General features: G+C 59.0%; 53 protein-coding genes and 1 riboswitch (2 of these 54 running past the window's edge). Of the genes, 27 read left to right on the top strand and 26 right to left on the bottom strand.

Annotated features, from left to right (window positions below; translation table 11 throughout):
• The 4 genes from EDF82_RS13660 to ybiJ form a co-directional block, all read left to right on the top strand.
• Positions 1-2,061 carry the 3' portion of a catecholate siderophore receptor Fiu gene (locus EDF82_RS13660; RefSeq protein ID WP_123756065.1) on the top strand. Its footprint begins 228 nt before the window's first position, so 2,061 of the gene's 2,289 nt are visible here — the last part of the coding sequence; its start codon lies beyond the left edge, outside the window; it ends in the stop codon at positions 2,059-2,061.
• Between the two features lie 45 nt (positions 2,062-2,106).
• Complete coding sequence (gene ybiX / locus EDF82_RS13655) at positions 2,107-2,784, top strand: PKHD-type hydroxylase YbiX (RefSeq protein ID WP_123756064.1); 678 nt, start codon at positions 2,107-2,109, stop codon at positions 2,782-2,784.
• Positions 2,785-3,047: 263 nt separating this feature from the next.
• A complete protein-coding gene (locus EDF82_RS13650) occupies positions 3,048-3,314 on the top strand; it encodes a DksA/TraR family C4-type zinc finger protein (RefSeq protein ID WP_123756063.1) in 267 nt (88 codons plus the stop codon).
• 285 nt (positions 3,315-3,599) lie between these two features.
• A complete protein-coding gene (gene ybiJ / locus EDF82_RS13645; RefSeq protein ID WP_123756062.1) occupies positions 3,600-3,860 on the top strand; it encodes a DUF1471 family protein YbiJ in 261 nt (86 codons plus the stop codon).
• 121 nt (positions 3,861-3,981) lie between these two features.
• Here the strand turns inward: ybiJ and ybiB are convergent, their stop codons facing one another.
• From ybiB to rhlE, 3 genes are all read right to left on the bottom strand, one after another.
• Positions 3,982-4,950, bottom strand: coding sequence for a DNA-binding protein YbiB (ybiB, locus tag EDF82_RS13640; RefSeq protein WP_123756061.1), 969 nt, complete (start codon positions 4,948-4,950; stop codon positions 3,982-3,984).
• A gap of 42 nt (positions 4,951-4,992) precedes the next feature.
• Entirely contained in the window at positions 4,993-7,137 is a 2,145-nt protein-coding gene (gene dinG, locus EDF82_RS13635; protein WP_123756060.1) for an ATP-dependent DNA helicase DinG, read from the bottom strand.
• A gap of 225 nt (positions 7,138-7,362) precedes the next feature.
• Entirely contained in the window at positions 7,363-8,763 is a 1,401-nt protein-coding gene (rhlE, locus tag EDF82_RS13630) for an ATP-dependent RNA helicase RhlE (RefSeq protein ID WP_123756059.1), read from the bottom strand.
• A gap of 284 nt (positions 8,764-9,047) precedes the next feature.
• Here rhlE and cecR point away from each other — a divergent pair, with 284 nt between their 5' ends.
• Genes cecR through EDF82_RS13605 form a run of 5 tightly spaced genes read left to right on the top strand, consistent with a single transcriptional unit; the run spans position 9,048 to position 14,727 of the window.
• Entirely contained in the window at positions 9,048-9,725 is a 678-nt protein-coding gene (gene cecR / locus EDF82_RS13625) for a transcriptional regulator CecR (RefSeq protein ID WP_123756058.1), read from the top strand.
• A complete protein-coding gene (hlyD, locus tag EDF82_RS13620) occupies positions 9,722-10,717 on the top strand; it encodes a secretion protein HlyD (RefSeq protein WP_123756057.1) in 996 nt (331 codons plus the stop codon). The genes cecR and hlyD overlap by 4 nt, the downstream gene beginning before the upstream one ends.
• Positions 10,710-12,449 carry an ATP-binding cassette domain-containing protein gene (locus EDF82_RS13615; RefSeq protein WP_123756056.1) on the top strand — a complete coding sequence of 580 codons (1,740 nt, stop codon included), beginning with the start codon at positions 10,710-10,712 and terminating at the stop codon, positions 12,447-12,449. The genes hlyD and EDF82_RS13615 overlap by 8 nt, the downstream gene beginning before the upstream one ends.
• On the top strand, positions 12,439-13,572 hold the full coding sequence (locus EDF82_RS13610; protein WP_174508437.1) for an ABC transporter permease: 1,134 nt from the start codon (positions 12,439-12,441) through the stop codon (positions 13,570-13,572). The genes EDF82_RS13615 and EDF82_RS13610 overlap by 11 nt, the downstream gene beginning before the upstream one ends.
• Positions 13,573-13,620: 48 nt before the next feature.
• Complete coding sequence (locus EDF82_RS13605; RefSeq protein ID WP_123756054.1) at positions 13,621-14,727, top strand: ABC transporter permease; 1,107 nt, start codon at positions 13,621-13,623, stop codon at positions 14,725-14,727.
• Positions 14,728-14,774: 47 nt separating this feature from the next.
• Here EDF82_RS13605 and EDF82_RS13600 read toward each other — a convergent pair whose 3' ends face one another.
• Complete coding sequence (locus tag EDF82_RS13600; protein ID WP_123756053.1) at positions 14,775-15,212, bottom strand: YbhQ family protein; 438 nt, start codon at positions 15,210-15,212, stop codon at positions 14,775-14,777.
• A 131-nt stretch (positions 15,213-15,343) separates the two neighbouring features.
• Between EDF82_RS13600 and EDF82_RS13595 the strand changes: the two genes are divergently transcribed.
• Together EDF82_RS13595 and clsB are read left to right on the top strand one after the other, a co-directional pair.
• Positions 15,344-16,105, top strand: coding sequence for an endonuclease/exonuclease/phosphatase family protein (locus EDF82_RS13595; protein WP_123756052.1), 762 nt, complete (start codon positions 15,344-15,346; stop codon positions 16,103-16,105).
• A complete protein-coding gene (gene clsB / locus EDF82_RS13590; RefSeq protein ID WP_123756051.1) occupies positions 16,102-17,340 on the top strand; it encodes a cardiolipin synthase ClsB in 1,239 nt (412 codons plus the stop codon). The genes EDF82_RS13595 and clsB overlap by 4 nt, the downstream gene beginning before the upstream one ends.
• A gap of 77 nt (positions 17,341-17,417) precedes the next feature.
• Here clsB and EDF82_RS13585 read toward each other — a convergent pair whose 3' ends face one another.
• The 6 genes from EDF82_RS13585 to moaA all read right to left on the bottom strand — a co-directional run bounded on the left by EDF82_RS13585 (position 17,418) and on the right by moaA (position 21,004).
• Entirely contained in the window at positions 17,418-18,122 is a 705-nt protein-coding gene (locus EDF82_RS13585) for a Bax inhibitor-1/YccA family protein (protein ID WP_123756050.1), read from the bottom strand.
• Between the two features lie 45 nt (positions 18,123-18,167).
• Entirely contained in the window at positions 18,168-18,620 is a 453-nt protein-coding gene (moaE, locus tag EDF82_RS13580; RefSeq protein ID WP_123756049.1) for a molybdopterin synthase catalytic subunit MoaE, read from the bottom strand.
• A gap of 1 nt (position 18,621) precedes the next feature.
• Positions 18,622-18,870 carry a molybdopterin synthase sulfur carrier subunit gene (moaD, locus tag EDF82_RS13575; protein ID WP_123756048.1) on the bottom strand — a complete coding sequence of 83 codons (249 nt, stop codon included), beginning with the start codon at positions 18,868-18,870 and terminating at the stop codon, positions 18,622-18,624.
• Entirely contained in the window at positions 18,863-19,351 is a 489-nt protein-coding gene (gene moaC / locus EDF82_RS13570) for a cyclic pyranopterin monophosphate synthase MoaC (protein WP_123756047.1), read from the bottom strand. The genes moaD and moaC overlap by 8 nt, the downstream gene beginning before the upstream one ends.
• A gap of 3 nt (positions 19,352-19,354) precedes the next feature.
• Positions 19,355-19,867: a molybdenum cofactor biosynthesis protein B gene (gene moaB, locus EDF82_RS13565; protein WP_123756046.1), complete on the bottom strand. Its 513-nt coding sequence runs from the start codon at positions 19,865-19,867 to the stop codon at positions 19,355-19,357.
• A 147-nt stretch (positions 19,868-20,014) separates the two neighbouring features.
• Positions 20,015-21,004, bottom strand: coding sequence for a GTP 3',8-cyclase MoaA (gene moaA / locus EDF82_RS13560; protein WP_123756045.1), 990 nt, complete (start codon positions 21,002-21,004; stop codon positions 20,015-20,017).
• Positions 20,992-21,130: riboswitch (molybdenum cofactor riboswitch) on the bottom strand. It overlaps the preceding gene by 13 nt.
• Positions 21,131-21,340: 210 nt before the next feature.
• Between moaA and yvcK the strand changes: the two genes are divergently transcribed.
• The 4 genes from yvcK (at position 21,341) to pmrB (ending at position 25,788) form a co-directional block, all read left to right on the top strand.
• Complete coding sequence (yvcK, locus tag EDF82_RS13555) at positions 21,341-22,246, top strand: uridine diphosphate-N-acetylglucosamine-binding protein YvcK (RefSeq protein WP_123756044.1); 906 nt, start codon at positions 21,341-21,343, stop codon at positions 22,244-22,246.
• Between the two features lie 113 nt (positions 22,247-22,359).
• A complete protein-coding gene (eptA, locus tag EDF82_RS13550; RefSeq protein ID WP_123756043.1) occupies positions 22,360-24,006 on the top strand; it encodes a phosphoethanolamine transferase EptA in 1,647 nt (548 codons plus the stop codon).
• Complete coding sequence (gene pmrA / locus EDF82_RS13545) at positions 24,003-24,674, top strand: two-component system response regulator PmrA (RefSeq protein WP_123756042.1); 672 nt, start codon at positions 24,003-24,005, stop codon at positions 24,672-24,674. The genes eptA and pmrA overlap by 4 nt, the downstream gene beginning before the upstream one ends.
• 4 nt (positions 24,675-24,678) lie before the next feature.
• Positions 24,679-25,788 carry a two-component system sensor histidine kinase PmrB gene (pmrB, locus tag EDF82_RS13540; protein ID WP_123756041.1) on the top strand — a complete coding sequence of 370 codons (1,110 nt, stop codon included), beginning with the start codon at positions 24,679-24,681 and terminating at the stop codon, positions 25,786-25,788.
• Positions 25,789-26,006: 218 nt separating this feature from the next.
• Here pmrB and uvrB read toward each other — a convergent pair whose 3' ends face one another.
• A complete protein-coding gene (gene uvrB / locus EDF82_RS13535; RefSeq protein ID WP_123756040.1) occupies positions 26,007-28,028 on the bottom strand; it encodes an excinuclease ABC subunit UvrB in 2,022 nt (673 codons plus the stop codon).
• Positions 28,029-28,764: 736 nt separating this feature from the next.
• On the opposite strand from uvrB, the gene EDF82_RS13530 reads away from it, so the two are divergent.
• Positions 28,765-29,487, top strand: a complete 723-nt coding sequence (locus EDF82_RS13530; RefSeq protein ID WP_123756039.1) for an ABC transporter ATP-binding protein — start codon at positions 28,765-28,767, stop codon at positions 29,485-29,487.
• On the opposite strand, the gene bioD is transcribed toward EDF82_RS13530, so the two are convergent.
• The 4 genes from bioD to bioB are packed head-to-tail and all read right to left on the bottom strand — an operon-like array spanning position 29,429 to position 33,077.
• The gene (gene bioD, locus EDF82_RS13525; RefSeq protein WP_123756038.1) at positions 29,429-30,151 is read right to left on the bottom strand and encodes a dethiobiotin synthase; all 723 of its coding nucleotides are present in this window, start codon (positions 30,149-30,151) and stop codon (positions 29,429-29,431) included. The genes EDF82_RS13530 and bioD overlap by 59 nt on opposite strands.
• Positions 30,144-30,899 (bottom strand): malonyl-ACP O-methyltransferase BioC, encoded by a 756-nt coding sequence (gene bioC, locus EDF82_RS13520; RefSeq protein ID WP_123756037.1) that lies wholly within the window; start codon positions 30,897-30,899, stop codon positions 30,144-30,146. The genes bioD and bioC overlap by 8 nt, the downstream gene beginning before the upstream one ends.
• On the bottom strand, positions 30,883-32,040 hold the full coding sequence (gene bioF, locus EDF82_RS13515; RefSeq protein ID WP_123756036.1) for an 8-amino-7-oxononanoate synthase: 1,158 nt from the start codon (positions 32,038-32,040) through the stop codon (positions 30,883-30,885). Before bioF ends, bioC begins: the two co-directional genes overlap by 17 nt.
• A complete protein-coding gene (gene bioB, locus EDF82_RS13510; protein WP_123756035.1) occupies positions 32,037-33,077 on the bottom strand; it encodes a biotin synthase BioB in 1,041 nt (346 codons plus the stop codon). The genes bioF and bioB overlap by 4 nt, the downstream gene beginning before the upstream one ends.
• A gap of 85 nt (positions 33,078-33,162) precedes the next feature.
• Here bioB and bioA point away from each other — a divergent pair, with 85 nt between their 5' ends.
• Entirely contained in the window at positions 33,163-34,452 is a 1,290-nt protein-coding gene (gene bioA, locus EDF82_RS13505) for an adenosylmethionine--8-amino-7-oxononanoate transaminase (protein ID WP_123756239.1), read from the top strand.
• Between the two features lie 69 nt (positions 34,453-34,521).
• A complete protein-coding gene (locus EDF82_RS13500) occupies positions 34,522-34,998 on the top strand; it encodes a kinase inhibitor (protein ID WP_123756034.1) in 477 nt (158 codons plus the stop codon).
• Between the two features lie 101 nt (positions 34,999-35,099).
• Here EDF82_RS13500 and EDF82_RS13495 read toward each other — a convergent pair whose 3' ends face one another.
• From EDF82_RS13495 to hutI, 6 genes are all read right to left on the bottom strand, one after another.
• On the bottom strand, positions 35,100-36,488 hold the full coding sequence (locus EDF82_RS13495; protein ID WP_123756033.1) for an amino acid permease: 1,389 nt from the start codon (positions 36,486-36,488) through the stop codon (positions 35,100-35,102).
• 98 nt (positions 36,489-36,586) lie between these two features.
• On the bottom strand, positions 36,587-38,119 hold the full coding sequence (gene hutH, locus EDF82_RS13490) for a histidine ammonia-lyase (RefSeq protein WP_123756032.1): 1,533 nt from the start codon (positions 38,117-38,119) through the stop codon (positions 36,587-36,589).
• A 1-nt stretch (position 38,120) separates the two neighbouring features.
• Entirely contained in the window at positions 38,121-39,806 is a 1,686-nt protein-coding gene (hutU, locus tag EDF82_RS13485; protein WP_123756031.1) for a urocanate hydratase, read from the bottom strand.
• 142 nt (positions 39,807-39,948) lie between these two features.
• On the bottom strand, positions 39,949-40,674 hold the full coding sequence (locus EDF82_RS13480; RefSeq protein ID WP_123756238.1) for a histidine utilization repressor: 726 nt from the start codon (positions 40,672-40,674) through the stop codon (positions 39,949-39,951).
• A 56-nt stretch (positions 40,675-40,730) separates the two neighbouring features.
• A complete protein-coding gene (gene hutG / locus EDF82_RS13475; RefSeq protein ID WP_123756030.1) occupies positions 40,731-41,687 on the bottom strand; it encodes a formimidoylglutamase in 957 nt (318 codons plus the stop codon).
• Positions 41,684-43,027: an imidazolonepropionase gene (gene hutI, locus EDF82_RS13470; RefSeq protein WP_187042979.1), complete on the bottom strand. Its 1,344-nt coding sequence runs from the start codon at positions 43,025-43,027 to the stop codon at positions 41,684-41,686. The genes hutG and hutI overlap by 4 nt, the downstream gene beginning before the upstream one ends.
• A 261-nt stretch (positions 43,028-43,288) precedes the next feature.
• Between hutI and EDF82_RS13465 the strand changes: the two genes are divergently transcribed.
• From EDF82_RS13465 to EDF82_RS13445, 5 genes are all read left to right on the top strand, one after another.
• On the top strand, positions 43,289-44,572 hold the full coding sequence (locus EDF82_RS13465) for a putative acyl-CoA thioester hydrolase (protein ID WP_123756029.1): 1,284 nt from the start codon (positions 43,289-43,291) through the stop codon (positions 44,570-44,572).
• Between the two features lie 186 nt (positions 44,573-44,758).
• Positions 44,759-45,331, top strand: a complete 573-nt coding sequence (locus tag EDF82_RS13460) for a peroxiredoxin (protein ID WP_123756028.1) — start codon at positions 44,759-44,761, stop codon at positions 45,329-45,331.
• A 15-nt stretch (positions 45,332-45,346) separates the two neighbouring features.
• Positions 45,347-46,579, top strand: a complete 1,233-nt coding sequence (locus tag EDF82_RS13455) for a protein-disulfide reductase DsbD (protein WP_123756027.1) — start codon at positions 45,347-45,349, stop codon at positions 46,577-46,579.
• Positions 46,580-46,595: 16 nt separating this feature from the next.
• Positions 46,596-47,153: a sigma-70 family RNA polymerase sigma factor gene (locus tag EDF82_RS13450; protein WP_123756026.1), complete on the top strand. Its 558-nt coding sequence runs from the start codon at positions 46,596-46,598 to the stop codon at positions 47,151-47,153.
• The gene (locus tag EDF82_RS13445) at positions 47,140-47,769 is read left to right on the top strand and encodes an NrsF family protein (RefSeq protein ID WP_123756025.1); all 630 of its coding nucleotides are present in this window, start codon (positions 47,140-47,142) and stop codon (positions 47,767-47,769) included. Before EDF82_RS13450 ends, EDF82_RS13445 begins: the two co-directional genes overlap by 14 nt.
• 385 nt (positions 47,770-48,154) lie before the next feature.
• Here EDF82_RS13445 and pgl read toward each other — a convergent pair whose 3' ends face one another.
• Positions 48,155-49,150, bottom strand: a complete 996-nt coding sequence (gene pgl / locus EDF82_RS13440) for a 6-phosphogluconolactonase (RefSeq protein ID WP_123756024.1) — start codon at positions 49,148-49,150, stop codon at positions 48,155-48,157.
• A gap of 383 nt (positions 49,151-49,533) precedes the next feature.
• Between pgl and EDF82_RS13435 the strand changes: the two genes are divergently transcribed.
• Positions 49,534-50,352 carry a pyridoxal phosphatase gene (locus EDF82_RS13435; RefSeq protein WP_123756023.1) on the top strand — a complete coding sequence of 273 codons (819 nt, stop codon included), beginning with the start codon at positions 49,534-49,536 and terminating at the stop codon, positions 50,350-50,352.
• Here EDF82_RS13435 and modC read toward each other — a convergent pair whose 3' ends face one another.
• From modC to EDF82_RS13415, 4 genes are all read right to left on the bottom strand, one after another.
• Positions 50,353-51,411, bottom strand: coding sequence for a molybdenum ABC transporter ATP-binding protein ModC (gene modC / locus EDF82_RS13430; protein ID WP_123756022.1), 1,059 nt, complete (start codon positions 51,409-51,411; stop codon positions 50,353-50,355).
• A gap of 2 nt (positions 51,412-51,413) precedes the next feature.
• A complete protein-coding gene (gene modB, locus EDF82_RS13425; protein WP_123756021.1) occupies positions 51,414-52,103 on the bottom strand; it encodes a molybdate ABC transporter permease subunit in 690 nt (229 codons plus the stop codon).
• The gene (modA, locus tag EDF82_RS13420; RefSeq protein ID WP_123756020.1) at positions 52,103-52,876 is read right to left on the bottom strand and encodes a molybdate ABC transporter substrate-binding protein; all 774 of its coding nucleotides are present in this window, start codon (positions 52,874-52,876) and stop codon (positions 52,103-52,105) included. Before modA ends, modB begins: the two co-directional genes overlap by 1 nt.
• A 144-nt stretch (positions 52,877-53,020) precedes the next feature.
• Positions 53,021-53,170, bottom strand: a complete 150-nt coding sequence (locus EDF82_RS13415) for an AcrZ family multidrug efflux pump-associated protein (RefSeq protein WP_123756019.1) — start codon at positions 53,168-53,170, stop codon at positions 53,021-53,023.
• A gap of 153 nt (positions 53,171-53,323) precedes the next feature.
• Here EDF82_RS13415 and modE point away from each other — a divergent pair, with 153 nt between their 5' ends.
• From modE to galE, 3 genes are all read left to right on the top strand, one after another.
• Positions 53,324-54,112: a molybdenum-dependent transcriptional regulator gene (gene modE, locus EDF82_RS13410; RefSeq protein WP_123756018.1), complete on the top strand. Its 789-nt coding sequence runs from the start codon at positions 53,324-53,326 to the stop codon at positions 54,110-54,112.
• 67 nt (positions 54,113-54,179) lie between these two features.
• Complete coding sequence (gene modF, locus EDF82_RS13405; protein ID WP_123756017.1) at positions 54,180-55,655, top strand: molybdate ABC transporter ATP-binding protein ModF; 1,476 nt, start codon at positions 54,180-54,182, stop codon at positions 55,653-55,655.
• 206 nt (positions 55,656-55,861) lie between these two features.
• Positions 55,862-56,849, top strand: the 5' portion of a protein-coding gene (gene galE, locus EDF82_RS13400) for a UDP-glucose 4-epimerase GalE (protein WP_123756016.1). Its footprint extends 29 nt past the window's final position; 988 of the gene's 1,017 nt are visible here — the first part of the coding sequence; it begins with the start codon at positions 55,862-55,864; its stop codon lies beyond the right edge, outside the window.

Here is a 56,849-nt window from a genome sequence, read left to right as displayed (position 1 = left end):
ACGGTGGTCTCCGAGCAGGTAATGAAAGATCAGGGCGTGACCAACCTGACCGATGCGCTGAAAAACGTCCCGGGGGTCGGGGCCTTCTATGCCGGTGAAAACGGTAACTCATCGACCGGTGATGCGATCTACATGCGCGGGGCCGACACCTCTAACAGCATTTACGTTGACGGTATTCGCGATATCGGCAGCGTTACCCGCGACACCTTCAACACCGAACAGGTTGAAGTGATCAAAGGCCCGTCCGGTTCCGACTACGGACGCAGCGCCCCAACCGGCTCGATCAATATGATCAGCAAACAGCCACGCCTGTCCTCCGGCATTGATGCTTCCGTCAGCGCAGGTAGCGCCTGGTCACGCCGCGGTACGCTGGATATCAACCAGGAAATTGGTGAAACCAGCGCCGTGCGCCTGAATTTGATGGGTGAGAAAAACCACGATGCCGGACGGGATCGTGTCGAAAATGAGCGTTACGGCGTCGCGCCATCGATCGCCTTTGGCCTCGACACCGGGACGCGCCTGTATCTTAACTACCTGCATGTCACCCAGCACAATACGCCTGACGGCGGCATCCCGACTATTGGCCTGCCGGGATATTCCGCGCCGTCCGCTGGCACCGCCGCCCTCAACAGCTCCGGTAAAGTTGCCACCAGCAATTTCTACGGTACGGATTCCGATTACGACGACTCCACCACCGATACCGTGACCATGCGCTTCGAGCACGATCTGAACGACACGACCACGATCCGCAATACCACCCGCTGGTCACGCGTGAAGCAGGATTACCTGATGACCGCCATCATGGGCGGCGCGTCCAATATCACCCAGCCGAATCCAAATGACGTGGGTACCTGGACCTGGTCGCGTAACATGAACACCAAAGACGTCAGCAATAAAATCGTCACCAACCAGACCAACCTGACCTCGACCTTCTACACCGGCACGGTGGAGCACGACGTGAGCACCGGCATCGAGTTCACCCGCGAAACCCAGGTCAACTACGGGGTTTACCCGATTACCGCGCCACCGGTGAATATCTACCATCCGAACAGCGGCGTTTCCGTGGGTGGCCTGAACCACAGCGGCGCCAATGCCAACGGGCAGACCGATACCTTCGGCGTATATGCCTTCGACACGCTGCAGATTACCCGTGATTTCGAGATTAACGGCGGCATCCGTCTGGACAGCTACCAGACCAAATACGATAGCTCAAGCCTGTGTGGCGGTACCGGCCGTGGCGCCATAGCCTGCCCGACCGGCGTGGCGAAAAATACCCCGGTTACCACCGTCGATACGTCCACCAGCGGCAACCTGGTTAACTGGAAAACCGGGGCGCTGTATCACCTGACCGATAACGGCAACATCTACGTCAACTACGCCATCTCGCAGCAACCGCCGGGCGGCAACAACTTCGCCCTGGCACAGAGCGGTACCGGCAACAGTGCCAACCGTACCGACTTCAAGCCGCAGAAAGCGAAAACCAGCGAAGTGGGCACCAAGTGGGAGCTGTTGGATAAGCGCCTGCTGCTGACGGCGGCGATTTTCCGTACCGACATTGAGAATGAAGTCGAGCAAAACGACGACGGTACTTACTCGCAGTATGGTAAGAAGCGGGTTGAAGGCTATGAACTGTCGCTGGCCGGGAATATTACCCCGGACTGGCAGGTCATCGGCGGCTATACCCAGCAGCGCGCCAGCATCAGCGAAGGGTCCGACGTGGCCCAGGATGGCACCAGCGCGTTACCGTATACCCCGGAGCACGCCTTTACCGTCTGGAGCCAGTACCAGGCCACCGATGCGATTGCGCTTGGCGCAGGCGCACGTTACGTTGGCAGCATGCGTCGCGGAAGCGATGGTGCCGTCGGGACGCCGTCCCACACCGAAGGTTATTGGGTGGCCGATGCCAAAGTTGGCTATCGCATCAACCGTAACGTCGATCTGCAGCTGAACGTCTATAACCTGTTTGATACCAATTACGTCGCTTCCATCAACAAGAGCGGCTACCGTTATCACCCGGGCGAGCCACGCACGTTCCTGCTGACCGCCAATGTGCATTTCTGATCCGATACGGGGCGTTAACGCCCCGTTTTCTCTGGAGAACCAAAGATGATGTACCATATTCCCGCCGTCCTCAGCCCGCAGGACGTTGCCGCGTTTAACCAGCGCTTGCAGCAGGCCGAATGGGTAGACGGTCGCGCCACTACCGGCGATCAGGGCGCGCAGGTGAAGAAAAACCAGCAGGTGGATACCCGCAGCCCGCTGTATGACGAACTGCAGAACCACGTGCTGGCGGCGCTAAATCGCAGCGCGTTGTTTTTCGCCGCGGCGTTGCCAAAAACGATCTCCAGCCCGCTGTTTAACCGCTACCAGCAGAGTGAAACCTACGGTTTTCACGTTGACGGCGCGGTACGCAGCCACGCGCAGAACGGCTGGATGCGCACCGATCTTTCCGCCACGCTGTTCCTGAGCGCCCCGGAGAGCTATGAAGGCGGCGAACTGGTGATTAACGACACCTATGGTCAGCATTCGGTCAAACTGCCGGCCGGCGATCTGGTGCTCTACCCTTCCAGCAGCCTGCACTCGGTCATGCCGGTCACTCAGGGCGTGCGCGTGGCCTCCTTTCTGTGGGTGCAGTCGATGATTCGCGACGACAAACGGCGCGGCATGCTGTTCGAACTGGATCGCAATATACAAACCCTGAAAAGCCGCCACGGCGAAAGTGACGAAGTGCTGTCGCTGCTCAACCTCTATCACAACCTGCTGCGGGAATGGTCAGAAATCTGACCTTTATCGATGCTTTTTCTGCGCCCGGTTTTCTATACTGATATTCATATCCCATCCCAGTAGACGTACATTGTTGCAGCCAGTTTGAGCACGGACAGCGCGGAACAACCGGAGCGTACACGCAGTACGTGAGGATTGTATTCGCTTCGCTCACCCTTCGGGCCGCCCTGAAGGGCGTTCAAAGATAAATCTTTGTGAGTACTGCCCAGGCCCAAAATGGCAAATAAAATAGTCTACTAAGTAACGCTGAATGGAGGTGCAGCATGGCATCAGGCTGGGCAAACGACGGCGCAGTACAGGATCAAATCGACAGTACCATCGACGATGCGGTCGCGCGGGCGAGAAATGCGCTTCCCAGCGGCGAGAGCCACAAATTTTGTGATGAATGCGGAGAGCCGATTCCGGAGGCCCGCCGTAAGGCGATCCCTGGGGTCAGATTCTGCGTGAAGTGCCAACAGGATAAAGATTTACATAACAATACATTTTCAGGATATAATCGCAGAGGATCCAAGGACAGCCAGCTTCGCTGACTCTCCTTTACCGTTCATTACCGCAGAAGGCGTTATCTTTTCGCGCACGTTTTTTGGCGAATAAAGTAGCAATCTGTGCCCTTCAAACTTTCTCCACGCCGCTATCGCCCTTGCGTTGACTTCGGCGACAAATAATTTATTAATATTCAATAAATTAATAATGGTTCAAAAAAATTGATGGAGACTGTTAATTTCCTTCGATTTTATATCTCGCAAAAAAACGTGATACTTATCACATCGACGGAACATCGTCCCATTAACAAAATAACCTGCGAGAGATTGACTATGAAAACCATTAAATATGCTGCCGCTGCTATTGCCCTGTCTGCCCTGTCCTTTGGTGCTTTTGCCGCTCAGCCGGTAACGTCGGCTCAGGCTGAAAGCATGAACAAAATTGGTGTGGTTTCTGCGGAAGGCGCAACGACGCTGGACGGTCTGGAAGCAAAACTGGCTGAGAAAGCAAGTGCTGCTGGCGCAACCGGCTACAGCATCACTTCTGCGAACACCAACAACAAATTGAGCGGTACCGCGGTTATCTATAAATAAGCGCGAGCCACTGTATTACCCCCTGAAAAAACCCTTGAAATACCCTTGTTTGCCCGTCCGCGCCACCGGACGGGCTTTTTTTTGCGTGCTATCCACAAGCGACCAACAAGCGACCCGCGAGCTACCAGTGCTCTGCGACCTTCGCCAGCCCCTGCTCAAGCGTGGCTACTTCGCCAGTCGCAACCAGGCAGCATGCCAGCTGAATACGCAGCGACGACGGCAGCGGTTCGCTCCCCGTCATGCAGCGCTCAATCCAGCGAGCGGTCACCTGCGGGTCTTTTGATTCCGGGAGGACCACAGGCGCCTCCGCGACCTCTGTTTGCCGTTCATACAAGACCTGCGTTTGCGCTCCCGCAATCAGGCTAATCTGCGGACAACGCTGCGGGTTGGCATACACCTCACCCTCCGTACCGTGCATCAATAACGCCCGGCCGCCGGTCTCGGCAAAAAAGGCGGCTACCCGGCCGACATACTCCGGATGCGAGACGCTCGACAGACGCAGCGCCGCATCTTCGGCAAACGGCGTCGCCAGTTTCGCCAGGGTATGCGCACTGTTACGTACCCCCATCCGCCAACGCAGGGCCAGCTGCTTCTCCAGCGGTGGGCAAAATGCGCCGACCGGAATATAGACCGGCTCGTGACTGTCTAGCCGGGCCTGCGCCTGGCCGGCATGTATCGTTGCCGGAATGCCCATCAGCTCAAAAATCGTCTCGCTCAGCACCCGGGTTGGATCGTGGCTGACGCCATGGACCACCACCGGGAAGCCGAGCTTATGCAGCAGCACCGCCAGCAGCGGCGTCAGGTTGGCCTGTTTACGCGCGCCGTTATAGCTGGGGATGACAATCGGCATTGGCCTGGCGACGGGCGGCGTCAGACGCAAGGTCTTCTGCTGCATGGCTTCGTAGAAGCCTTTCATTTCTGCTTCGCCTTCGCCTTTAATGCGCAGGGCGATTAAAATCCCGCCCAGCTCCAGCTCGGCCACGTCGCCGTCGAGCATTCGCGAGTAAAGCGCGCGGGCAGTATCCACATCCAGGTCACGCGCGTGATTTTTCCCGCGCCCGACTTCTTTAATGATCTTGCTGTAGTCCATCGAAGACTCCTGTTAGCTGCTCACATCGCCGACATCGCATTATTATCGCCGTTTACGGCGGGTCTGTTTGGCTTTCGTTTTGACGGTAACCTCAGGGACGGCAGGCTGTTCTATTGGAAAAACGGGCAATGCATTCAGTAGACGCTTACCATAATTTTTGGTCAACAAACGCTTGTCATAAATCACCACTTCGCCCCAACAGCTATGGCTGCGGATAAGGCGCCCGACCTGCTGGATCAGATTGAAAGAGGCGCTGGGCAGACTTTGCACCTCGAACGGGTAGCGATTCAGGCTCTTGAGCCATTCCCCTTCGGTAATCACCACCGGGCTGTCGATCGGCGGAAACGCGATTTTATGAATATGCACCTGGCTGAGCAACTCACCTTTGAGATCCAGCCCTTCGGCAAAGGACTGAAGCCCCACCAGCACGCTGCGCTCGCCGCCTTCAACCCGCTTGCGGTGCAGTTCCACCAGCCGGTAACGCGGTTTGTCACCCTGTACCAACAGTAGCAAACGCAGGTCGGTGACGTGTTCCAGAAAACGTTGCATCGCCCGGCCGCTGGCAAACAGCACCAGCATCCCGAGGTGTTTTTTACTCTCGACCTGTTCGCGGAAATAGGCCGCCATTTCGGCGATATGCTGCTCTTCGGTATCGATCAGCGGCTCGTAGTGCATCTGCGGGATAATGATTTTGCCCTGCTCGACGTGGTTGAAGGGGGAGTCCAGCGCCACAAAGCGGTCACCCGCTTTCTCCTTCAGACCGCTCATCTCCTGCAGACGAGAAAAACTGTTTAACGAGCGCAGCGTCGCGGAGGTGACGACAATATGCGGCACGCTGCGCCACAGCAATCTTTCGAGCTGGTCGCTGACGCGAATACCCACGCAGTGGAACCAGATATGCGCCTGCCCGTCACGCATATCGCGCGTGACCCATTTCGTCACCGGCGCGCCGGAAGACTGGGCCAGAGACGCCAGCCGCCACAGCTTGCTCTGGCTTTCAAACATCCCCAGCGCGCGGTTCATCTGCAACAGTACCCGGTGCAGACGGACCACATCGTGGCTGCCGGTTTTCTCGCCGAGATCGGTGAGGAACAGCTCCGCCAGCCCGCGCAGCATGTCGGTGAGTTTTGCCAGCCGCTGGCAAATGTCCATCACCTCCTGCGGCAGTTCGCCCATCGGGAAGCGATGCTCGGCTTCCTGACCGGCGGGCAGATACAGCGCAAGAATGTTGTTCAGCGAGGCGATCAGCTCATACAGCTCTTCGCAGTGGCTGGTCAGCCGCTCGGGGTTCGCCAGCGGTGGCGTAGTTTTAGGGCGGAACTGCTCCATGCAGGTCGCCACCAGCTTGCTGAACAGGTCCAGCTGCAGCCGATACCACGGGGCGGTCATCTCGGCGCTCATCTCCAGCGCATCGCGGGCGACGTCCGGGAGATGATGGCCTTCATCGAGCACCAGCAGCAGGTTTTTCGGCTCCGGCAGCACCGCTTCGCTCTCCATCGCCGCCATCACCAGCGCATGGTTCGCCACCACCACTTCCGCTTCCTGGATTTCGCGCCGGGCGACGAAAAACGGACATTCGCGGTAGTAGTGACAGTTGCGGTTCAGGCAGCTGGCCTTATCGGTGCTCAGACGGCTCCACAGCGCATCGTCGACGGGTTTATCGGTATGATCGCGCAGGCCGTCCCAACGGTAGCTATCGAGGTCGCTTTTCAGCGTTGCGCACAGCACCTGCTCGGCCTGATTCTTCGGCGTCAGGTCATCATCCAGAAACGCCAGCAGGTCCTGCTGGGTGGCTTCGGTGCTGGCCAGCGCCGTCAGGTTTCGCGGACACACGTAGCGCCCGCGCCCAAAGGCGGCGGTAAAACGCAGATCAGGGATGATTTTGCGCAGTAGCGGCAGATCTTTGCTGTAGATCTGATCCTGCAGCGCCACGTTGGCGGTACTGACCACCAGCGTTTTCTGCTCCTCACGGGCGATAGCAATCCCGGGGATCAGATAGGACAGGGTTTTCCCGACGCCGGTGGGGGCTTCAATTGCCAGGTGTCGTCCTTCTTCCCCGGTGAGCGTTTTCGCCACATCAGCAATCATCTGCCGCTGCGGTGGACGGGGAATAAAGTCCGGAATCTGTTCCTGAAGCGCCTTATACCAGGCGGCGATTTGCGTTTTTAGCGCAGTGGTCAAAGCCATGAGAAAACCTGAATACTGTATAAACAGCCACTATTGTGACACTTTTTGCCGGCCGGGAGGAATTTCTTTCTGCGTAATGTGGAATGAGGCTCGGGAATTGATAACGCCCGGGCGCGAATCGCAGGGCAAGCAGGAAAACGCCCCGGATGACGGCGTGATGACCACCATCCGGGGGAAGTTATATCACCAGACTACAACCCGGTGACATAACCGCGGGAGATACCGTTATTCAGCCGCTGCGGGTTTACGCGGACGACGGCGACGCTGCTGTTCGCCGGTCGGTTTCGCATCACCGATACGACGGGAAGGTCTGGCTCCGGCTTTCGGCGCATCGCCTTCCTGACGACGTGGAGCAGACTGCTGGCTGCGGCCCTGGCCCTGAGCGTTACGCCCCTGCCCCTGACCGCCGCGACCCTGGCTCTGACCACGACCACCGCCGCCGCCACGTTGCTGGCGACCGTTTTGAATCGGCTCGGCTTTGATCGACGGGTCCGGCGCATAACCTGCAACCGCGATACGTGGGATCTCTTTTTTCAGCAGACGTTCGATGTCGTGCAGCAGCTTATGCTCGTCGACGCAGACCAGCGACAGCGCTTCGCCGGTGGCAGCAGCACGACCGGTACGACCGATACGGTGAACATAATCTTCCGGTACGTTCGGCAGCTCGTAGTTCACTACGTGCGGCAGCTCTTCGATATCCAGACCGCGCGCGGCGATATCGGTGGCCACCAGCACGCGAATGCTGCCGGATTTAAAGTCGGCTAAGGCACGAGTACGGGCGCCCTGGCTTTTATTACCATGAATGGCCGCGCTGCGAATGCCGTCTTTATTCAGCTGCTCTGCCAGATGGTTGGCACCGTGCTTGGTACGGGTAAAGACCAGCACCTGCTGCCAGTTACCTTCGCCGATCATCTGTGACAGCAGTTCCCGCTTGCGCTTCTTATCAACGAAATGCACGTGCTGCGTCACCTGCTCGGAAGCGGTGTTGCGGCGAGCGACTTCGATCTCCAGCGGGTTGTGCAGCAGCTTTTCCGCCAGGGCTTTAATGTCGTCAGAGAAGGTCGCGGAGAACAGCAGGTTCTGTCGTTTAGCCGGCAGCTTCGCCAGCACGCGACGGATATCGTGGATAAAGCCCATGTCCAGCATGCGGTCGGCTTCGTCCAGTACCAGCACCTCAACCTTATCAAGGCTGACAGCATTCTGATGTTCAAGATCCAGCAGGCGCCCAGGGGTCGCCACCAGCACATCCACGCCGCTGCGCAGTTTCATCATCTGCGGGTTAATGCTCACGCCGCCGAAGACCACCAGCGAACGGATATTCAGGTACTTGCTGTAATCGCGAACGTTTTCGCCGATCTGGGCCGCCAGCTCACGGGTTGGCGTGAGGATCAGCGCACGCACCGGGCGACGGCCTTTGGCATGCGGCTCTTTCTGGATCAGATGCTGCAGCAGCGGCAGCGTAAAGCCCGCCGTTTTGCCGGTGCCGGTCTGGGCGCTGGCCATCAGATCGCGACCCTGCAACACCGCAGGGATCGCCTGCTGCTGAATTGGGGTTGGCTCAAGGTAACCTTGTTCAGCGACGGCGCGCAGGATATCAGGGTTCAGGCCAAGGGAATCAAAAGACATAACAACTCCAAACCGCCCCGGCCCATGACAGGCGTAGTTTTCGGGGAGATTATTGCAATAAGAGATGGCAAAAACCACAATGCCATGAAGGGGCGCAGTCTAGCAGGTTTTGTGACGTAGCGCATAAAATATCCCCTCGGGGTTTTTCCGCCGGATAATCCTCGTCCCCCTGCCCGGCAACGTCGGATGTCACAGAACGTCACAGAGAGTATTCACCATTCTGGACAGTTCCGCGAACCGGATATATTCTTAATCAATCGATTGATTAATTCTTTAACGCCGCGATGAATACGACACCTGCAACCACCAAAGGCGAACAAGCCAAAAGCCAGTTGATTGCCGCCGCGATCGCCCAGTTTGGTGAATACGGTCAGCATGCAACCACCCGCGATATTGCCGCGCAGGCCGGGCAAAATATCGCCGCGATCCCCTACTATTTCGGCTCGAAAGATGACCTGTATCTCGCCTGCGCGCAGTGGATTGCCGATTTCATCAGCCATAATTTTCACCCTCATGCCGATGCGGCAGAAGCGCTGCTGAATACCCCGTCACCGGATAAGGCCGCCATTCGCGGGCTGATCCTGCGCGCCTGCCAGAACATGATTTTACTGCTGACCCAGGACGACACGGTGAATCTCAGCAAATTCATCTCTCGCGAGCAGCTCTCGCCGACCCCGGCCTATCAGCTGATCCACAGCCAGGTGATCGCCCCGCTTCACCGCTACCTGACCCGTTTAATCGCCGCGTTTACCGGTCTGGACGCCGATGACACACAAATGATCCTCCACACCCACGCGCTGCTGGGGGAAATTCTCGCGTTCCGTCTCGGGCGGGAAACCATTTTGCTGCGCACCGGATGGGCGCAGTTCGACGAAGAAAAAACTGAGCAAATTTACCAGGTTGTCGCCTGCCACATTGATTTTGTTCTGCAAGGGTTATCGCAAAGGAGTCTGGGATCATGAAAAAACCCGTCGTTATCGTGTTGTTAGTTTTGCTGCTGATCGCCGCATGCGGCGGCGGCTGGTGGTGGTATCAAAGCAGTCAGCATCGGGAGCTGACCCTGTATGGCAACGTCGATATTCGGACCGTCAACATGAGCTTCCGCGTCGGCGGACGGCTGGCGTCGCTGGACGTTGATGAGGGCGATAAGATTCAGGCCGGGCAGACGCTGGGCCAGTTGGATCGCGCCCCTTATGAAAACGCCTTACAGCAGGCGCAGGCCAATGTCTCCACCGCCCAGGCGCAATACGACCTGATGATGGCGGGCTACCGGGCGGAAGAGATTGCCCAGGCCGCCGCCGCGGTAAAACAGGCGCAGGCCGCCTATGACTACGCGCAGAACTTCTATCAGCGCCAGCTGGGGTTGCGCCAGAGCAGCGCTATCTCGGTGAACGATCTTGAAAACGCACGCTCCTCCCGCGACCAGGCGCAGGCGACGCTGAAGTCTGCCCAGGACAAACTGCGTCAGTATCGCGCCGGTAACCGCCCGCAGGAAATTGCCCAGGCCAAAGCCAGCCTTGAGCAGGCGCAGGCGGCCTTAGCGCAGGCGAAGCTCGATCTGCACGACACCACGCTCGTCGCCCCGTCCGATGGCATGCTGATGACCCGCGCCGTCGAGCCGGGCAGCATGCTCAGCGCCGGCGGGACGGTCATGACGCTGTCGTTAACCCATCCGGTGTGGGTTCGCGCCTACATCGATGAAAAAAATCTCGGCCAGGCGACGCCCGGACGTGAAGTGCTGCTGTACACCGATAGCCGCCCGAACCAGCCCTGGCACGGCAAAATTGGCTTCGTCTCACCGACGGCTGAATTTACGCCGAAGACCGTAGAGACGCCGGATTTACGTACCGACCTCGTCTATCGTCTGCGTATTATCGTGGCCGATGCCGATGATTCGCTGCGCCAGGGGATGCCGGTTACCATCACCTTCAGCAACGGGAACGGACATGAATGAGGATGTTATCACCCTCAGCGGGCTGACCCGTCGTTTTGCCGGCATGGACCGCCCCGCCGTGGCGCCGCTTAACTGCACCATTCACGCCGGCTACGTGACCGGGCTGGTAGGCCCTGACGGCGCGGGGAAAACCACCCTGATGCGCATGCTGGCTGGCCTGTTGAAGGCCGACGGCGGCAGCGCCAGGGTGCTCGGTTTCGATCCGATTGCCGACGACAGCGCGCTGCACGCGATACTCGGCTACATGCCGCAGAAATTCGGCCTGTATGAAGACCTGACGGTAATGGAAAACCTCACGCTGTATGCCGATCTGCGCAGCGTCACCGGCGAGGCGCGCAAACAGACCTTCGCCCGGCTGCTGGAGTTTACCTCCCTCGGCCCCTTTACCGACCGGCTGGCGGGGAAACTGTCCGGCGGCATGAAGCAGAAACTGGGCCTCGCCTGTACCCTGGTGGGCGAGCCGAAGGTGCTGCTGCTCGATGAACCCGGCGTCGGCGTTGACCCAATCTCTCGCCGCGAGCTGTGGCAAATGGTGCACGAACTGGCGGGGGACGGGATGCTGATCCTCTGGAGCACCTCCTACCTTGATGAAGCGGAGCAGTGCCGCGACGTGCTGCTGATGAACGAAGGCCAGCTACTGTACCAGGGCGAGCCGAAAGCCTTGACCCAGACCATGGCCGGGCGCAGCTTCCTCGTTTCCAGTCGCGAAGAGAACAACCGTCGCCTGCTGCAGCGCGCGCTGAAGCTGCCGCAGATCAGCGATGGCGTTATTCAGGGGAAATCGGTACGGCTGATCCTCAAAAAAGAGGCCACCATTGACGAAGTACAGCACAACAGCCAGATGCCGGCGCTGGAAATAGCCGAAACCATCCCGCGCTTTGAAGATGCCTTTATCGATCTGCTGGGCGGCGCCGCCACCGCCGAATCGCCGCTGGGGGAGATAATCCACCGCGTCGAGGGCAACCATGATGAGACGGTCATCGAAGCCCAAAGCCTGACCAAAAAATTTGGCGACTTTGCCGCCACCGACCACGTCGATTTCAGCGTCAAGCGCGGGGAAATTTTCGGCCTGCTCGGCCCCAACGGCGCCGGAAAATCCACCACCTTCAAGATGATGTGCGGCCTGCTGGTTCCGACCTCCGGCAAGGCGCTGGTGCTGGGGATGGATCTGAAAGTCGGCTCCGGCAAGGCGCGCCAGCACCTGGGCTATATGGCGCAGAAGTTTTCGCTGTACGGCAACCTGACCGTGGAGCAAAACCTGCGTTTCTTCTCCGGCGTGTACGGCCTGCGAGGCCGGGCGCAGAACGAGAAAATCGCCCGCATGAGCGACGCCTTTGGGCTGCAAAGCATCGCCAGCCATGCCGCCGATGAGCTGCCGCTCGGTTATAAGCAACGTCTGGCGCTGGCCTGCTCGCTGATGCATGAGCCGGATATTCTGTTTCTCGATGAGCCGACATCCGGCGTTGACCCCATCACCCGCCGTGAATTCTGGCTGCATATTAATAGCATGGTGGATAAAGGGGTCACGGTGATGGTCACCACCCACTTTATGGACGAGGCCGAGTATTGCGATCGCATTGGCCTGGTGTACCACGGCAAACTGATCGCCAGCGGCACGCCGGATGCCCTGAAGGCGCTGGCGGCGAACGATGAACAGCCCGATCCCACCATGGAACAGGCGTTTATCACCCTGATTCACGATTGGGATAAGGAGCATGCTCGTGAGCGCTAAGATCCTGTCATGGCGACGCGTCCGCGCCCTGTGTGTCAAAGAGACGCGACAGATTATTCGCGACCCCAGCAGCTGGCTGATTGCAGTGGTCATCCCCCTGCTGCTGCTGTTTATTTTTGGCTACGGTATTAACCTCGACTCCAGCAAGCTGAAAGTCGGCGTTCTGCTGGAGCAGCGCAGCGAAGAGGCGCTGGATTTCGTGCACACCATGACCGGCTCGCCCTATATTGACGCCACGGTCAGCGACAATCGTCAGCAGCTCATTCAGCTGATGCAGGCGGGGAAAATTCGCGGCCTGGTGGTTATCCCGGTCGATTTCGACCAGAAGATGGCGCGCCCCGGCGACGATGCTCCGATTCAGTTGATTACCGATGGCAGCGAGCCCAATACCGCCAACTTTGCTCAGGGCTACATCGAGGGCATCTGGCAAATCTGGCAGCAGCAGCGGGCAGAGGATCGCGGTGAAACCTTTGAACCGCTGATTGATGTCCAGATGCGCTACTGGTTCAACCCGGCTGCCATCAGCCAGCACTTTATTATTCCCGGGGCGATTACCATCATTATGACGGTGGTCGGCGCGATTCTGACCTCGCTGGTGGTGGCGCGCGAATGGGAGCGCGGCACCATGGAGGCGCTGCTGTCGACCGAGATCACCCGCGCCGAACTGCTGCTATGTAAGCTGATCCCCTACTATTTCCTTGGCATGCTGGCGATGCTGCTGTGCATGCTGGTGGCGGTCTTTATTCTCGGCGTGCCGTTTCGCGGTTCGCTGGTGATCCTGTTTTTGATAACCAGCCTGTTTTTACTCAGCACGTTGGGAATGGGCTTGTTGATTTCGACCATCACCCGCAACCAGTTTAACGCCGCGCAGGTGGCGCTCAACGCCGCCTTTCTGCCGTCGATTATGCTCTCGGGGTTTATTTTCCAGATCGACAGTATGCCGGCGGTGATCCGCGCGGTGACCTACGTGATCCCGGCACGCTATTTTGTCAGCACCCTGCAAAGCCTGTTTCTGGCGGGCAATATTCCGGTGGTGCTGCTGGTGAACACGCTGTTTTTAATTGCTTCGGCGGTAATGTTTATCGGCCTGACGTGGCTGAAGACCAAACGACGCCTGGATTAACATGACGCGCCAACCTGAAATAACAGGCCGTTTACAGGGAGACTGACTATGTTCCATCGCCTATGGACCTTAATCCGCAAAGAACTGCAATCGCTACTGCGCGAGCCGCAGACGCGGGCGATTTTGATTATGCCGGTCCTGCTTCAGGTGCTGCTGTTTCCCTTCGCCGCCACCCTGGAAGTCACCAACGCCACCATTGCCATCTACAACGAAGACAACGGTCGTCATGCGGTGGAGCTGACCCAGCGTTTCGCCCGGGCCAAGGCATTCACCCACGTGCTGCTGCTGAAAAGCCCGCAGGAGATCCGCCCGACCATCGATGAGCAAAAAGCGTTATTGCTGATCCGCTTCCCGGCAGATTTCTCACGCAACCTCGACACCAACCAGACCGCACCGCTCCAGCTGCTGCTCGACGGGCGCAACTCGAACAGCGCGCAGATCGCCGCTAACTATCTGCAGCAGATCGTCAAAAACTACCAGCAGGAGTTGCTGGAAGGGAAAGCGAAACCAAACAACAGCGAGCTGATCGTCCGCAACTGGTACAACCCGAACCTCGACTACAAGTGGTTCGTGGTGCCGTCGCTGATCGCCATGATCACCACCATCGGGGTGATGATCGTCACGTCGCTGTCGGTCGCCCGCGAGCGCGAGCAAGGTACCCTCGATCAGCTGCTGGTGTCGCCGCTGGCCACCTGGCAAATTTTCGTCGGTAAAGCGGTACCGGCGCTGATCGTCGCTACGCTGCAGGCCACCATCGTGCTGGCGATTGGCATCTGGGCCTATCAAATCCCCTTCGCCGGGTCGCTGATGCTGTTCTACTTTACGATGGTGGTTTACGGGCTGTCGCTGGTGGGCTTCGGGCTGCTGATTTCATCCCTGTGCTCAACGCAGCAGCAGGCCTTTATCGGCGTCTTCGTCTTTATGATGCCGGCGATTTTGCTCTCCGGTTACGTTTCGCCGGTGGAGAATATGCCGCAGTGGCTGCAGGACGTGACCTGGATAAACCCGATTCGTCACTTTACCGATATTACCAAGCAGATATATCTGAAGGATGCGAGTCTGGATATTGTGTGGGGAAGTTTGTGGCCGTTGCTGGTGATTGCCGCCACCACCGGGTCGGCGGCGTATGCGATGTTTCGCCGGAAGATAGCCTGAACGCTTGAGGGGCTCCCCGTCATCGTTCAGGCTGTCTCAGCCACAGGTTATCTGTGTTTATGCGGATTCACGGCGTTGCTACCCTGATGCAGTCCGAAGGCTTTAGGGTAACGACTTTTATCTTTCGCCAGCAGGGATACCACCGCCGGACCTGCCAGAATCGCCAGGCCAGCCACGGCCAGCAGCAGATTGTTATGCAGCACGCGGGACAGCAGCCACAGCACGATCACCGCCACGCCAAAGTACCAGGTGGTGGTGAGCTCCTCAAGGAAGTCACCGACGTCACGCCAGCGTGAATCATGGTGACGCTGTAAAAACAGCATCGACAGTAACGTGACGCCATACAGCACGCACAGCCCTAATCCGACGTGCACCAGCACGCCACTCATCCAACCCATCACCAGTACTGCCACGACCAGTAGATGCAACATAATCTGCCAGCAACTGAGTCCAGTTGCGACGCGTACACGTTGTTGCCACTTCATGGCTTCTCTCCTGAAGGATCTTTATCTATAGCTCAGAGTACCGCACTTTACGGAAAATTCCGTAACACCGCATCTTTTTGTGACACCTACTACACTATTTCATTCAGGAAAGTGACATTGACTGGAGAAATATGGTCGAGAAATCGCACGGATGGTCGTTCAATGTACTGACCCTTAACATTCATAAAGGGTTCACGACGTTTAACCGACGCTTCATGCTGCCGGAGCTGCGTGACGCCGTCAGAAGCGTCAGCGCCGACATCGTGTGTCTGCAGGAAGTTACCGGGGAGCATACCGTTCACCCGCAGAATGTCGATAACTGGCCGGACGATCCCCATTATGAATTCCTGGCCGACTCGCTGTGGAGCGACTACGCCTACGGGCGCAATGCGGTCTACCCGCAAGGGCACCACGGCAACGCTGTCCTCTCCCGCTTTCCCATCGAATATCATGAAAATATCGATATTTCAGTGGGCGACAGCGAAAAGCGCGGCCTGCTGTACTGCCGGATCGTGGTACCGGAAAGCACCGTGGCGCTGCACCTGCTGTGCGTGCACCTGGGCCTGAGCGCCCGGCAGCGCCGCGCCCAGCTGGCGATGCTCGCCGGGCGGGTTAATCGCCTGCCCGCCGCAGAACCGGTAGTGGTGGCCGGAGACTTTAACGACTGGCGCCAGCAGGCTAACCACCCGCTGAAGGCCCAGGCCGGGCTGGAGGAGATCTTCACCCGCGCCCGCGGTCGCCCGGCGAGAACCTTCCCGGCCGGGTTTCCGCTGCTGCGCCTGGATCGGATCTACGTGAAAAATACCCGCGCCAGCCAACCAACCGCCCTGGCGCGTCATCCCTGGCGTCGCCTGTCGGATCATGCTCCGCTGAGCGTGGAGATTCAGCTATGAAATGCCGTTGGCAGGAAGGAAACCGCATCCGTTTACTGGAGAATGGCGATAACTACTATCCGGCCCTGTTCGCCGCCATTGCCCGCGCGCAGCGCAAAGTGATCCTCGAAACCTTTATCTGGTTTGAAGATGATGTCGGCTGGCAGCTCCACGCGGCGCTGCTGCAGGCCGCCCGGCGCGGGATCCAGGTGGAAGTGCTGCTCGACGGCTACGGCTCACCCGACCTAAGCGCCAGTTTCGTCGATGAACTGAGCGCCGCCGGCGTGATATTTCGCTACTACGATCCGCGCCCGCGGCTGCTCGGCATGCGCACCAATCTGTTTCGCCGCATGCATCGCAAAATCGTGGTGATTGATGAAACGACGGCCTTTGTCGGGGGCATTAACTACTCCGCCGAACACATGACCGATTATGGCCCGGAAGCAAAACAAGATTACGCCGTGCAGGTCGAAGGGCCAGTGGTTCTGGATATTCTGCAGTTTGAGCTGGAAAACCTGCCTGACAACGCCTCAACCCGCCGCCGCTGGCTGCGCCGCCGACACCCGCCGGAAGTTAACCGCAGCCCCGGTGAGGCCCAGGCGCTGTTTGTCTGGCGGGATAATCATGAACATCGCGATGATATTGAACGGCATTATCTGAAGATGCTGACCAGCGCCCGCCGGGAAGTGATCATCGCCAATGCCTACTTTTTCCCCGGCTACCGGCTGCTGCATGCGATGCGCAATGCCGCCCGCCGCGGCGTGCGGGTGAAGCTGATTGTGCAGGGCGAGCCGGATATTCCCATTGTTAAAGTCGGCGCCCGCCTGCTGTATCGCTATCTGGTCAAAGGGGGCGTGCAGATATTTGAGTACCGCCGCCGCCCGCTGCACGGCAAAGTGGCCCTCGCGGACGATCACTGGGCCACCGTCGGCTCCAGCAATCTCGACCCGCTGAGCCTGTCGTTAAATCTCGAAGCGAACCTGATTATCCACGATCGCGAGTTCAATCAGACCCTGCGCGACAATCTTGACGGGCTTATCGCCCAGGACTGCAAGCAGGTGGATAAATCGATGCTGCCCACCCGCAGCTGGTGGAATCTGGGTCAGAGCGTGATTGCCTTCCACTTTTTACGTCACTTCCCGGCCTGGGTCGGCTGGCTGCCAGCCCATACGCCGCAGCTGGCGCGGGTCAACCCGCCGGTTCAGCCGGAAATTGAAACTCAGGATCGGCTGGACGCACAAAATCAGGAAGTGTAATTGCAGGCAACGGCGTGCAGGAGATATCGCCCCGGTAACGCAATGCGTCCCGGGGCTGATAATGGTGATGGGGTTTCTTAACGGCGGTTGCCGAAAATACGCAACAGCATCAGGAACAGGTTGATAAAGTCCAGATACAGCGTCAGGGCGCCGAGTATGGCGTATTTGCGCAGCGTTGAACCGTCGCGGGTATCGATCTGCTCGCCGATGTTTTTCAGCTTCTGGGTGTCATAGGCGGTCAGGCCGACAAAGACAATCACCCCGATATAGGTAATCACCCACATCAAAGCTTCACTCTTCAGCCAGAAGTTAACCAGTGACGCCAGAACAATACCAATCAAGCCCATAAACAGCATGTTGCCGAAGCCGCTGAGATCGCGTTTGGTGGTATAGCCGTACAGGCTCATGATGCCAAACATCCCGCCGCTGATCACAAAGGTGCTGGCAATCGACGAGTAGGTGTAGACCAGAAAAATGCTGGATAGCGTCAGCCCGGTCAACGCCGAATAGAGCATAAACAGCGTGGTCATTACCCCAGCACTCAGCCGCTGTACCATCCCGGAGAGCACGAAGACCAGCGCCAGCTGGGCAATAACCAACCCGATAATGACCAGTTGGCTGGAGAAAATAAACATTCTCACCGCCGGGGTATTGGCGGCAAACCAGGCAATAAAGGCGGTCAGCAGCAGGCCGACCGTCATCCAGCCGTAAACCTGAGCCATATAGGTTTGCAGGCCGCTTCGCACCTGAACGATGGAATCTGAACGTGGGAATCTGTCCATGACTATCTCCTGATTAACACGGTATCTCTGATTAAGCGTATCACACTACCAGCGCTCTGCCGCCTGACGATCGCTATCGCGGGCATCCACCCAACGTTCGCCTTCCGGCGTCGCTTCACGCTTCCAGAACGGCGCCCGGGTTTTCAGGTAGTCCATAATGAACTCCCCGGCCTCAAAGGCGCTGCTGCGGTGGGCGCTGGTCACGCCGACAAACACAATTTCTTCGCCCGGCCACATTTCGCCGATGCGGTGAATCACCGTCACCCGGCCCAGCGACCAGCGCTCCCGCGCCAGTTCGACGATCTCCGCCAGCGACTTTTCCGTCATCCCCGGATAGTGCTCGAGGGTCAGCGCCTTCACGCTATCGCCAAGATTGTGGTTACGCACTTTGCCGGTAAAGGTCACCACCGCGCCGTCTTCATCGCGCTCGGCCAGCCACGGGTATTCGTCACCCACGCAAAAGCGTGCTGGGCTGACGACAATGCGGGTCTGCGTCATCTTAACCCCCTGTGACCGGTGGGAAGAATGCGACTTCGTCACCGGGAGCCACCGGATGGTCAAAGTTGGTCAACGTCTGATTGACCGCCGCCAGCAGCTTGCCCGCTTCCAGCGCCAGCGCCCAGCGATCGCCCTGGCTGGCGAGCTGTTGGCGAATAGCCTCCACCGTCAGTGGCGCGTCCGCCTCAAGCGTCAGCGCATCGGTACCGACCAGTTCGCGCACCTGAGCAAAAAACAGAACCTTAATCATGGGTCTCGTCCGCCTTGAAATCACCGGATTTGCCGCCGCTTTTCGCCAGCAGGCGCACCGGGCCAATGACCATATCTTTTTGCACCGCTTTGCACATATCGTAAATCGTCAGCGCCGCAACGGAGGCCGCGGTCAGCGCCTCCATCTCAACCCCGGTTTTCCCGGTCAGGCGGCACAGCGTCTCGATGCGCACCCGGTTCTGTTCCGGCAGCGCCTGCAGGTTGACTTCAACCTTGCTCAGCATCAGCGGATGGCACAGCGGGATCAGCTCCCAGGTCCGTTTGGCGGCCTGAATACCGGCAATACGGGCGGTGGCGAAAACATCGCCTTTGTGGTGGCTGCCGTCGATAATCATCGCCAGCGTCGCCGGCTGCATTTCGACCCAGGCTTCAGCCCGGGCTTCACGTACGGTTTCCGCTTTGGCGGAGACGTCCACCATGTGCGCTTCGCCAGCGGCGTTAATATGCGTCAGTTGTGACATAGCTTATTTCTTAAGATGAGAGATAAAGTTGCACGGGCGCGTGCGCGCATCCAGCTGCGGGGCAATGATGTTGTCCCACGCGGTACGACAGGCTTTGGTTGAACCCGGCATAGCAAAAATCAGGGTCCGGTTCGCCACCCCGGCAATGGCCCGGGATTGCAGGGTCGAGGTGCCAATCTCCTCAAAGGAGAGCATGCGGAATACTTCGCCAAACCCTTCCACTTCGCGATCGAACAGCGGCCGGAGCGCTTCCGGCGCCTGATCGCCATCGGTAAAACCGGTCCCGCCGTTAATCAGCACCACCTGGACGTCATCGCTGGCGATCCACGCCGACACCTGGGCGCGAATGGCGTAGCGGTTCTCTTTCACGATGGCCTTATCGGCGATGTGGTGGCCCGCCTCCTGCGCCGCGTCACGCAGCCAGTGGCCAGAGGTGTCGTCCTCTTCGCCACGGCGGCTGGATACGGTGAGAATAGCAATGCGGGTCGGGGTAAACTCAGCGCTGGTCTGACTCATCTGTTTGCTCCTTTATTCCCGTCATACTTCAAGTTGCATGAGCGTTGGCTTTCCTCGTTCACCCCAGTCACTTACCTGAGTAAGCTCCTGGGGATTCCCTGCGTCGCCGCCTTCCTGCAACTCGAATTATTTAGGGTATAGAATCAATTATCCGCCAATATACGACAGGTTTTGCGTAATACCGGTGTTGCCCTGATGCAGGAAATGGGTTTGTTTTTTATGGGTTAAGGCTTCAGAAATGCGTGTTTCCAGCGCCGCCTGCTGCTGGTCTTCGGCAAGCAGATCGCGTAAATCCACGCCACCGTCGCCAAACAGACACAGATGCAGTTTACCCACCGAAGAGACGCGAAGCCGGTTGCAGGTGGCGCAGAAATCTTTCTCGTACGGCATGATGAGGCCAATTTCACCGGCGTAGTCCGGGTGGCAGAAGACCTGCGCCGGGCCATCGCTGCGCTGGCTAATCTGGTGGATCCAGCCGCGGCGCAGCAGCTCATCGCGCAGGACCATGCCGGAGATATGGTGACGGCGAAACAGGTCGCTGCCCTCGCCGGTTTCCATCAGTTCAATAAAGCGCAGCTGGATGCGGCGCGGTTGGATCCACGCCAGGAAGGTGTCGAGCTGATGATGGTTCACATCGCGCATCAGCACGGTATTGACCTTCACTTTTTCGAAACCGGCGGCGAAGGCGGCGTCGATACCGTCCATCACCTGCTGAAATTTATCCTGCCCGGTAATGGCATGGAACTGACGCGCATCGAGGCTATCGACGCTGACGTTAATCGCCGTCAGCCCGGCATCACGCCACTGCTGCACGTCACGGGCCAGGCGGTAGCCGTTGGTGGTGACCGCAATCTGGCGAATGGCGCTGTTTTCACGTACGGCGGCAATAATGTCGGCGAAATCACGACGTAACGACGGTTCGCCGCCGGTCAGGCGCACTTTCTCGGTGCCGAGAGCCGAAAAGGCACGCGTCACGCGACGCACTTCGTCTACGCTGAGAAAGCCTTTATTGGTGACCGCGCCGGGCTTGTAGCCATCCGGCAGGCAGTAGGTGCAACGAAAGTTACACACGTCGGTAATTGACAGGCGCAAGTAATAAAACTTACGCGCAAACGCGTCGGTAAGCTGGGAAGCCATATACACCTTTCCAAATACGGGAGACGCGGTCATTTCTTTCCACGCCCTGGTGACAGGCGGAGCCGTCACGGCCAAAGCACCATATCTTGCGACACAGGTACAGGGGCTAGAGTGTTAACAGGTTAATGCCGATAGTAGCGCGGATACGACGGTTTCGCCATTTTCCATTTCGTTATATAATTATGTATATATCGATACGATCGTGCATTTTCGTTACAGAATAGCCAAAAACCAGGCTTTTGCATTGATATCGGTCAGTTTGTCAGGATCCGCCCATCGTCTTTTAGGGGTAGATCGGTTACTGTGAGCCCGTTTAATCGCTATTAAGGAATCTCTATGCGTACTCGTACGTTCGCCGATCTCGATCGCGTGGTGGCACTGGGCGGCGGGCACGGTCTGGGCCGGGTGATGTCGTCGCTCTCCTCGCTCGGTTCACGCCTGACCGGTATTGTCACGACCACCGATAACGGCGGTTCGACGGGTCGTATTCGTCGCTCCGAGGGCGGTATTGCCTGGGGGGATATGCGCAACTGCATTAACCAGTTGATCGCCGAACCCAGCATCGCGTCGGCGATGTTTGAGTATCGTTTTGCCGGTAATGGTGAACTTTCTGGTCATAACCTCGGAAACCTGATGTTAAAGGCGCTCGACCACCTGAGCGTGCGGCCTTTAGAGGCCACCAATTTGATCAGAAATCTGCTGAAAGTAGACGCCTTTTTGATCCCGATGTCGGAACAACCGGTGGATTTGATGGCCATTGACCATGAAGGCCATGAAGTTTACGGCGAGGTCAATATTGACCAGCTGCCCTGCGTCCCGCGAGAGCTGATGCTCTCCCCGCCGGTGCCCACCACCCGTGAAGCGGTGCAGGCCATTGCGCAAGCTGATTTAATCCTGATTGGGCCGGGCAGTTTCTACACCAGCCTGCTGCCTATTCTTCTGCTGGATGAGATGGCCCAGGCCCTGCGCCGCACCCCCGCGGCGATGGTGTTTATCGACAACCTAGGCAAAGAGCACAGCCCGGCCGCCAGTTTGACCCTGGCGGATCGCGTCGGGATTATGGAGCACTATATCGGCAAGCAGGTGATCGATGCGCTGATCGTCGGGCAGAATACCGATATCAGCGGTCTTGAAAACCGCACCATCGTGCAGACGCGGTTGGACGCAGTTGATGTTCCCTATCGCCATGACCGGGCGCGCCTGCGTAGCGCGCTGGAGGAAGCCATTCAGGCCATCGGCTAAGGCATGACGACGTAACGGCGACGGCAGAACCGCCGCCGTTATCTTAAAATCTTAAGGTTGTCTTAAATTAACGCTGTCACCATGGCCACTATCTTAGTCCCAGGATTGTTGCCATGTCGCTACTCCCGTTACGTCGGCCGGTCATGAGCCGTACGCTTTATCTGATTCTCTTTGCGCTGTATATCGGGCTGCTGCTGAACCTCGCGTTCTATCGCCAGGTCTTCACGCTGCTGCCGGTCAACAGCCTGCATAACTGGCTGGTGTTCCTCAGCATGCCGGTGGTCGCGTTCAGCGTGATGAATATCCTTACCACGCTGGCCTCTTTCCTTAAGCTCGACCGGCTGGTTATCAGCCTGTTCATTCTGCTCAGCGCCTCGGCTCAGTATTTTATCTGGACCTTCGGGGTGATTATCGATCGCGCCATGATCACCAACATTCTGGATACCACCCCGGCGGAAAGCTTTGCCCTGATGTCCGGCAGGATGGTTCTGACGCTGGGGCTGTCCGGCGTTCTGATGGTTGCGCTGGCCTGGTGGGTAAAAGTGGCGAAGCCGAAGACCGCGTGGCGTGGGATCCTGATGCGCCTGCTGAACATCGCCGTCTCTGCGCTGCTGATTCTGGTGGTCGCGGCGCTGTTTTATAAAGATTACGCCTCGGTCTTTCGCAACAACAAAGAGTTAGTGAAATCACTGAGCCCGTCGAACAGCATCGTGGCGATTAACTCGTGGTATTTCCACAACAAAATGGACAATTTGCCGCTGGTGAAAATTGGCGAAGATGCGACCCAGAAAGCGGAAATGCGTCACGGACCGCGCAAGAATTTAACCATTCTGGTGCTCGGCGAAACCTCCCGGGCGCAGAACTTCTCCCTCGGCGGCTACGATCGCGAAACCAACCCGCGCCTGAAACAAGACGATGTGGCCTACTTCGCCAATACCACCTCATGCGGAACCGCCACCGCGGTGTCGGTGCCCTGCATGTTCTCCAATATGCCACGCGCCCATTATGATGAAGAACTGGCGCACCATCAGGAAGGCGTACTGGATATCCTGCAACGCGCCGGCGTTCAGGTGCTGTGGAACGACAATGACGGCGGCTGTAAGGGTGCCTGCGACCGCGTACCGCATCAGAATGTCACCGACCTGAACCTGACCGGGCAGTGCATCGATGGTGAATGTTACGATGAGGTGCTGTTCCATAATCTGGAAAGCTACATCGATAATTTGCAACAGGATGGCATTATCGTGCTGCACACTATCGGCAGCCATGGCCCGACGTACTACAATCGCTATCCTGCTGAATTCAAGAAATTTACCCCAACCTGCGAAACCAACGAAATCCAGAGTTGTACTCAGCAGCAGTTGACCAATACTTACGACAACACGATCTTATATGTCGATTATGTGGTGGATAAAGCCATCAAATTATTGCAGTCAAAGCAGGATAAATTCACCACCAGCCTGGTGTATCTCTCCGACCACGGTGAGTCGCTCGGCGAAGATGGGGTCTATTTACACGGACTGCCGTGGTCCATCGCCCCGGAGACGCAAAAACATGTGCCGATGCTGATCTGGCTGTCAGCGGATTACCAGCAGCGCTATGGCGTCTCCAGCCAGTGTCTGCAGCAGAAAGCCAAAACGGAGCCTTATTCTCAGGATAATCTGTTCTCCACCCTGCTCGGTTTACTGGGGGTCAATACCCACGAGTACCGGGCAGCTGACGATATTGTAACGCCATGCAGAAGCGAGGCCGGTAGATGAAAATCTTAGTCATTGAAGACGACGCACTCCTGTTACAGGGATTGATTCTGGCGATGCAAAGCGAGGGGTACGTCTGTGATGGCGTCGCCACCGCCCATGAGGCCGCGCTGTCTCTCGCCAGCAACCACTACAGCTTGATCGTGCTGGACCTGGGCCTGCCGGATGAAGACGGCCTGCACTTCCTGGCGCGCATGCGCCGGGAAAAATTCACTCAGCCGGTGCTGATCCTCACCGCCCGCGACACCGTCGACGATCGGATTAGCGGTCTTGATACCGGGGCGGATGATTATCTGGTGAAACCCTTCGCCCTGGAAGAGCTGAATGCCCGCATCCGCGCCCTGCTCCGCCGCCATAATAACCAGGGCGACAATGAGATGTCCGTCGGCGATCTGCGGCTGAATATCACCCGTCGCCAGGTCTGGCTGGGCGACAATGCGCTGGACCTGACGCCGAAAGAGTACGCCCTGCTCTCACGCCTGATGATGAAAGCGGGTAGCCCGGTGCACCGCGAAATTCTCTACAACGATATCTACAGCTGGGACAACGAGCCGGCCACCAACACGCTGGAAGTGCATATCCATAACCTGCGCGATAAAGTCGGCAAGGCCCGTATTCGCACGGTCCGGGGATTTGGCTATATGCTGGTGAATCAATCAGAGACGGAATAACGCCATGGCACTGTTCGCAAGTGAAAACTGGACGATGCGTCATCGCCTGCTGCTGACCATTGGCGCCATTCTGGTCGTGTGCCAGCTGATCAGCGTCTTCTGGCTGTGGCATGAAAGCAAAGAGCAGATCCAGCTGCTGGTGGCGAGCGCCATCGAAGGACATAACAATCAGAAGCACGTCGAGCACGAAGTGCGGGAGGCGGTTGCCAGCTTACTGATCCCCAGCCTGCTGATCGTCGGCCTGGCGCTGTACATCAGCATGCTGGCGGTGAGAAAAATTACCCGTCCGCTGTCGACGCTGCAAAGTGAGCTCGAAAGCCGCACCCCGGACAACCTGCAGCCCATCACCCTGACGGAATCGGTCCCGGAAGTAACGGCGGTGACGACGGCCATCAATCAGCTGGTGTCCCGACTGAACCTGACGCTCGACCGCGAGCGGCTGTTCACCGCCGATGTCGCCCATGAGCTACGCACGCCGTTAGCCGGTCTGCGCCTGCACCTTGAGCTGATGTCCAGGGCGCACAACGTCGAGGTGACGCCGCTGATCCAGCGTCTGGATCTGATGACCAACAGCATTTCGCAGCTGCTACAGCTGGCCCGTGTCGGCCAGTCGTTTTCCGCCGGTAGCTATCAGCGTGTCGCGCTGCGCGAAGATGTGATCGAACCGGTGCGCGACGAGCTGGAAACCATGCTCGCACAACGCCAGCAAACGCTGGAGGTTGTCTGCCTGTCTGAAAGTGGTTGTGAGGATGTGATTGTCTCCGGTGACGCGACGTTGCTGCGGGTGGCACTGCGTAACCTGGTGGAAAACGCCCATCGCTACAGCCCGATACAATCGGTGGTCAAAATCTCAATTCAGGCAGGCGCCACGCCGGTTATTGCGGTGGAAGATCGGGGGCCGGGGATTGATGAAGCGAAAAGCGGTGAGCTGAGCAAAGCGTTTGTCCGCATGGACAGCCGCTATGGCGGGATTGGCCTGGGGTTAAGTATTGTGACGCGCATCGTCCAGCTGCACGATGCCCAGTTCTTTTTACATAACCGCCAGCCGGGCCCTGGCGTACGGGGCTGGATCCAGTTTCCCGCGCTGTCGCGTCAGAAGGTCAAAACCCACTGATGGAAAAAGGCGACCACCACGATAAACGCGCAGGTCACGGCCAGATACTCACGGATGTTTAATTTTTGCATGACACTATCCTCATCAGAATGGGGATAGTGTCGCCTGGCAAGATTAAGCTGACATTAAGCCAACGATTAAATGCGGACGAAAGATAAAAAATCAGCGCGCCGTCACGCTGTACTGCCGCTCCGGCACGGTAATTTCCGCAATCCAGGTTACGAAGCGGCAATAAACAGCTCGCGCAGCTGATGCAGCTGGTCGCGAATCTGCGCCGCCTCTTCGAACTCGAGGTTCTGCGCGTGCTGCATCATCAGCCCTTCCAGCTCGTGAATTTTCTGCTGGAGCGCTTTCGGCGTCAGCACCACTTCCGGGGTATCTGCCTCCACCGGCGAACGTGATTTGCCGCGCCCTTTGGCTTTGGTTTTGGCGATGTTGCTGCCCAGCGCCAGAATATCGACCACTTTTTTATTCAGCCCCTGCGGGGTAATACCGTGCTCTTCGTTATAGCGCTGCTGCTTCTCACGACGACGCTCCGTCTCGCTGATAGCTTTCGCCATCGAGGCGGTGATCTTGTCGCCATACAGAATCGCTTTACCGTTGATATTACGCGCCGCACGGCCAATGGTCTGAATCAGCGAGCGCTCGGAACGCAGGAAACCTTCTTTGTCGGCATCGAGGATCGCCACCAGTGAGACTTCCGGCATATCCAGCCCTTCACGCAGCAGGTTAATCCCCACCAGCACATCAAACTCGCCCAGCCGCAGGTCGCGGATGATTTCCATGCGCTCCACGGTGTCGATATCCGAGTGCAGGTAGCGCACGCGCTCGCCGTGCTCTTCGAGATACTCCGTCAGGTCTTCCGCCATGCGTTTGGTCAGGGTGGTCACCAGCACACGTTCATTGATGACCACGCGGGTACGAATTTCTGACAGCAGGTCATCGACCTGGGTGGCCACCGGACGCACTTCAATAATGGGATCCAGCAACCCGGTCGGACGTACCACCTGATCGACCACTTCATCGCCGGATTTTTCCAGCTCGTACGGCCCAGGCGTTGCCGACACATAGATAGTCTGCGGCGCCAGCGCCTCAAACTCTTCAAATTTCATCGGGCGGTTATCCAGCGCGGAAGGCAGTCGGAAGCCGTACTCCACGAGGGTCTCTTTACGCGCCCGGTCCCCACGATACATGCCGCCAATTTGCGGGATGGTGACGTGGGATTCATCGATAACCAGCAAACCGTCCGCCGGCAGGTAATCGAACAGCGTTGGCGGTGGCTCGCCCGGACCACGCCCGGAGAGATAGCGCGAGTAGTTTTCGATGCCGGAGCAGTACCCTAGCTCGTTCATCATCTCGAGGTCAAACTGCGTGCGCTGCGACAGCCGCTGCTCTTCCAGCAGCTTATTGTTGTCCAGCAGCACTTTGCGCCTTTCCGCCAGCTCGACTTTGATCTCTTCCATCGCCTGCACAATGCGCTCACGCGGCGTAACGTAGTGCGTTTTCGGGTAGATGGTAAAGCGCGGGATGGTGGATTCAACCTGGCCGGTCAGCGGGTCGAACAGCGACAGTCGCTCGACCTCTTCGTCAAACAGTTCGATCCGCAACGCAACGTCGTCTGATTCCGCCGGGAAGACGTCAATCACCTCGCCACGCACCCGGAAGGTACCGCGCTGGAAGGCCTGATCGTTGCGGGTGTACTGCAGCTCTGCCAGGCGACGCAAAATCGCCCGCTGGTCGATGAGCATCCCGGTGGTCAGGTGCAGCATCATCTTCAGGTAGAGATCAGGATCGCCCAGACCGTAAATGGCCGACACCGACGCCACCACCACGACATCGCGCCGCTCAAGCAGCGCCTTGGTCGCCGAGAGACGCATCTGCTCGATGTGTTCGTTCACCGATGCGTCTTTCTCAATGAAGGTGTCGGAGCTCGGCACGTAGGCTTCAGGCTGATAATAGTCGTAGTAGGAGACGAAATACTCCACCGCGTTTTCCGGGAAGAACTCTTTCATTTCACCGTACAGCTGCGCTGCCAGGGTTTTGTTCGGCGCCAGCACCATGGTCGGGCGCTGGAGATCGGCAATAACGTTAGCGATGGTGAAGGTCTTACCCGACCCGGTCACCCCCAGCAGGGTTTGATGCGCCAGGCCATCTTCCAGCCCCTCTTCCAGACGCCGGATGGCTTCCGGCTGGTCACCAGAGGGACGGAATGGGGAATGCAGCGTGAACGTTTTACTCATATATCTGGCCCTGAAGAAGGATGGGACGCCTGGTGGTATGCGGCAGGTGTTTAATTCTACCCTTCACGCCAGCTTTTGCCAATAAATAATACTGTACATAAAAACAGTATCACATTATTGTTTATGCTCACCGTGGCGGGAAGGTGACTCATTTTGGGGTGAAAGCTGACCATCTTGCAGAATAATCCGCCAGACAGTAGGGTTATCCCCAGAAAAATTTATCATTTAACATTTGTCAAGCAAGGTAATGAATCTTTTATGGCAGCAGGTGACACTTTCCTTACAGCCATTGCTTTTATTCAACCAATTGATTTTTAATGATATTAAACAAAAGATGGGTTTCGCGCCAATTCAGCCGCAGGCCGCGTAATCTCTAGCTTACCGCAAGTTTTCTAACTCTAATACACAAGGTTATCCACAGGAATAGTGGATAAGTGTCTGCAGGCCTTGACCACTGCCACCCCGCCGAAATCGACCGACCGTCAAAAACCAGCGCCTAAAAAAAATTATCGAATTATTTTTGATATTTATCAGCTAAAGAGGCCTGCCTTTTTGTTGCTTTCTGCACCATTTTTCATGCGCTTTAGCACCGGGAAAGTGCAACCGTCTCGTTGCCCCACCGCCGTCATGGCCTGTGATACCTGTTCTGACAGAAAAAACCGGAACATCTTTTTCCTGGCAAGAGATTTGCAGAATCTTCATGTCGCTCACTATCCCCGAAAAGGAGAAAACGTCTATGTTGAGTCTACGCGCAGTCAATCAGTACTACGGAAGCCAGCACACACTATGGAATGTCGACCTTGAACTACGGTCCGGCGAGTGCACCTGTGTGATGGGACTTCAGGGAATGGGGAAAACCACGCTCATTAACTGTATTACCGGCCATCTCCCGGTGGCCAGCGGCAGTATGACCTGGCAGGAGATCGGTTCGCCGCCCTGCGATATCACGCCGCTCTCCGCGCAATCCCGGGCGATTATCGGCATCGGCTATGTGCCGCAGGACAAGCGAATTTTTTCGCAGCTCAGCGTGGAAGATAATCTGCATATTGCGCTGGCTGCCGGCGGCAATCCTGGTGCGGTGGTGAAAGGTGAGATTTACGATTTATTCCCCGACCTGTACGGCCAGCGCCAGCATAAAGGCGCGATGCTGACCGAAGATGACCAGTATCAGCTGGCGCTGGCCAGAGCGCTGATCGTCCAGCCGCGCCTGCTGATCCTTGATGAACCATCACGCGGCAGCGGCCAGCACTTCATGCATAAACTGGGGGATTTACTGGTGCGTCTGAACCGCGATATCGGCTTAACGGTGCTGCTCGCAGAGCAGCACCTGCCGTTTATTCGCCGGGTGGCGGATCGCTTTTGCCTGCTACACCGCGGGCGTAACGTGGCGCAAGGCAGCGTTATTCAGCTGGATGAACCACTGCTGGCGCAATGGATGACGCCTGATCCAGCGCGTTAAGGTCAATATACTGCCCGAGGTCGTCGCGCTGCGCGGCGTCCGAAAGCCACGGGATCTCCCCCAAAAACGGCGTCGGCAGCAGGCGTTTCAGGGTCGCCAGATACTCGACATGGCGCCTGCCCGGCGGCTGGATATCGTTGGCGATCCAGCCGACCAGCGGCAGCCCCGCCTGGCGTACCGCCTGGGCGGTGAGCAGCGCATGGTTGATGCACCCCAGTTTGATGCCGACCACCAGAATGACCGGCAGTTGCTCATCGCGCACCCAGTCGGCAAAGCTCAGCGTCGGGGATAGCGGCGTGAACCAGCCGCCAGCGCCTTCCACCAGCACCCACTCGGCCAGATTTTCCAGCTCGCGCAATCCGGCAGACAGCGCCCCGGCCGTAATCGGCCGCCCCTCATCTGCGCTCACGATATGCGGTGACGTCGGCTCCTCGAAGGTCAGCGGGTTCACCTGAGCGTAGCTCAGCGCCACGGCGCTGTTGCGCTGCAACGCCAGGGCATCTTCGTTGCGCAGCCCCTGCGCCGTCAGCTCGCTTCCGGACGCCACCGGCTTATAGCCCGCGCTTTTCAGACCCGACAGATTCGCCGCCTGCAACAAGGCGCAGCTGGAGATGGTTTTCCCGACTTCAGTGTCGGTTCCGGTGACGAAAAAACGTTTAGTCACGTTCAATGACTCCTGTAAAAAGATGGTACGTCAGCGGGCACTGGCCCTGCTGTTGTGGCCAGGCCAGCTGCAGCTGACGCAGTTTTCCCCGGCTCAGCGGTGGCGCATGGCGCCCCTGATGCAGATGCGTGGCGCCGATCCCTTTCAGCGAGCGCATCGCGCTCAGAGCATCGGCAAACGGCAGGCCGATCTCGTGGACCTGCCCGACGGCCCGCCGCCCGGCCAGCACCTCGCGCACCGCCTGTTCGCTGAGAAAGCGATTGGCATGCGGGTGGCTATCGATGGCGCGCCAGGCCTGATTCAGTTCCGGCAGCGAACCGGACAGCAGCGTGGTAAACGCCACCTTGCCGCCGGGGCGCACCACCCGGCACAGCTCGTCAATGGCGTCGGCCAGGCTGTCGCACCACTGCACCGCCAGGTTGCTCCACGCCAGATCGACGCAGGCATCGGGCAGCGGCAGCGATTCGATATCGCCCTCCACGTAACGATCGGCGCACTGGTCACGCCGCGCCTGGGCCAGCATCTCAGCCGAAAGATCCAGCGCGGTGACCTCGCTTCCGGCCTCACGCCAGTAGCGGCTCATGCTGCCAGGGCCGCAGCCGGCATCCAGCACCGTGGCAAAGGCCCGCTCGTTAAGCTGGTGCAGCAGGCGCGCGGCGCTGATCCGCTGGAGCGCGTCGTGTTGCGAATAGTGGCTGGCCGCCCGGCCAAAGGCCGCGGCAACCGCGTGTTTATTGACTCTCGCCATGCAGCACCTCCAGCAGACGGCTGATGTCAGTGGCGTCGTGCGCGGCGGTCAGCGTCAGGCGCAGACGCGCGCTCCCCGCCGGTACCGTCGGCGGACGAATGGCCGTTACCCAACAACCCTGCTCGCGCAGACGCGCCGCCAGCCGTAATGCCCGGCCGTTATCGCCGACGATCAGCGGTTGAATCGCGCTACGTGATGCGCTCAGCGTCCCCGGGAATGTGGCCATGCCATCGCGGAACTGCGCCACATGACGCGCCAGTTTTTCCCGCCGCTGCTGACCGTCATCGCTGCGGATCACCGCCAGCGCGGCGCTCAGCGCCACCGCCTGAGCCGGCGGCATCGCGGTGCTGTAGATCAGGTGACGAGCAAACTGCAGCAGATAGTCTGCCAACGCGTCGTCGCACAGCACCGCCGCACCGCTGACGCCAAAGGCTTTACCGAAGGTCACCACCAGCAGTTCAGGGCGAACGTTCTGCACATGGCAGCTGCCGCGCCCCTCCTCGCCCACCACGCCTATGCCGTGGGCATCATCCACCAGCAGCCAGCCGTCAGCGACCCGGGTAGCCTCGGCAATGGCGGCGAGCGGAGCGCTGTCGCCATCCATACTGAATACCCCTTCCGTCACCACCAGCTGTTGTCCCGCCAGCGGCTTGCCCAGCAGTTCGCTCAGCTGCTGCACGTCGTTGTGCGCAAAACGCCGCAGCGCCGCCGGACTGAGGCTCGCGGCCTCCAGCAGGGAAGCATGGCTCAGCCGGTCCGCCACCGTGCGGTCGTCCTTGCCGAGCAGCGCGGCAATCAGCGCCTGATTGGCGGCAAACCCGGAGATAAACAGCAGCGCGCGCGGATAGCCCTGCCACTCCGCCAGCGATGTTTCCAGCTGGCGATGCGCCTCGCTGTAGCCGCTGACGTGGCCGGAGCCGCCGCTGCCGACACCGTAGCGCGTTGCCCCCTGCTGCCAGGCGGCGATAATTTCCGGGTGTTGGCTCAGCCCGAGATAATCATTGCTGGAGAAATTGAGCCAACGCTGGCCGTCGCGGGTCAGCCAGCGTCCGGCCCCCTGCTCCACCGGCTGACGGCGGCGAAAGGCATCCGCCTCCCGTCGCTCGCTCAGCGCCTGATCAATGCGTTGCTGCCAGCTCATAGCGCCGCCGCGTTGTAATATTCCTCAGTGTCCGGGGTACGTAATACCTGCTCAAGGCGCTGCTGCTGTTCGTTATCGCCTTCCAGCACCGCCGTTTGCTGCGGGTTAAGCCCGAGCTTACGGAACAGCTGCAGGTCTTTGTCCTCTTCCGGGTTCGGCGTGGTCAGCAGCTTGCAGCCGTAGAAAATCGAGTTGGCGCCGGCCATAAAGCACATCGCCTGGGTCTGCTCGCTCATCTGCTCACGGCCGGCGGACAGTCGCACATAGGAGGATGGCATCATGATCCGCGCCACCGCGATGGTGCGGATAAAATCAAAGGCATCGACGTCGTCGTTATCGGCCAGCGGCGTACCCTTGACCTTGACCAGCATGTTGATAGGCACGCTTTCCGGCGCCGTCGGCAGGTTTGCCAGCTGCAACAGCAGCCCGGCGCGGTCTTTCTCCGTTTCGCCCAGGCCGACGATCCCGCCTGAACAGACCTTAATCCCGGCATCGCGCACTTTGTCGAGGGTATCCAGACGCTCCTGGTAAGTACGGGTGGTGATGATGTTGCCGTAGAATTCCGGCGAGGTATCCAGGTTGTGGTTGTAGTAATCCAGACCGGCTCCCGCCAGACGCTGCGCCTGGTTATCGGTCAGGGTGCCGAGGGTCATGCAGGACTCCAGCCCCATCGCCTTGACCCCTTTGACCATCTGCTCGAGATACGGCATATCGCGCTCGTGCGGGTTTTTCCAGGCGGCCCCCATACAAAAACGGGTTGAGCCGGCGTTTTTCGCCTGACGCGCCGATTCCAGCACCTGCTCCACTTCCATCAGGCGCTCAGATTCCAGCCCGGTTTTGTAGCGCGCGCTCTGCGGGCAATATTTACAGTCTTCCGGGCAGGCGCCGGTTTTAATCGACAGCAACGTGCTGACCTGAACCTGACGCGGGTCGAAGTTCTGACGGTGGATTTGCTGCGCTTCAAACAGCAGGTCCAGTAATGGTTTGTTAAATAACTCAGTAACTTGCGACATTGTCCAGCGTGCGTGGTGAGCCATTGGCCTCTCCAAAGGGTTTTGTTAATTGTCGGTTCGGTTTATACTCGTAAACCTAAATGTTTTCAGAATGGTTTACAAGTCGCTTATGACAACGGACGATCTCGCCTTCGATCGGCGCCACATTTGGCACCCCTACACCTCCATGACCTCCCCTTTGCCGGTTTATCCGGTGGTGGCTGCTCACGGCTGCGAGCTGTCCCTCGCCAGCGGTGAGCAGTTGGTTGACGGCATGTCGTCGTGGTGGGCGGCGATCCACGGCTACAATCACCCGCGCCTGAACGCGGCGATGAAAGCGCAGATTGACCAAATGTCACACGTGATGTTTGGCGGTATCACCCACCCTTCGGCGGTCGCGCTGTGCCGTCAGCTGGTGGCGATGACCCCGGCATCGCTGGAGTGCGTGTTCCTCGCCGACTCCGGCTCGGTGGCGGTGGAAGTGGCGATGAAAATGGCCCTTCAGTACTGGCAGGCGAAAGGCCAGCCGCGCCAGCGTTTTCTGACGTTCCGCAACGGCTACCACGGCGATACCTTCGGCGCGATGTCGGTCTGCGATCCGGACAACTCCATGCACAGCCTGTGGCAGGGTTATCTGCCGGATAACCTGTTCGCCCCGGCGCCGCAGAGCCGCTTTGACGGCGAGTGGGATGAGCGGGATATGGTGGCGTTTGCCCGGCTGATGGCGGCCCATCGTGAAGAGATTGCGGCGGTGATCCTCGAACCGATCGTCCAGGGGGCGGGCGGAATGCGGATGTACCACCCGCAGTGGCTGAAGCGCATTCGTCAGATGTGCGACCGTGAAGGCATCCTGTTGATTGCCGATGAGATCGCCACCGGATTTGGCCGCACCGGCAAGCTGTTTGCCTGCGAACATGCGGGAATCGCGGCGGATATTCTGTGTCTCGGCAAAGCGCTGACCGGCGGGACCATGACGCTGTCGGCCACCCTGACCACCCGGGACGTCGCGGAGACCATCAGCAATGGTGAAGCGGGCTGCTTTATGCACGGCCCGACGTTTATGGGCAACCCGCTGGCCTGCGCGGTGGCGGCTGAAAGCCTGAGCATCCTCCAGACCGGCGAGTGGCAGCAGCAGGTGGCGGCCATTGAAACACAGCTCAACGCCGAGCTGGCCCCGGCGCGGGAATCACCGCTGGTGGCCGATGTCCGGGTGCTGGGCGCCATCGGGGTGGTGGAGACCCGCCGCCCGGTCAACATGGCGGCGCTGCAGCGGTTCTTCGTCGAGCAAGGAGTGTGGGTCCGCCCGTTCGGTCGCCTGATTTACCTGATGCCGCCGTACATCATTACGCCAGAACAATTGAGTCGCCTGACGCAGGCGGTTAACGCTGCGGTTCAGGAAGAAATATTTTTTAGCGAATAAGGGACGGTAATGCTGCGCCACACGCGCTACACTTCTTTGCTAATCAGTAGATTAACCTGAGGAGAGGCGATGAAATTAATCAGTCATGATTTGCTGGATGGCGCAAAGCTGCCCAATCGTCATGTATTCAACGGCATGGGCTACGATGGCGACAATATTTCACCCCATCTGGCGTGGGACGAAGTCCCTGAGGGAACCAAAAGCTTCGTGGTGACCTGCTTTGACCCGGATGCGCCGACCGGCTCCGGCTGGTGGCACTGGATTGTGGCCAACCTTCCTGCTGATACCCGCGTTTTGCCGCAGGGTGCCGGTTCAGGTCAGGCGGAACTGCCCGAAGAAGCGATTCAGACCCGTACCGATTTCGGTCAGGCAGGCTACGGCGGCGCGGCGCCACCGAAGGGTGAGACCCACCGCTATATCTTTACCGTCCACGCGCTGGATGTTGATAAAATTGATGTCGATGAAGGCGCCAGCGGCGCGATGGTTGGCTTTAACGTCCATTTCCATTCATTGGGCAGCTCATCGATTACCGCCCTGTTTAGCTAACCCCCCGGATGGCGGCGTAAACGCCTTATCCGGGACAGGTTGGTGCAATTTGGTAACCCGGGTAAGGCGTCAGCCGCAACCCGGGAAAACCCAAACGATGACTACTCTGTTACCGCCAGCACGGCATTTTTGCGCACCCGCGCAAACCATACCGCGGTCAGCAGCCCCAGCCACACCAGGCCGGCGATCAGCGCAATCCGCGTCTCTTCCACCATCCCCAGCACCGCGATCACGATCCCCATAAACAGCAGCGTCAGCAGCGGCGCCACCGGCCAGAACGGCACCGGGAACTCAATCTGCTGACGCTCTTGCGCCGACAAACCGCGACGCATAGCGAAGTGCGACAGCAGGATCATCAACCACACCCACACCGTGGCAAATGCCGCCAGGGAGGCAATCAGCACGAACACCTGCTCCGGCATCAGGTAGTTCAGCACCACCGCCGCCAGCAGCGCCACGCCCATCACCACCACCGTCATCCACGGCACGCCGTTGCTGGCAATGCGCAGGAAGCTTTTCGGCGCCATCCCCTCTTTGGCCATGCCGTACATCATGCGACCGGCGCCAAAGATATCGCTGTTAATCGCCGAAATACTGGCGCTGATGACGATGATATTCAGAATGGTCGCCGCCGCTGGGATCCCCAGGCCGCTAAAAATCAGGACGAAAGGACTGCCCTGCTCACCGAAGCTGTTCCACGGGAAAATCGCCATCAGGATCGCCAGCGTGCAGACGTAGAACAACACGATACGCAGCGGGATGGTATTGATGGCCTGCGGGATCACCTTCTTCGGGTTCTGCGCTTCGGCGGCGGTGACGCCGATAATCTCAACGCCGCCAAAGGCGAACATCACGATCCCAAGCGAGGCGATTATCCCCTGCCAGCCGTTCGGGGCAAAACCGCCGTGGCTCCACAGGTTTTCCAGCCCGGTAGCCGGGAAGCTGTTGCCAAAACCAAAGAAGATGATGCCGCCGCCCGCGACGATCATCGCGATAATCGCCACCACTTTCACCAGCGACAGCCAAAACTCCATTTCGCCGAAAATGCGCACGTGGCACAGGTTCATCGCGCCGATGAAGAAGATAATGCTCAGCACCCAAATCCAGCGCGGTACATCGGGGTACCACAGCCCCATGTAGATACCAAACGCGGTGACGTCCGCCAGGGCGACGATCACCATCTCGAAGGTGTAGGTCCAGCCGGTAATAAACCCGGCCAGCGGCCCGAGATACTGCCGGGCATAGCTACCGAAGGAGCCGGAAACCGGCTGGCGTACCGCCATTTCCCCCAGCGCACGCATGACGATAAATACCGCCAGGCCGCCGATCAGATAGGCCAGCAGTACCGCCGGTCCCGCGGCTTTGATCGCGGCCGAAGAACCATAAAACAGCCCGGTCCCGATAGCGGAACCCAGCGCGATAAAACGAATATGTCGGGCATTCAGCCCGCGCAGCAGGTGTGGCTTTTGTGGCGATGGTTGTTGTTGCATATGCGAGTGTCCTGATAATTTTTGTATGACGACAAATATGCGTGTAGGACGGTCGGGGGGACGTTATCCCCCCGACGCGGGTACAGAAATACGAAGGGTCAGATCTGACCAGGCAAGATGGCAGGAAGCAGTCGGGTCAGGTGGCGTGCCGCCAGCAGGGCGATAGCCTGTTCAATGTCCGGCGCGAAGAAACGATCCTGGGTGTAATGCGAGACCCGTTCACGCAGCAGATGGCGGGCCTCTTCCAGCAGCGGGCTGCTGGCCAGTCCTTCGCGCATATCCAGCCCCTGCACCGCGGCCAGCCACTCGACGGCCAGCACGCCGCGGGTGTTTTCAGCCATCGCCCACAGACGACGCCCGGCAGCCGGTGCCATTGAGACGTGATCTTCCTGGTTTGCCGAAGTCGGCAGGCTGTCGACACTGTGCGGATGCGACAGCGCTTTGTTCTCGCTGGCCAGCGCCGCGGCGGTAACCTGGGCAATCATAAAGCCGGAGTTCACGCCACCATTTTTGACGAGGAACGGCGGCAGCTGTGACATATGGCTGTCCATCATCAGCGCAATACGGCGCTCTGACAGCGACCCGATTTCAGCGATCGCCAGTGCGAGATTGTCCGCGGCCATCGCCACCGGTTCGGCGTGGAAGTTGCCGCCAGAGATAACCTCGTTTTCACTGGCAAAGACCAGCGGGTTATCGGAGACCGCGTTGGCTTCAACCAGCAGAACCTCGGCGGCCTGGCGAATCTGGGTCAGGCAGGCGCCCATCACCTGCGGCTGACAGCGCAGAGAGTACGGGTCCTGAACTTTGGTACAGTTATGGTGCGAGCGGGAAATCTCGCTGTCCTCGGTCAGCACGTGGCGATACAGCGCCGCCGCATCAATCTGCCCGCGTTGGCCGCGTGCGTCGTGGATACGCGGGTCAAACGGACGACGGGAGCCCAGCGCAGCTTCGGTTGTTAACGCACCGCACACCACCGCCCCGGCAAACAGGTCTTCCGCTTCAAACAGGCCACGCAGCGCAAACGCCGTTGACGCCTGAGTGCCGTTGAGCAGCGCCAGCCCCTCTTTTGCCGCAAGGGTAATCGGCGCCAGGCCGACTTTTTCCAGCGCCTGACGAGCGGGCATCCACTCGCCATCAACCCGCGCTTTGCCTTCGCCTAACAGGGTCAGCGACATGTGAGCCAGCGGCGCCAGGTCACCGGAAGCGCCGACCGAGCCTTTCGCCGGGATCCACGGCGTAACGCCTTTGTTCACCAGCTGAATCAAGGCCTGAATCACGCTCAGACGAATACCGGAGAAGCCGCGGGAGAGGCTGTTGATCTTCAGCACCATAATCAGGCGCGCCATCTCATCATCCAGCGGTTCGCCAATCCCCGCCGCGTGGGACAACACCAGCGAGCGCTGCAGGTTTTCCAGGTCGTCCGTCGAAATCCGCGTTTGCGCCAGCAGGCCAAAGCCGGTGTTAATGCCGTAGGCCGTGCGCCCTTCGGCCAGAATCGCGTTAACGCAGGCCACGCTTTCATCGATCGCGGCAAACGCGCGTTCATCCAGGGTCAGCGTCAGCGGCTGGAGATACACCTCGCGCAGCTGCGCCAGACTCAGTTGACCAGGAATCAGTGTTAAGTTTTTCATTTCAGCGTTGCCCCTGCGTTGCTGCCACCATAGGAAGATTTAGTCCTTGTTCTGCTGCGCACTCGATAGCGATGTCGTAACCGGCATCCGCATGGCGCATCACCCCGGTCGCCGGGTCGTTATGCAGCACGCGGGCGATACGCGCGGCGGCGTCATCGGTACCGTCACAGACGATAACCATCCCGGAGTGCTGGGAGAAGCCCATACCTACGCCGCCACCGTGGTGCAGTGACACCCAGGTCGCGCCGCTGGCGGTATTCAACAGCGCATTCAGCAGCGGCCAGTCGGACACCGCGTCCGATCCGTCACGCATCGATTCGGTTTCGCGGTTCGGGCTGGCTACCGAACCGGAATCCAGGTGGTCACGGCCAATGACAATCGGCGCGGAGACTTCACCGCTGCGCACCATTTCGTTAAAGGCCAGCCCCAGCTTCTGCCGCCACTCCAGTCCCACCCAGCAAATACGTGCCGGCAGCCCCTGGAAACTAATACGCTCGCGCGCCATATCCAGCCAGTGGTGCAGATGCTGATCGTCGCTGATGATCTCTTTCACTTTGGCATCGGTTTTATAGATATCCTGCGGATCGCCGGAGAGCGCCACCCAACGGAACGGGCCGATGCCGCGGCAGAACAGCGGGCGAATATAGGCCGGGACGAAGCCTGGGAAATCGAACGCGTTTGCCACGCCCATCTCCTGGGCCATCTGGCGAATGTTGTTACCGTAGTCGAAGGTCGGGACGCCCATCTCATGGAAGGCCAGCATCGCCTGAACGTGGTCAGCCATCGCGCGTTTAGCCGCTTCAATGGTGCCCTGCGGATCGGAGACCGCTTTTTCCTGATACTCTTCCCAGCTCCAGCCCTTCGGCAGATAGCCGTGCAGCGGGTCGTGGGCGCTGGTCTGGTCGGTGACCATATCCGGGCGCACGCCGCGTTTCACCATCTCCGGCACGATTTCGGCGGCGTTGCCGCACAGCGCGATGGAGATAGCCCGGCCTTCTGCGGTGTATTTTTTGATACGCGCCAGCGCATCATCCAGCGAGGTCGCCTGCTCGTCGACGTAGCGGGTACGCAGACGGAAATCGATACGGCTCTGCTGGCATTCGATGTTCAGGGAGCAAGCGCCGGCAAGGGTCGCCGCCAGCGGCTGCGCGCCACCCATGCCGCCCAGACCAGCGGTCAGCACCCAGCGCCCTTTGAGGCTGCCCTGATAATGCTGACGGCCCGCTTCGACGAAGGTTTCATAGGTGCCCTGCACGATGCCCTGGCTGCCGATATAGATCCAGCTGCCGGCGGTCATCTGGCCATACATCGCCAGACCTTTCGCGTCCAGCTCGTTGAAATGTTCCCAGGTTGCCCAGTGCGGTACCAGGTTGGAGTTGGCAATCAGCACGCGCGGTGAGTTTTCATGGGTTTTAAAAACGCCAACCGGCTTGCCGGACTGCACCAGCAGTGTCTCATCGCTCTCCAGGTTTTTCAGCGCCTTCACGATAGCGTCATAGCATTCCCAGTTGCGCGCCGCGCGACCAATGCCGCCGTAGACCACCAGTTCATGCGGGTTCTCGGCAACATCGGGATCAAGGTTATTCATTAACATGCGCAGCGGGGCTTCGGTCAACCAGCTCCGGGCATTCAACGTTGTGCCTCGCGGTGCACGTACGTCTTGCTGGCGATATTTGCTTTGCGACATCGGGGGTTCTCCTGACAATGAACGTTGTTGATGTAGATACATATACTTGTCTATACAAGCATGCGCAAGCTAGGATTTAACAGAAATGATACAATTTTGCTATATTGCGTCAGCAATCACGTTTTACTGACGCCGGGTATTATCAGGAGCCAAAATGACCCTGCAGCCGGTAACGACTGCCTGGGAACAGGAGACGGGCGTGGGAGACGATGTGGGTGGTAGACCAGGTGCGACGGCGGATCAACAGGCAGGGATCGTGGGCATGGATATGCAGCAGCTCGCACTCTCGTGCGCTGGCCTGCACCGCTTCGACAATGTGCTCGCCTTCGGTTAGCGGCGCAATCAGCGACAGATAATCATGCGGGGTAGTCAGGGTATAGTCCTGATGGAGATACGCCGGGACCACCGCCGCGTTCACGCAGCGGTCCTCGATCTGCACCGGGATATCATTTTCGAAATGGACCATCAGCGAATGGAAAATCCGCGTCCCCTCGGCGACGTTCAGCGCCGCCGACTGAACCAGATCCGCCTCGGTCTCCTCCAGCAGCAGCACCTCGCAGCGGTGCTGATGGTGACGGGCCGCGATTTCGTCGGCGATGCTGCGGACTTCAAACAGCGCAGACTGCCCCTTCGGCTCCGCCACAAAAGTGCCCACCCCCTGCAAGCGGACCAGTAAACCTTCATCCGTGAGTTCACGCAGCGCCCGATTGATGGTCATGCGGCTAAAGCCAAACTGCGCCACCAGCTCCGCCTCGGAGGGGATCCGGTCATGAGGACGCCAGACGCCACGCTGAATCTTTTCGCTGATCGCCTGCTTAACCTTTTCATAGAACGGGGCAGGCGCGGTTCGAGGTTGTGATGAAAACATAGCCTGGCTTTCCTTATTCGCAATGGGCGGCAAAACGATCACAATATACTGAATCGTCAGCGCCACCAATGGGCGATTTGCCATGCCAGCCTGGCCGCCGCGCGGGCGCCCTGGCTGTCGATGTCAAACTGCGGATTAAATTCCACCAGATCCACCGCCTGTAGCTTGCCGCTGCGACACAGCGGTTCGACGATCCGCAGCAGCGTCGCCAGCGGCACGCCCAGCGCGGCAGGCGCCGATACCGCCGGCATCGCGCGCGCCGGGAGCACGTCCAGGTCGATGGTCAGATAGAGCCTGTCGTAGTGCGCAATATTGCGCGCGATTTCCGGCATCACGCGTGATTCAAAGGCCTCCAGCACCTCGAGGTCTTCAATCACCTGCACCTGACGGCGCGCGGCTTCGTCCCACAGCGCCTGGGTATTCGCCGCCCGGCTGACGCCAATGCAGGTATAGTGAAAACCTCGCTGCTGCGCCTCGCAGGTCAGCGCCAGCTGGCGGAACGGCGTTCCCGAGCTGGCCTGCTCGCTCACGCGTAAATCCAGGTGCGCATCGAGGTTGATGATCCCGACTTTTTCTCCCGGAAAAGCATCCAGCACCCCGGCCCCATGAGCGAAGGCGGTTTCATGCCCGCCCCCCAGCACCAGCGTGCGCTTGCCGGCTTGCTGGCAGGCCGTTACCGCTTCGCGCAACGCCTGCTGGGCCGCCTCCAGCGCATCGCCCGCAACGCTAATGGTGCCCATATCCACGCAGCGCTCATGACCGTGATGGCTGGCCATATTCGCCAGCGCCCGCCGTAAAGCCTCCGGCCCTTTTTCCGCGCCAGTGCGCCCGCGATTGCGTCGCACACCGGCATCGCAGGCGAATCCCAACAGGGCGATATCCCCTGCCAGCGCGGCGGGCGTAAAGGCTTCGGCGCGCACGATGGTCTGAAACAGGCGCAGCGCATTGGCGGCTTCCGCGCTATCGTCACGCCCTTGCCAGATATCTGCGGGGGTAGGTTGCCACAACGTCATTGCATCTCTCCTCGTACAACGCGATGCCACAGCGGGCTGCGTCCGGGTTCATACACCATCTCCACCGGATGTTCGGCGTCCCAGATGGCAAAGTTGGCGACAAACCCCTCCGCCAGCTGGCCGTGGCTGTGGTGACGCCCCAGCGCCTGCGCGGCATGACGGGTAACCCCCGCCCACGCCTCTTCCGGCGTCAGGCCAAACTTCACGCAGGCCATATTCATCGCCAGATGCAGGCTGGCGAACGGGCTGGTGCCCGGATTGTAATCGGTCGCCACCGCCATCGGGACCCGATACTGCCGCAGCAGTTCGACCGGCGGTTTGCGGGTTTCATTGAGGAAATAGAACGCGCCGGGCAGCAGCACCGCCACCGTCGCGCTGCGGCTCATGGCCGCGACGCCCTCTTCCGTCAGATACTCAATATGGTCGGCAGAGAGACCACGATAGCGGCTCACCAGCTGCGCTCCGCCAAGGGAGGAGAGCTGTTCCACGTGCCCGCGAACCGGAATGCCGCGCGCCTGGGCGGCCTGGAAAACGCGTTCGGTTTGCTGCGGGCTGAAGCCGACGTTTTCACAGAACACGTCCACGCTTTCAAACAGCCCCTCTTCCCACAGCGTCGGCAGCAGGGTTTCACACACCAGCGTAATGTAGTCGTCCGGGCGGTCTTTATATTCCGGCGGCGTGGCGTGGGCGGACAGCAGCGTTGGCGACAGCTCCAGCCCATTGTTTTCGCCGAGCCGGCGCGCGACTCGCAGCATTTTGCGTTCGTTTTCCAGATCCAGCCCGTAGCCGGACTTGATCTCCAGCGTGGTCACCCCTTCGCGCAGCAGGCGGTCCAGCCGCTGCTGGGCCAGTACCAGCAACTGTTCTTCGCTGCTGTCGCGGGTGGCGCGCACCGTGGCGTTAATGCCGCCGCCGTTGGCGCTGATCGTCTGGTAAGAGACGCCGTTCAGCCGCTGCTCCCACTCCTGCGCCCGGCTGCCGCCGAACACCAGATGGGTATGGCAGTCAATCAGCCCCGGAGTCAGCAATCTGCCGCCCAGATCGATGCTCCGCCCTGCCGGGGCGACATGTTCAGGCACAATGGCTTCAATCCGGCCATCGCGCACCAGCAGCACGTGGTGATCCCGCAAGCCGTAAGGTTGCGAGTCGTGAGGATTCAGGGTGGCGAGACGAGCATTTCGCCAGATAACGCGTTCGGAAGTGGCTTCAGTCATACCGGTCAACTTGTCATGGGTTGTATAGACATTTATTTTCATTCCGCAGGGAATGTCAATCAACGCCGGGGTAATTGTTATTTTTTTGTGACCAAACACGAGGGAAGCCCGGAGAATCTCAACCATTTACACTAACTTTTTCACGCTGCGTCTTCCCGTTTCGCTTAACTTAGTATAAAAAGCAGGTTTTAAAGGCGGTTATACCCGTCATTTACGGCTTGCCAACTGACGCGCCTGAATGATTTTTTGTATAATAGCGCCCCCATAATTCGGGTTGCTTCGAGGCGAAACATCAACACGCGCCAACAGCGAGGCAGCCTGGAGTGATGACAGGTCTAAGAGTCTAATAGAACAGGCTCTTAATCATTGATTCTTGCCCGGAGAAACATGAACACATTCTCAGTATCTCGCCTGACGCTGGCACTGGCCTTCGGCGTGACGTTGTCCGCCTGTAGTTCTACCCCTGCCGACCAACAGCCTTCGACGCAGGCTGCGCCGGGTACCGCCTCTCGCCCGGTATTAACCGCCGATGAAGCGAAGAACTTCACCCAGGCCAGCTATTTCCAGTCTCTGGATCCGAATGCTGCGGCGTGGACCCCATCGGCTATCAGCACACCGGCACAGCCTGACTTCGTGGTCGGCCCGGCTGGCGGCCAGGGCGTAACCCATACCACCATCCAGGCCGCGGTAGATGCCGCTATCGCACGCCACTCCGATCGTCGCCAGTATATTGCGATTCTGCCGGGCGACTACGCGGGCACCGTCTATGTTCCGGCCGCCCCTGGCGCGCTGACCCTGTACGGTACCGGCGAAAAACCGATGGACGTGAAAATCAGCCAGGCCATTGATTCCGAGATGGACCTGAACACCTGGCGCCACCTGGTCAACCCGGCCGGTAAATATATGCCAGGCAAACCGGCGTGGTACATGTTTGACAGCTGCCAGAGCAAACGCGCGGCCACCGTCGGCGTGATGTGCTCGGCGGTATTCTGGTCGCAGAACAACGGCCTGCAGTTGCAGAATCTGACCATCGCCAACAACCTGGGCGACAGCGTCGATGCCGGAACTCACCAGGCTGTTGCCCTGCGCAGCGACGGTGACCAGGTGCAGGTTAACAAGGTCAACATCCTCGGTCGTCAGAACACCTTCTTCGTCACCAACAGCGGCGTGCAGAACCGTCTGCAGAACGATCGCCAGACCCGCACGCTGGTGAGCAACAGCTACATTGAAGGCGATGTCGATATCGTTGCTGGCCGCGGTGCGGTGGTGTTTGATAACACCGAGTTCCGCGTCGTCAATTCCCGCACGCAGAAAGAAGCCTACGTCTTTGCGCCGGCAACCCTGAAGAGCGTGACCTATGGCTTCCTCGCCGTAAACAGCCGCTTTACCGCTTCCGGTGACGGCGTAGCGCAACTGGGCCGCTCTCTGGACGTCGACGGCAACACCAATGGTCAGGTTGTTATCCGCGACAGCGCGATCAACGAAGGCTTCAACGTCGCCAGACCGTGGGCCGATGCAACGGTATCGAACCGCGCATTTAGCGGCAACACCGGCGCGGCAGACGAGAAAGGCGCTGTGCAGCGCAATCTCAACGACAACAGCTTCAACCGCATGTGGGAATACAACAACCGCGGCGTGGGTAGCGTGATCGTTGCCGAGCCGAAGCAGTAAGCGTTAACGGGGGGAGATTATCCCCCCTTTTTTTGCCCTCCCCACTCTTCCCCTGTCTACATCGCACCGCCTGGCGGTTGCTCCGCGCTAAATTTTTTTTCATCCAGCGAAACTTTTGGTGCTGCTGTGGCGAACTGACTATCAGAGTCACCTGACCATAACGCCCTGACATCGCTGGAGCTGATAATGAAAATGTTCAAAAACCTTGCCCGAACCCTGACCCTGACCGCCGCGCTGGGCCTCTCCGCCACCGCATTTAACGCAAGCGCGGCGCTGCCCGTCGGCGCCAAAGCCCCGGCCTTTGAACTACAAGGGGCGCTGGCCGGCAAGCCGATAACCTTCTCCCTGCAGCAGGCCCTGAAAAAAGGACCGGTGGTGCTCTATTTCTTCCCGGCGGCATTTAGCGCAGGCTGCACCATCGAGGCCCACGATTTTGCTGAAGCCACCGATTCGTTCACCAAAATGGGCGCCACCGTCATCGGCGTCACCGCCGGAAACACCGACCAGGTGAGCGACTTCTCGCGCCTGGAGTGCCGCGATAAGTTCGCCGTCGCTGCCGACCCGGGAGCCAAAGTAGCGGCGCAGTATCAGACGCTGATGGAGATGAAGGGCAAAACCCTTTCCGACCGCACGTCGTACGTCATCGCCCCGGACGGCAATATTCTGCTGAGCTATACCGACAGAAACCCGGACAGCCATATTGAGAAAACCCTGGCGGCGGTCAAACAGTACGACACCGCGCATCCGCAAACTCACTAAGCCCAGAGGCCAGCCATGCTCACCGCCATGCTGGCCGCCTTTATTGGCGGCATCATACTCAACTTTATGCCCTGCGTTTTTCCGGTGATCTCCCTGAAAGCGCTCGGTCTTCTGCGTCATTCGGACAATGCCGCCAGCGCGCGGCGTGAAGGGCTGGCGTTTTTACTCGGCGTGATCGTCACCATGATGCTGCTGGCCGGTATTCTGCTGGCCGCCCGCGCGGGTGGTGCGGCCGTCGGCTGGGGTTTCCAGCTGCAGTCGCCGCTGGTGATTGCCCTGCTGTCGCTGGTGATCCTCAGCGCGGCGCTCAACCTGCTGGGAGTATTCGAGGTTGGACTGGCGGCACAGCGGGTCGGCGCGCTGGATATCGGTCGCGGGGCGTTTTTCCGCTCGGCGATGACCGGCGCGCTGGCTATCGTGGTGGCAACCCCCTGCGCTGCGCCGTTTATGGCCAGCGCGATTGGCTATGCGCTGGTGCAGCCTCCGGCTACGGCGCTGGTGGTTTTCTTCGCCCTGGCGCTGGGGTTTTCCGCCCCCTTCACCCTGGTCTCGCTGTTTCCGGCGCTGGCGTCGCGTCTGCCGCGGCCGGGGGCGTGGATGGATACCCTCAAACGCGCGCTGGCGTTTCCGATGTTTGGCGCCTACGCCTGGCTGGTCTGGGTCCTTGCGCAGCAGGCCGGTAGCGGCGCGCTGGCGACATTGCTGGCGGTGTCCGTGGTGCTGAGCTTCGCCGCCTGGCTGTATGGCATCGCCCAGCGGCGACGCTTCCAGGGCAAAGGGCACAGGTCGCTGTTTGCCGTGACCGCGCTGCTTGCTATCGCCGTGGTTGCCCCGCTGGCAGGCCTGATGCATCCCGGTGCGGTTTCGACCGAGGCCGTCGCTGACGCCGACGTTGCGGCACAAAAATGGACGCCGCAGGCCGTGGCGACCCAGCGCGGGCACGGTAAGGCTATCTTTGTGAACTTCACCGCCTCCTGGTGCATCACCTGTCAGGTGAATGAAAAAACTTCGCTCTCGACCCAGGCGGTCAAAGCGGCGCTGGCACAAACCGGGACGCTGTATATGGTGGCAGATTCGACTAAATTTAATCCGGATGTTGATGACGCGCTGAACCAGTTTGGTCAGGGTGGCCTGCCGCTGTACGTGGTCTACCCTGCCGACGGCGGACCGCCGAAGGTGCTGCCGCAGGTCCTGACGCCGGGCATTGTCGTCAACGCGTTACAGCAGGCCACCGGCAAAAAAGCCTAAACGCACAGGGCGGATTATGGAAACAAACGATAGCGCGCGCGACAGCTGGCCCGCGCTAATGGAGCAGGCCCAGGCGGGCGACCGGCTCGCCTATACCCGACTGTTAAAAGCGCTGGTGCCGGTGATTCGCTCGCAGGTTCGCAAGCGTGTCGCCGATGAGGCGTTGGTCGAGGATGTCATTCAGGATGTGCTGTTGACGGTGCATCGGGTACGCCATACCTACGATCCGGCGTTCCCGTTTTTACCGTGGTTGATGGCGATTATTTCGGCGCGGGCCGTGGATGCCCTGCGCCGACGGGGTCGCTACCAGCAATGGGAGATCCCCGAAGAGAGTCTGCCGGAGCCATCGGCCGCCCCGGATGGCCAGCGGCGAGAACGTCGGGAAGAGCTGGCCGGCTATTTACGCCAGCTTCCGTCGCGCCAGAGAGCCATCGTGGAGCATGTCCATCTGCGCGAAATGAGCCTGACGGAGGCCGCTGCGCATAACAATCTGAGTGTCGCCGCGGTGAAGTCACTGCTGCACCGGGCGCTGAAAAATCTGCGCCGTTTTGGAGCTCATCATGACCGATCATGACCTGTTAATTGAAAAACTGAGTCGCGAGATGCGGCCGGTTAAACGACTGCGTTCGACCGGATGGCGCGTGCTGCGCTGGCTGGCGGTGGCGCTGCCGTGCGCGGTTGCCGCCAGTTTCCTGGTGCAGCGTAGTCCGACCGACTGGTCGCAGCCCGGGGCCCTGATGGCGGTATTTCAGCTGCTGCTGGCCTTTCTGCTCGGTACGCTGGCCATCCGCAGCGCCTTTACCCTCAGCATCGCCGGTCGCCGCGCGCTAAGCTGGAAAGCGCTGCTGCCGATTGGGCTGCTGTGGCTGGGGTTGAGCCTTAGCAGCATTCCGCATCCGTCACAGCCGGTGGCTGAGAGCGACAGCGTCACCTGTTTTACCTTTTTGCTGGTGGTCAGCGTGCCGATGATGGTGTTGATGATTGCCAGCCTGCGCCGTAGCCGCTCGCTGCATCCGGTACGCAGCCTGGCGACCGCCGGGCTGGGGATCGCCTGCATGGCGGTCAGCCTGCTGGCGTTTTGTCATCCGGTGCATCTGCACGCGATGGATTTTGTGATGCACCTGGCGGCGATAGTGACGATAGTGGCGCTGACGGTGCTGGTTGGGAAACGCTGGGTCTCACTGACATAGCGCAATGGGTATGGGGTCCTGGGGGTCATTGACTCCGCAATGTTTACTCGATCCCACCGCCGTGCGGGAAATGTTGTTGGCTACGAGCTGACAGCGAGGGGGTTGGCGCATAAAGAAAATTGGCGGGAACGCAGGTGCGCATCCAGGACTGGCCACCAGGACGGTGGCCAGAGGGCAGGTCGAGACAGGGATGTCGAGTCCAGCCCGGTCCGCCAGATGAAGCCGGAGTGGAGCACACCGCGAAGCGGCAATTTTCAGCGCAATGCCGGGGGTCCTGGGGGGCGAGCGAAACGCCCCCCAGGCCGTTCACCCGCAACGGCGTTAAGAAAAGATGCCGGACCCATCGTGAACGGAACAGCCCGCTGAAGGGTATTCTGTCAACCGGTTAATACGCGTTAACCACCACCCACATTGGGCCCTGACCGACGGCATAACGCCCTTTCTCTGTCAGCAGCCCCTGCTCACCGGCGATCTCATAGACCGCAATATGGTGCGATTTCTGCCCCGCGGCGATCAGATATTTACCGCTGTGATCAAGGTTGAACCCGCGCGGTTGCGCTTCGGTCGGCTGGTAACCCTCGATGGACAATAGGCTGCCATCTTCGGACACGCTGAAGACGGTAATAATGCTGGCGGTACGGTCACAGGCATACAGATGACGGCCATCCGGGGTCAGATGAATGTCCGCCGCCCAGCGCACATCGCTAAAGCCAGCAGGCATCATATCCAGCGTCTGGACGCACTCAATCTTGCCGTGCGGATCTTTCAGCTCCCACACATCGACGGAGCTGTTCAGCTCATTCACGCAGTAGCCGTACTGTTGATTCGGGTGGAACACCATATGGCGCGGGCCAGCCCCTTCAACGGTCGTCACTTCCGCCGGATCCTGCGCGGCCAGGAATCCATCATCGCTGAGGGTAAACAGGCAGATACGATCCTGCTTCAGCGCCGGAACCCACAGGGTGCGGTTATCCGGAGAGATATTGGCCGAGTGGCACCCTTCCAGACCTTCCACCACCGCGACGGTTTCACCCGGCAGGCCGTCGATCAGCGGCGTCACGCTCACGCAACCGGCGTTGTAGGAGGCGCTGAAGATAAAACGCCCCTGATGATCGGTCGAAATATGCGTCGGACTGCCCGGCAGAGCCGCTTCACCCGCGAAAGTCAGCGCACCGTTATCAGGCGCAATGCGGTAAGCCAGAACGCGAAACTCCGGACGCACGCCAACATAGAGATACTCTTTATTCGGGCTTACCACCATCGGCTGAACCTGGCCTGGGGCATCCACCACCTGCACAAGCTTCAGGTTACCCTCGTGATCCAGACTCCAGACATGAATCTGCTGGCTTTCCGGGCTGGCGGTATAAACGGTTTGTTTCATGACTGCTCCTTTCCTCACTGCACATGGAAAACGTAAATACCCGTCATACTTCAAGTTACATGTGCGTTGGCAATACTCGGCCCATCCCTGGGCCTCGCCCTTACGGGCGCAGTAAACTGCGTTCAAATTCGTTCCTGACGAATTTGTCCTCGTTCACCCCAGTCACTTACTTTAGTAAGCTCCTGGGGATTCCCTGCGTCGCCGCCTTCATGCAACTCGAATTATTTAGGGTATGCATTTTTGTTCATCAACGCATTCATCTGTCTGCTGAATGGATGCAATGTATAACTCATTTAACGGTCGATGCTGAAAAATTTGCCCCTGAAGCAGAGCGGTGTACCATCATGGCCTGCTTACTTGTCACCATTAACCGGAAACCACACATGACTTCACGCGTGATTGCACTGGATTTAGACGGCACCCTACTCACCTCTCACAAAACTATCCTGCCCGCCTCACTGGAAGCGCTGGCGCGCGCCAGAGCTGCGGGGTACCAGGTGATCGTCGTCACAGGTCGACATCACGTTGCGATTCATCCTTTTTATCAGGCACTGGCTCTGGATACACCTGCAATTTGTTGTAATGGCACTTATTTGTATGATTATCATGCAAAAAAGGTTTTGCAGTCCGATCCGATGCCGGTAGATAAAGCCCTGAGCCTGACCGAGATGCTGGCGACTCACGATATTCATGGCCTGATGTACGTTGACGACGCCATGCTGTATGAACGCCCAACCGGACACGTGATTCGCACGACTAACTGGGCGCAGTCTCTGCCCGTCGAGCAGCGCCCGGTCTTCACTCAGGTCGACTCTCTGGCCCAGGCGGCGCGCGACGTGCAGGCCGTGTGGAAGTTTGCTCTGACCGACGAAGATATTGCGAAACTGCAGCAGTTCGCGCTGGAGGTCGGTAAAACCCTGGGGCTGGAGTGCGAATGGTCGTGGCACGATCAGGTGGATATCGCCCGCGCCGGCAACAGCAAAGGCAAGCGCCTGGCGCAATGGGTCGCCGCCCAGGGACTGTCGATGCAGGACGTCGTCGCCTTTGGCGACAACTATAATGACCTGAGCATGCTGGAAGCCGTCGGCACCGGGGTGGCGATGGGCAATGCGGTCGAAGAGGTCAAAACGCGCGCCAATGTAGTCATTGGTGACAACGAAAGCAGCAGCATTGCCGACTACATCAACCGCCACCTGCTGTAATCAGGCGGCAATCGACACACTTTTAATTTGCGCATACAGCGATTGACCTGGCGCCACCCCCAGGTCATCTCTGGCCCACGGGCTGATGCGCGCCCACAGCGTGCGGCCGCTGACATCGAGCTGCACCTCAATCTGCCCGTGGGCATCGATGCACTGCACCACCCGCGCCGACAGAATGTTGCGAATGCTGGTCTGCTGCGGCTGTGCCAGCACCAGCGACACATCTGACGCCTGAATACGGATGCGCGTCGCTTCCCCGAGAGGCCGGTCAAGGTGGTTCACCCATATCTGCTGCTCGCCGAGGGCCAGCGCGGTCATCGCATACTGCGGATGCTGGGCGACCACCGCCACGTTGAGGATCGTGCTCTGTTGATCCGCCGGCAGCCAGGGGTGCATCACGCTGCTGCTCCACACCGTTTCCAGATCGCCAAACGCTTTTACACTCCCCGCTTCCAGTACCAGCACGTTATCCGCCAGATGCTGAATCTCATCCAGCGAATGGCTGACGTATAGCATCGGGATATGAATTTCACGGGCCAGCCGCTGGAGATAAGGCAGCAGCTCGCGTTTACGTGGAATATCCAGCGACGCCAGCGGCTCATCCAGCAGCAGCAGTTCCGGGGCGGTCAGTAACGCCCGGCCAATGGCCACCCGCTGCTTTTCTCCGCCGGACAGGCTGCCCGGCAGGCGATCCAGCAGCGCTTCTATACCGAGCAGCGCCACCAGCTTATCAAACTGACCGGCCATGCTTTTCGCCATGCCGTACTTCAGATTGCCGCGCACCTTGTAGTGCGGAAACAGCCGCGCATCCTGGAAGACATAGCCGATGCGTCGTTTTTCCGGCGCCAGGCAGATCCGTTTTTCAGCATCGTTCAGCACCCTGCCGTTCAGTACGATCCGCCCTTTCTGTGGCCGGGTCAGGCCGCTGATGGCGTTTATCAGCGAGGTTTTCCCCGCACCGGAAACGCCAAAAATAGCGGTGATCCCGCTGGCGGGCAGCGTTTCATTGATGCTCAGGCAGTGGGTCCCCAGCGTCTGGGTAAAGTTAAGTTCCAGCATGGTTATTTCCCCGTCCGCGCCCGGCTGAGACGCGCCAGCCATTCAGAGACTAACAGCGAGATCAGCGCCAGGACGATGGAGATCAGACACAGGCGCGCCGCGGCGCCTTCGCCGCCCGGCGTTTGAATCAAGGTGTACATCGCGGAAGGAATGGTTCGCGTCTCGCCGGGAATGTTGGAGACAAAAGTGATGGTGGCGCCAAACTCCCCCAGCGAACGGGCAAAGGCCAGCACCGTGCCAACAATAATGCCCGGCAGCGTCAGCGGTAGCGTAATGGTGAAAAAGACCCGCCAGCGTCCAGCGCCGAGGGTACGCGCTGCCTGTTCCAGCTTCACGTCCACGCCTTCCAGCGCCAGACGAATGGCCCGCACCATCAGCGGAAACGACATCACCGCCGCCGCCAGCACTGCCCCGCGCCAGCTAAAGGCAAAGGTCAGGCCGAACCAGTCATACAGCCAGCTGCCGATAAAACCGCGTCGTCCCATGGCAATCAACAGCAGGTAGCCCACCACCACCGGCGGCAGCACCAGCGGCAGGTGGATAATGCTGTCGAGCAGCGCCTTTCCGGGGAAATTGCGCCGCACCAGCAGCCAGGAGATAAAGATGCCAAAAGGCAGGCTTAACACCACCGCCAGGGATGAGACTTTCAGGCTCAGCAGTACCGCCTGCCATTCGGGATCGCTTAAGAACATTAGCGGGTGGTGAAGCCGTATTGTTTAAAGATGGCAGCCGCTTGCGGCCCTTTCAGATAGTCGTAAAAGCCGGTGACGGTTGCGTTTTTATGCCCGTCAACGATTGCCAGCGGATATTCAACTTTCTTGTGGGAATCTTCCGGGAACGTCCCGACCACTTTCACCCCTTTGCTCGCGACCGCATCGGAACCGTACACAATCCCCAGCGGGGCTTCGTTACGTTCCACCAGCGCCAGCGCGCCGCGTACGTCTTCAGCCGGCGCCAGTTTCGGGGACAGCGTCTCCCAGGCACCCAGTTTCTGCAGCGCCTCTTTGGCGTAGATACCTGCCGGGACGTGCTCCGGATCGCCGACCGCCAGACGACCGCCTTTCAGCAGGCTGGTCCAGTCGGTGCTGTTGTTGATGGTGATATCACCCTGCGCGCTGGCTTTTGGTGCGACCACCACCAGGCTGTTGCCCAGCAGCGTTTCGCGGGTAGCGGTATCTATCGCTTTTTTCTCAACCGCGTAATCCATCCATTTCTGGTCCGCAGAAATAAACAGGTCCGCAGGCGCGCCCGCTTCGATTTGTCGTGCCAGCGTCGAGGAAGAGGCAAACGAGGAGACGACCTCCACGTTTTTCTCTTTCTTATAGGCTTTCGCAATGTCCTGCATCGCATTGGTTAACGACGCGGCAGCAAACACCGTGATTTTTCCTTCATCCGCCAGCGCGTGACCTGCCACAGAGAGCGTTAATGTCGCTCCAGCAAAAAGACGTAACCATTGACCTGCCATCTGCAATTCCCCTGAGTTCGTTATGTAGAAAGTAATATAACGATAAGATCAGGGTTTTCCCAGCGGCAATTGGCGGTAAAAACAGGAGAAGGATCAAAGGAGAGGAAGAAAAGAAAAACGCCCGGAGAACCGGGCGTTGGGAAATCAGTGATTTTGCTGGCCGCGATCTTTGTGACCGACGCCGGAGAAGATGTTGAACACTTCGCCCAGGCCGTAAATCAGGCCCAGAATGATGGCCATCACCACCGGGACCATCACAACGGCAAATACCAGACTTTTCAATAGCTCTAACATAGTTGGCTCCAGAAAGTACGAATATCTAATTGTAACCATTTCAGCGGGAAAAACACGCCCCATTTGTGCGGTGGCAGACCGGTAACGGTGACAGATGTATCTTGCAAGATGACCGCTATCGGTCACAATACTCTTTTTTGCCAGGATACTATTATGCAGGCCGAAATTCTTCTGACCCTCAAATTACAGCAACGCCTGTTCGCCGATCCCCGCCGTATCGCCCTGTTAAAACAAATCGATATCACCGGGTCTATCAGCCAGGGGGCCAAAAATGCCGGCATCAGCTATAAAAGCGCCTGGGATGCCATCAATGAGATGAATCAGCTCAGCGAACAGAGCCTGGTCGACAGAGCCACCGGCGGCAAAGGCGGCGGCGGCGCGGTGCTGACGCGCTACGGCCAACGGCTGATCCAACTGTATGACCTGCTGGCGCAGATTCAGCAGAAAGCCTTCGACGTGCTGAGCGACGATGACGCCCTGCCCCTCGACAGCCTGCTGGCCGCTATTTCGCGCTTCTCGTTGCAGACCAGCGCTCGTAATCAGTGGTTCGGCACCATTACCGGCCGCGACCACCAGCAGGTGCAGCAGCACGTCGAGGTACTGCTTGCCGACCGCCAGACTCGCCTGAAAGTCGCCATCACCGCCCAAAGCGCAGAACGTCTCGGGCTGGACGAGGGTCAGGAGGTGCTGGTGCTGCTGAAAGCCCCGTGGGTGGGCATCACCCGGGATCCGGCGCTCGCCGGTGCGGCCGACAACCAGCTCGCCGGGCGCATTGGCCACATCGAGTATGGCCCGGAACAGTGCGAAGTGCTGATGACGCTGGCTGACGGCCAGAGTTTGTGCGCAACCTTACCGCGGGATCAAACCGAAGAGCTGGAAGAAGGTGCTGATGCGATAGCATATTTCAATGCCGATCGTATCATTCTCGCCACGTTATGCTGACGGCATTGACATCAGCCCCGTGACGTCGTATCCCTGTGACAATTCGCTGCAAAAAATGGGATACACAATGTCATCATTGCAAATTTCGCAAGGCATATTTCGCCTGAGCGATACTAAAACGCTCGCTATCGAACACCTCAGCGTCAACGCTGGTGAAAGCTGGGCTTTCGTCGGCAGCAACGGCAGCGGGAAATCCGCGCTGGCCCGGGCGCTCTCCGGCGAGCTCACTCTGCTCTCCGGCCAGCGTGAAAGCCGCTTTTCCCGCATTACCCGCCTGTCGTTTGAGCAGCTACAGAAACTGGTCAGCGACGAATGGCAGCGCAACAATACCGATTTGCTCGGCCCTGGCGAAGAAGACACCGGCCGCACGACCCAGGAGATCATCCAGGAAGAGGTTAAAGATGCCGGGCGTTGCGCGCACCTTGCCGGGCTGTTTGGCATCTCCGGCCTGCTCCAGCGCCGCTTTAAATACCTCTCCACGGGGGAAACGCGCAAAACGCTGCTGTGTCAGGCCCTGATGGCGCAGCCCGATCTGCTGATCCTCGATGAACCCTTTGATGGCCTGGACGTCGCCTCCCGCCAGCAGCTGGCCGGGCTGCTCGAGACGCTGAATGGCGAAGGGATCACCCTGGTGCTGGTGCTCAATCGCTTCGATGAAATTCCGTCGTTTATCCAGTTTGCCGGCGTGCTGGCAGACTGCACCCTGACCGAAACCGGTGAAAAGCAGCGCCTGCTGCAACAGGCGCTGATTGCCCAGCTGGCGCACAGTGAAAAACTGGATGGCATGACCCTGCCTGAGCCGGATGCCCCGGCCGCCCGTCACGCCCTGGATGCCGACGCGCCGCTTATCGTGCTGAAAGATGGCGTGGTGTCGTATAACGATCGGCCGATCATCGACCATTTGAGCTGGACGGTTAACCCCGGCGAACACTGGCAGATCGTCGGCCCTAACGGCGCTGGCAAATCGACCCTGCTGAGCCTGGTCACCGGCGATCACCCGCAGGGCTACAGCAACGATCTCTCCCTGTTTGGTCGCCGCCGCGGCAGCGGTGAAACCATCTGGGATATTAAAAAGCATATCGGCTATGTCAGCAGCAGCCTGCATCTTGAGTACCGCGTCAGTACCACGGTGCGTAATGTGATTCTGTCGGGCTATTTTGACTCTATCGGCATTTACCAGGCGGTTTCAGATAAGCAGCACAAGCTGGTGCAGAACTGGCTGGATATTCTGGGTATCGATAAGCGCACCGCCGATGCACCGTTCCATAGCCTCTCCTGGGGACAGCAGCGGCTGGCGCTGATCGTCCGGGCGCTGGTGAAACACCCGACGGTGCTGATTCTTGACGAGCCGCTGCAGGGACTGGATCCGCTCAACCGCCAGCTGGTGCGTCGTTTTGTCGATGTGCTGATTAGTGAAGGCGCCACCCAGCTGCTGTTTGTCTCCCACCACGCCGAGGATGCGCCGGACTGCATTACCCATCGTCTGGCGTTTGTCAGTAGTGGAGACGGTTACACTTACCAGGTCGGTCCACTCACTGATTAAGGCAATACCGGGGTCTGCGGGCCCCGTTTAATTTTCAGAAAAACGTCTAAAAACCTTCTCACCACGCTGTTTTTAAACAATAAAATATCAAATATTAGTATTGTGTATTTTAGTGTAAACGATTCCACCAATTTGGCCTGTGTCACACTTTTGACTTCTTTGGTATGCTATCTTCATCTCACACGATAAGCCTATTGGAGCGAATCATGAAAGTACTGGTTACAGGTGGTAGCGGTTACATTGGAAGTCATACCTGCGTTCAGCTGCTACTGCAGGGACACGATGTGGTTATTCTCGACAATCTCTGCAACAGCAAGCGCAGCGTCCTGCCGGTCATTGAACGTCTTGGCGGGAAAACGGCCACCTTTGTCGAAGGCGATATTCGTAATGAAGCGCTGATGACCGAAATTCTGCACGATCACGCGATTGAAGCGGTGATCCACTTCGCGGGGCTGAAAGCCGTCGGCGAATCCGTCGCGAAGCCGCTGGAATACTACGACAATAATGTCACCGGTACACTCAAATTAGTTTCCGCCATGCGCGCCGCTGGCGTGAAGAACTTCATCTTCAGCTCCTCTGCCACCGTCTACGGCGACCAGCCAAAGATCCCGTATGTCGAAAGCTTCCCGACCGGTACGCCGCAAAGCCCGTACGGCAAAAGCAAACTGATGGTCGAGCAAATCCTGGCCGATCTGCAAAAAGCCCAGCCGGAGTGGAGCATTGCGCTGCTGCGTTATTTCAACCCGGTCGGCGCGCATCCGTCGGGCGACATGGGTGAAGATCCGCAGGGTATCCCGAACAACCTGATGCCGTACATCGCCCAGGTGGCGGTCGGTCGTCGCGATTCTCTGGCGGTGTTCGGCAACGATTATCCGACGCCAGATGGTACCGGCGTGCGTGACTATATCCACGTCATGGACCTGGCTGACGGCCACGTTGCCGCGATGGAAAAACTGGCGGACCGTGCAGGCGTACACATTTATAACCTCGGCGCAGGCGTCGGCAGCAGCGTCCTGGACGTGATCAATGCCTTCAGCAAAGCCTGCGGCAAATCTGTTAATTACCACTTCGCGCCGCGCCGCGATGGCGACCTCCCGGCCTACTGGGCGGATGCCGAAAAGGCCGACCGCGAGCTTAACTGGCGCGTTACGCGCAACCTTGACGAGATGGCGCAGGACACCTGGCACTGGCAGT

This window comes from Klebsiella sp. BIGb0399 (assembly GCF_003752615.1).
In the GTDB taxonomy this organism is placed as follows: domain Bacteria; phylum Pseudomonadota; class Gammaproteobacteria; order Enterobacterales; family Enterobacteriaceae; genus Klebsiella; species Klebsiella lignicola.
Note: the sequence above shows the minus strand (reverse complement) of the source record. Positions and strands in the feature narration are given on the sequence as shown.

Excerpts from the sequence above, each read along its gene's own strand:
- pmrA (WP_123756042.1), top strand. The coding sequence starts at position 24,003 with ATGAAAATCTTAGTCATTGAAGACGACGCACTCCTGTTACAGGGATTG.
- modF (WP_123756017.1), top strand. The coding sequence starts at position 54,180 with ATGTCATCATTGCAAATTTCGCAAGGCATATTTCGCCTGAGCGATACT.
- ybiB (WP_123756061.1), bottom strand. The coding sequence starts at position 4,950 with ATGGACTACAGCAAGATCATTAAAGAAGTCGGGCGCGGGAAAAATCAC.
- uvrB (WP_123756040.1), bottom strand. The coding sequence starts at position 28,028 with ATGAGTAAAACGTTCACGCTGCATTCCCCATTCCGTCCCTCTGGTGAC.
- EDF82_RS13445 (WP_123756025.1), top strand. The coding sequence starts at position 47,140 with ATGACCGATCATGACCTGTTAATTGAAAAACTGAGTCGCGAGATGCGG.
- EDF82_RS13435 (WP_123756023.1), top strand. The coding sequence starts at position 49,534 with ATGACTTCACGCGTGATTGCACTGGATTTAGACGGCACCCTACTCACC.
- EDF82_RS13595 (WP_123756052.1), top strand. The coding sequence starts at position 15,344 with ATGGTCGAGAAATCGCACGGATGGTCGTTCAATGTACTGACCCTTAAC.
- EDF82_RS13415 (WP_123756019.1), bottom strand. The coding sequence starts at position 53,170 with ATGTTAGAGCTATTGAAAAGTCTGGTATTTGCCGTTGTGATGGTCCCG.
- hutG (WP_123756030.1), bottom strand. The coding sequence starts at position 41,687 with ATGACGTTGTGGCAACCTACCCCCGCAGATATCTGGCAAGGGCGTGAC.
- EDF82_RS13455 (WP_123756027.1), top strand. The coding sequence starts at position 45,347 with ATGCTCACCGCCATGCTGGCCGCCTTTATTGGCGGCATCATACTCAAC.
- EDF82_RS13500 (WP_123756034.1), top strand. The coding sequence starts at position 34,522 with ATGAAATTAATCAGTCATGATTTGCTGGATGGCGCAAAGCTGCCCAAT.
- yvcK (WP_123756044.1), top strand. The coding sequence starts at position 21,341 with ATGCGTACTCGTACGTTCGCCGATCTCGATCGCGTGGTGGCACTGGGC.
- pmrB (WP_123756041.1), top strand. The coding sequence starts at position 24,679 with ATGGCACTGTTCGCAAGTGAAAACTGGACGATGCGTCATCGCCTGCTG.
- modB (WP_123756021.1), bottom strand. The coding sequence starts at position 52,103 with ATGTTCTTAAGCGATCCCGAATGGCAGGCGGTACTGCTGAGCCTGAAA.
- hutI (WP_187042979.1), bottom strand. The coding sequence starts at position 43,027 with ATGGTTGAGATTCTCCGGGCTTCCCTCGTGTTTGGTCACAAAAAAATA.
- clsB (WP_123756051.1), top strand. The coding sequence starts at position 16,102 with ATGAAATGCCGTTGGCAGGAAGGAAACCGCATCCGTTTACTGGAGAAT.
- modA (WP_123756020.1), bottom strand. The coding sequence starts at position 52,876 with ATGGCAGGTCAATGGTTACGTCTTTTTGCTGGAGCGACATTAACGCTC.
- modE (WP_123756018.1), top strand. The coding sequence starts at position 53,324 with ATGCAGGCCGAAATTCTTCTGACCCTCAAATTACAGCAACGCCTGTTC.
- hutH (WP_123756032.1), bottom strand. The coding sequence starts at position 38,119 with ATGAAAAACTTAACACTGATTCCTGGTCAACTGAGTCTGGCGCAGCTG.
- EDF82_RS13450 (WP_123756026.1), top strand. The coding sequence starts at position 46,596 with ATGGAAACAAACGATAGCGCGCGCGACAGCTGGCCCGCGCTAATGGAG.
- hutU (WP_123756031.1), bottom strand. The coding sequence starts at position 39,806 with ATGTCGCAAAGCAAATATCGCCAGCAAGACGTACGTGCACCGCGAGGC.
- pgl (WP_123756024.1), bottom strand. The coding sequence starts at position 49,150 with ATGAAACAAACCGTTTATACCGCCAGCCCGGAAAGCCAGCAGATTCAT.
- bioF (WP_123756036.1), bottom strand. The coding sequence starts at position 32,040 with ATGAGCTGGCAGCAACGCATTGATCAGGCGCTGAGCGAGCGACGGGAG.
- moaD (WP_123756048.1), bottom strand. The coding sequence starts at position 18,870 with ATGATTAAGGTTCTGTTTTTTGCTCAGGTGCGCGAACTGGTCGGTACC.
- eptA (WP_123756043.1), top strand. The coding sequence starts at position 22,360 with ATGTCGCTACTCCCGTTACGTCGGCCGGTCATGAGCCGTACGCTTTAT.
- bioA (WP_123756239.1), top strand. The coding sequence starts at position 33,163 with ATGACAACGGACGATCTCGCCTTCGATCGGCGCCACATTTGGCACCCC.
- EDF82_RS13615 (WP_123756056.1), top strand. The coding sequence starts at position 10,710 with ATGAATGAGGATGTTATCACCCTCAGCGGGCTGACCCGTCGTTTTGCC.
- moaC (WP_123756047.1), bottom strand. The coding sequence starts at position 19,351 with ATGTCACAACTGACGCATATTAACGCCGCTGGCGAAGCGCACATGGTG.
- modC (WP_123756022.1), bottom strand. The coding sequence starts at position 51,411 with ATGCTGGAACTTAACTTTACCCAGACGCTGGGGACCCACTGCCTGAGC.
- EDF82_RS13460 (WP_123756028.1), top strand. The coding sequence starts at position 44,759 with ATGAAAATGTTCAAAAACCTTGCCCGAACCCTGACCCTGACCGCCGCG.
- EDF82_RS13530 (WP_123756039.1), top strand. The coding sequence starts at position 28,765 with ATGTTGAGTCTACGCGCAGTCAATCAGTACTACGGAAGCCAGCACACA.
- moaE (WP_123756049.1), bottom strand. The coding sequence starts at position 18,620 with ATGACGCAGACCCGCATTGTCGTCAGCCCAGCACGCTTTTGCGTGGGT.
- ybiX (WP_123756064.1), top strand. The coding sequence starts at position 2,107 with ATGATGTACCATATTCCCGCCGTCCTCAGCCCGCAGGACGTTGCCGCG.
- EDF82_RS13585 (WP_123756050.1), bottom strand. The coding sequence starts at position 18,122 with ATGGACAGATTCCCACGTTCAGATTCCATCGTTCAGGTGCGAAGCGGC.
- EDF82_RS13600 (WP_123756053.1), bottom strand. The coding sequence starts at position 15,212 with ATGAAGTGGCAACAACGTGTACGCGTCGCAACTGGACTCAGTTGCTGG.
- EDF82_RS13650 (WP_123756063.1), top strand. The coding sequence starts at position 3,048 with ATGGCATCAGGCTGGGCAAACGACGGCGCAGTACAGGATCAAATCGAC.
- dinG (WP_123756060.1), bottom strand. The coding sequence starts at position 7,137 with ATGGCTTTGACCACTGCGCTAAAAACGCAAATCGCCGCCTGGTATAAG.
- rhlE (WP_123756059.1), bottom strand. The coding sequence starts at position 8,763 with ATGTCTTTTGATTCCCTTGGCCTGAACCCTGATATCCTGCGCGCCGTC.
- EDF82_RS13495 (WP_123756033.1), bottom strand. The coding sequence starts at position 36,488 with ATGCAACAACAACCATCGCCACAAAAGCCACACCTGCTGCGCGGGCTG.
- moaB (WP_123756046.1), bottom strand. The coding sequence starts at position 19,867 with ATGAGTCAGACCAGCGCTGAGTTTACCCCGACCCGCATTGCTATTCTC.
- cecR (WP_123756058.1), top strand. The coding sequence starts at position 9,048 with ATGAATACGACACCTGCAACCACCAAAGGCGAACAAGCCAAAAGCCAG.
- ybiJ (WP_123756062.1), top strand. The coding sequence starts at position 3,600 with ATGAAAACCATTAAATATGCTGCCGCTGCTATTGCCCTGTCTGCCCTG.
- bioB (WP_123756035.1), bottom strand. The coding sequence starts at position 33,077 with ATGGCTCACCACGCACGCTGGACAATGTCGCAAGTTACTGAGTTATTT.
- bioC (WP_123756037.1), bottom strand. The coding sequence starts at position 30,899 with ATGGCGAGAGTCAATAAACACGCGGTTGCCGCGGCCTTTGGCCGGGCG.
- EDF82_RS13480 (WP_123756238.1), bottom strand. The coding sequence starts at position 40,674 with ATGTTTTCATCACAACCTCGAACCGCGCCTGCCCCGTTCTATGAAAAG.
- moaA (WP_123756045.1), bottom strand. The coding sequence starts at position 21,004 with ATGGCTTCCCAGCTTACCGACGCGTTTGCGCGTAAGTTTTATTACTTG.
- hlyD (WP_123756057.1), top strand. The coding sequence starts at position 9,722 with ATGAAAAAACCCGTCGTTATCGTGTTGTTAGTTTTGCTGCTGATCGCC.
- EDF82_RS13465 (WP_123756029.1), top strand. The coding sequence starts at position 43,289 with ATGAACACATTCTCAGTATCTCGCCTGACGCTGGCACTGGCCTTCGGC.
- EDF82_RS13605 (WP_123756054.1), top strand. The coding sequence starts at position 13,621 with ATGTTCCATCGCCTATGGACCTTAATCCGCAAAGAACTGCAATCGCTA.